This is a genomic window from Streptomyces sp. SID4985 (assembly GCF_009863025.1).
Taxonomy (GTDB): domain Bacteria; phylum Actinomycetota; class Actinomycetes; order Streptomycetales; family Streptomycetaceae; genus Streptomyces.
In genome coordinates, this window is sequence record NZ_WWIR01000695.1 from 1 (window position 1) to 56831 (window position 56831).

The 56831-nt window shown below is 70.3% G+C and carries 49 protein-coding genes, 1 pseudogene and 1 riboswitch (1 of these 51 running past the window's edge); of the genes and pseudogenes, 24 read left to right on the forward strand and 26 right to left on the reverse strand.

The annotated features are described in order from the left end of the window. Together GTW40_RS30485 and GTW40_RS30490 are read right to left on the reverse strand one after the other, a co-directional pair. A pseudogene (locus GTW40_RS30485) lies at positions 1–548 on the reverse strand (murein biosynthesis integral membrane protein MurJ); the annotation flags it as partial. Positions 549–594: 46 nt separating this feature from the next. Continuing rightward, entirely contained in the window at positions 595–2961 is a 2367-nt protein-coding gene (locus GTW40_RS30490; RefSeq protein WP_161183365.1) for a DUF6049 family protein, read from the reverse strand. 262 nt (positions 2962–3223) lie between these two features. On the opposite strand from GTW40_RS30490, the gene GTW40_RS30495 reads away from it, so the two are divergent. Then, positions 3224–4690 (forward strand): CCA tRNA nucleotidyltransferase, encoded by a 1467-nt coding sequence (locus GTW40_RS30495; RefSeq protein ID WP_161183366.1) that lies wholly within the window; start codon positions 3224–3226, stop codon positions 4688–4690. Positions 4691–4734: 44 nt separating this feature from the next. Here GTW40_RS30495 and GTW40_RS30500 read toward each other — a convergent pair whose 3' ends face one another. From GTW40_RS30500 to GTW40_RS30510, 3 genes are all read right to left on the reverse strand, one after another. Then, on the reverse strand, positions 4735–6045 hold the full coding sequence (locus GTW40_RS30500) for an MFS transporter (protein WP_161183367.1): 1311 nt from the start codon (positions 6043–6045) through the stop codon (positions 4735–4737). 95 nt (positions 6046–6140) lie between these two features. Beyond that, positions 6141–7223: an inositol-3-phosphate synthase gene (locus tag GTW40_RS30505; RefSeq protein ID WP_161183368.1), complete on the reverse strand. Its 1083-nt coding sequence runs from the start codon at positions 7221–7223 to the stop codon at positions 6141–6143. 44 nt (positions 7224–7267) lie between these two features. Next, on the reverse strand, positions 7268–7951 hold the full coding sequence (locus GTW40_RS30510) for a PadR family transcriptional regulator (RefSeq protein ID WP_161183369.1): 684 nt from the start codon (positions 7949–7951) through the stop codon (positions 7268–7270). Between the two features lie 364 nt (positions 7952–8315). Here GTW40_RS30510 and GTW40_RS30515 point away from each other — a divergent pair, with 364 nt between their 5' ends. Both GTW40_RS30515 and GTW40_RS30520 read left to right on the forward strand, forming a co-directional pair. Next, on the forward strand, positions 8316–10991 hold the full coding sequence (locus GTW40_RS30515; RefSeq protein WP_161183370.1) for a transglycosylase domain-containing protein: 2676 nt from the start codon (positions 8316–8318) through the stop codon (positions 10989–10991). A 128-nt stretch (positions 10992–11119) separates the two neighbouring features. Further along, on the forward strand, positions 11120–12613 hold the full coding sequence (locus GTW40_RS30520) for a glycosyltransferase 87 family protein (RefSeq protein ID WP_202486630.1): 1494 nt from the start codon (positions 11120–11122) through the stop codon (positions 12611–12613). 105 nt (positions 12614–12718) lie between these two features. On the opposite strand, the gene GTW40_RS30525 is transcribed toward GTW40_RS30520, so the two are convergent. The 3 genes from GTW40_RS30525 to GTW40_RS30535 all read right to left on the reverse strand — a co-directional run bounded on the left by GTW40_RS30525 (position 12719) and on the right by GTW40_RS30535 (position 15483). Then, complete coding sequence (locus tag GTW40_RS30525) at positions 12719–13750, reverse strand: alanine racemase (RefSeq protein WP_161183372.1); 1032 nt, start codon at positions 13748–13750, stop codon at positions 12719–12721. Between the two features lie 100 nt (positions 13751–13850). Beyond that, positions 13851–14972, reverse strand: a complete 1122-nt coding sequence (locus tag GTW40_RS30530; RefSeq protein ID WP_161183373.1) for a peptidoglycan bridge formation glycyltransferase FemA/FemB family protein — start codon at positions 14970–14972, stop codon at positions 13851–13853. Between the two features lie 193 nt (positions 14973–15165). Further along, positions 15166–15483 (reverse strand): hypothetical protein, encoded by a 318-nt coding sequence (locus tag GTW40_RS30535; protein ID WP_161183374.1) that lies wholly within the window; start codon positions 15481–15483, stop codon positions 15166–15168. Positions 15484–15761: 278 nt separating this feature from the next. On the opposite strand from GTW40_RS30535, the gene rpsF reads away from it, so the two are divergent. The 4 genes from rpsF (at position 15762) to rplI (ending at position 17463) form a co-directional block, all read left to right on the forward strand. After that, on the forward strand, positions 15762–16052 hold the full coding sequence (gene rpsF / locus GTW40_RS30540; protein ID WP_003975025.1) for a 30S ribosomal protein S6: 291 nt from the start codon (positions 15762–15764) through the stop codon (positions 16050–16052). A 77-nt stretch (positions 16053–16129) separates the two neighbouring features. Further along, on the forward strand, positions 16130–16720 hold the full coding sequence (locus GTW40_RS30545; RefSeq protein ID WP_161183375.1) for a single-stranded DNA-binding protein: 591 nt from the start codon (positions 16130–16132) through the stop codon (positions 16718–16720). 41 nt (positions 16721–16761) lie between these two features. Beyond that, a complete protein-coding gene (gene rpsR, locus GTW40_RS30550; RefSeq protein ID WP_003949403.1) occupies positions 16762–16998 on the forward strand; it encodes a 30S ribosomal protein S18 in 237 nt (78 codons plus the stop codon). Positions 16999–17016: 18 nt separating this feature from the next. Next, positions 17017–17463 carry a 50S ribosomal protein L9 gene (rplI, locus tag GTW40_RS30555; RefSeq protein WP_161183376.1) on the forward strand — a complete coding sequence of 149 codons (447 nt, stop codon included), beginning with the start codon at positions 17017–17019 and terminating at the stop codon, positions 17461–17463. 148 nt (positions 17464–17611) lie between these two features. On the opposite strand, the gene GTW40_RS30560 is transcribed toward rplI, so the two are convergent. Beyond that, complete coding sequence (locus tag GTW40_RS30560; protein WP_161183377.1) at positions 17612–18949, reverse strand: MATE family efflux transporter; 1338 nt, start codon at positions 18947–18949, stop codon at positions 17612–17614. 458 nt (positions 18950–19407) lie between these two features. Between GTW40_RS30560 and dnaB the strand changes: the two genes are divergently transcribed. After that, positions 19408–20886: a replicative DNA helicase gene (gene dnaB / locus GTW40_RS30565; protein WP_161183378.1), complete on the forward strand. Its 1479-nt coding sequence runs from the start codon at positions 19408–19410 to the stop codon at positions 20884–20886. 42 nt (positions 20887–20928) lie between these two features. Here dnaB and GTW40_RS30570 read toward each other — a convergent pair whose 3' ends face one another. Next, on the reverse strand, positions 20929–22038 hold the full coding sequence (locus GTW40_RS30570; RefSeq protein ID WP_161183379.1) for an FAD-dependent monooxygenase: 1110 nt from the start codon (positions 22036–22038) through the stop codon (positions 20929–20931). Positions 22039–22109: 71 nt separating this feature from the next. Between GTW40_RS30570 and GTW40_RS30575 the strand changes: the two genes are divergently transcribed. Both GTW40_RS30575 and GTW40_RS30580 read left to right on the forward strand, forming a co-directional pair. Beyond that, on the forward strand, positions 22110–22790 hold the full coding sequence (locus tag GTW40_RS30575) for a TetR/AcrR family transcriptional regulator (protein WP_161183380.1): 681 nt from the start codon (positions 22110–22112) through the stop codon (positions 22788–22790). Between the two features lie 64 nt (positions 22791–22854). Next, positions 22855–24243: a serine hydrolase domain-containing protein gene (locus GTW40_RS30580; protein WP_161183381.1), complete on the forward strand. Its 1389-nt coding sequence runs from the start codon at positions 22855–22857 to the stop codon at positions 24241–24243. Between the two features lie 87 nt (positions 24244–24330). Here the strand turns inward: GTW40_RS30580 and GTW40_RS30585 are convergent, their stop codons facing one another. Both GTW40_RS30585 and GTW40_RS30590 read right to left on the reverse strand, forming a co-directional pair. Then, the gene (locus GTW40_RS30585) at positions 24331–24783 is read right to left on the reverse strand and encodes a GNAT family N-acetyltransferase (protein ID WP_161183382.1); all 453 of its coding nucleotides are present in this window, start codon (positions 24781–24783) and stop codon (positions 24331–24333) included. Positions 24784–24794: 11 nt separating this feature from the next. Further along, positions 24795–25253, reverse strand: coding sequence for a MarR family transcriptional regulator (locus tag GTW40_RS30590; protein WP_161183383.1), 459 nt, complete (start codon positions 25251–25253; stop codon positions 24795–24797). A gap of 145 nt (positions 25254–25398) precedes the next feature. Here GTW40_RS30590 and GTW40_RS30595 point away from each other — a divergent pair, with 145 nt between their 5' ends. Next, on the forward strand, positions 25399–26622 hold the full coding sequence (locus tag GTW40_RS30595) for an MFS transporter (protein ID WP_161183384.1): 1224 nt from the start codon (positions 25399–25401) through the stop codon (positions 26620–26622). A gap of 104 nt (positions 26623–26726) precedes the next feature. Then, positions 26727–27149, forward strand: a complete 423-nt coding sequence (locus tag GTW40_RS30600; RefSeq protein WP_161183385.1) for a heme-binding protein — start codon at positions 26727–26729, stop codon at positions 27147–27149. Between the two features lie 69 nt (positions 27150–27218). On the opposite strand, the gene GTW40_RS30605 is transcribed toward GTW40_RS30600, so the two are convergent. Further along, complete coding sequence (locus tag GTW40_RS30605) at positions 27219–28085, reverse strand: GNAT family N-acetyltransferase (protein ID WP_161183386.1); 867 nt, start codon at positions 28083–28085, stop codon at positions 27219–27221. Between the two features lie 348 nt (positions 28086–28433). On the opposite strand from GTW40_RS30605, the gene GTW40_RS30610 reads away from it, so the two are divergent. Beyond that, the gene (locus tag GTW40_RS30610; RefSeq protein WP_161183387.1) at positions 28434–29633 is read left to right on the forward strand and encodes a globin domain-containing protein; all 1200 of its coding nucleotides are present in this window, start codon (positions 28434–28436) and stop codon (positions 29631–29633) included. Between the two features lie 4 nt (positions 29634–29637). On the opposite strand, the gene GTW40_RS30615 is transcribed toward GTW40_RS30610, so the two are convergent. The 5 genes from GTW40_RS30615 to GTW40_RS30635 all read right to left on the reverse strand — a co-directional run bounded on the left by GTW40_RS30615 (position 29638) and on the right by GTW40_RS30635 (position 33324). Beyond that, on the reverse strand, positions 29638–30120 hold the full coding sequence (locus tag GTW40_RS30615) for an NUDIX hydrolase (protein WP_161183388.1): 483 nt from the start codon (positions 30118–30120) through the stop codon (positions 29638–29640). An 88-nt stretch (positions 30121–30208) separates the two neighbouring features. Further along, positions 30209–31108: a LysR family transcriptional regulator gene (locus GTW40_RS30620; protein WP_161183389.1), complete on the reverse strand. Its 900-nt coding sequence runs from the start codon at positions 31106–31108 to the stop codon at positions 30209–30211. Between the two features lie 194 nt (positions 31109–31302). Beyond that, positions 31303–32451: a cystathionine gamma-lyase gene (locus GTW40_RS30625; protein ID WP_161183390.1), complete on the reverse strand. Its 1149-nt coding sequence runs from the start codon at positions 32449–32451 to the stop codon at positions 31303–31305. Beyond that, complete coding sequence (locus tag GTW40_RS30630; RefSeq protein ID WP_161183391.1) at positions 32448–32939, reverse strand: low molecular weight protein-tyrosine-phosphatase; 492 nt, start codon at positions 32937–32939, stop codon at positions 32448–32450. The genes GTW40_RS30625 and GTW40_RS30630 overlap by 4 nt, the downstream gene beginning before the upstream one ends. Before the next feature lie 7 nt (positions 32940–32946). Then, positions 32947–33324: a phage holin family protein gene (locus GTW40_RS30635; RefSeq protein WP_161183392.1), complete on the reverse strand. Its 378-nt coding sequence runs from the start codon at positions 33322–33324 to the stop codon at positions 32947–32949. 56 nt (positions 33325–33380) lie between these two features. On the opposite strand from GTW40_RS30635, the gene GTW40_RS30640 reads away from it, so the two are divergent. From GTW40_RS30640 to GTW40_RS30655, 4 genes are all read left to right on the forward strand, one after another. Beyond that, complete coding sequence (locus GTW40_RS30640; protein WP_161183393.1) at positions 33381–33698, forward strand: cupin domain-containing protein; 318 nt, start codon at positions 33381–33383, stop codon at positions 33696–33698. Between the two features lie 131 nt (positions 33699–33829). Beyond that, the gene (locus GTW40_RS30645) at positions 33830–34042 is read left to right on the forward strand and encodes a DUF5326 family protein (protein WP_161183394.1); all 213 of its coding nucleotides are present in this window, start codon (positions 33830–33832) and stop codon (positions 34040–34042) included. A 273-nt stretch (positions 34043–34315) separates the two neighbouring features. After that, positions 34316–35101 carry an IclR family transcriptional regulator C-terminal domain-containing protein gene (locus tag GTW40_RS30650; protein ID WP_272919053.1) on the forward strand — a complete coding sequence of 262 codons (786 nt, stop codon included), beginning with the start codon at positions 34316–34318 and terminating at the stop codon, positions 35099–35101. Between the two features lie 98 nt (positions 35102–35199). Continuing rightward, on the forward strand, positions 35200–35637 hold the full coding sequence (locus GTW40_RS30655) for an SsgA family sporulation/cell division regulator (protein ID WP_018547576.1): 438 nt from the start codon (positions 35200–35202) through the stop codon (positions 35635–35637). Positions 35638–35777: 140 nt separating this feature from the next. On the opposite strand, the gene GTW40_RS30660 is transcribed toward GTW40_RS30655, so the two are convergent. Continuing rightward, on the reverse strand, positions 35778–37253 hold the full coding sequence (locus GTW40_RS30660) for a YibE/F family protein (RefSeq protein WP_161183395.1): 1476 nt from the start codon (positions 37251–37253) through the stop codon (positions 35778–35780). 71 nt (positions 37254–37324) lie between these two features. Then, positions 37325–37497, forward strand: a riboswitch (TPP riboswitch). Between GTW40_RS30660 and thiC the strand changes: the two genes are divergently transcribed. Continuing rightward, the gene (gene thiC, locus GTW40_RS30665; RefSeq protein WP_161183396.1) at positions 37490–39286 is read left to right on the forward strand and encodes a phosphomethylpyrimidine synthase ThiC; all 1797 of its coding nucleotides are present in this window, start codon (positions 37490–37492) and stop codon (positions 39284–39286) included. It overlaps the preceding riboswitch by 8 nt. 30 nt (positions 39287–39316) lie before the next feature. Here the strand turns inward: thiC and GTW40_RS30670 are convergent, their stop codons facing one another. The 3 genes from GTW40_RS30670 to GTW40_RS30680 all read right to left on the reverse strand — a co-directional run bounded on the left by GTW40_RS30670 (position 39317) and on the right by GTW40_RS30680 (position 42763). Then, entirely contained in the window at positions 39317–40168 is an 852-nt protein-coding gene (locus GTW40_RS30670) for a hypothetical protein (RefSeq protein WP_161183397.1), read from the reverse strand. A gap of 183 nt (positions 40169–40351) precedes the next feature. Then, complete coding sequence (locus tag GTW40_RS30675) at positions 40352–41416, reverse strand: metallophosphoesterase (protein ID WP_161183398.1); 1065 nt, start codon at positions 41414–41416, stop codon at positions 40352–40354. A gap of 234 nt (positions 41417–41650) precedes the next feature. Continuing rightward, the gene (locus GTW40_RS30680; RefSeq protein WP_161183399.1) at positions 41651–42763 is read right to left on the reverse strand and encodes a LacI family DNA-binding transcriptional regulator; all 1113 of its coding nucleotides are present in this window, start codon (positions 42761–42763) and stop codon (positions 41651–41653) included. Positions 42764–43170: 407 nt separating this feature from the next. Between GTW40_RS30680 and hisC the strand changes: the two genes are divergently transcribed. The 4 genes from hisC (at position 43171) to cydD (ending at position 50657) form a co-directional block, all read left to right on the forward strand. Continuing rightward, positions 43171–44250 (forward strand): histidinol-phosphate transaminase, encoded by a 1080-nt coding sequence (hisC, locus tag GTW40_RS30685; RefSeq protein ID WP_161183400.1) that lies wholly within the window; start codon positions 43171–43173, stop codon positions 44248–44250. A 255-nt stretch (positions 44251–44505) separates the two neighbouring features. Next, positions 44506–46014, forward strand: coding sequence for a cytochrome ubiquinol oxidase subunit I (locus GTW40_RS30690; RefSeq protein WP_161183401.1), 1509 nt, complete (start codon positions 44506–44508; stop codon positions 46012–46014). A 15-nt stretch (positions 46015–46029) separates the two neighbouring features. Continuing rightward, a complete protein-coding gene (gene cydB, locus GTW40_RS30695; RefSeq protein ID WP_161183402.1) occupies positions 46030–47034 on the forward strand; it encodes a cytochrome d ubiquinol oxidase subunit II in 1005 nt (334 codons plus the stop codon). Between the two features lie 59 nt (positions 47035–47093). Further along, complete coding sequence (cydD, locus tag GTW40_RS30700) at positions 47094–50657, forward strand: thiol reductant ABC exporter subunit CydD (protein WP_161183403.1); 3564 nt, start codon at positions 47094–47096, stop codon at positions 50655–50657. A 7-nt stretch (positions 50658–50664) separates the two neighbouring features. On the opposite strand, the gene GTW40_RS30705 is transcribed toward cydD, so the two are convergent. From GTW40_RS30705 to GTW40_RS30720, 4 genes are all read right to left on the reverse strand, one after another. After that, positions 50665–51594, reverse strand: a complete 930-nt coding sequence (locus GTW40_RS30705) for an HAD hydrolase family protein (protein ID WP_202486632.1) — start codon at positions 51592–51594, stop codon at positions 50665–50667. Between the two features lie 268 nt (positions 51595–51862). After that, positions 51863–52765, reverse strand: a complete 903-nt coding sequence (locus tag GTW40_RS30710; protein ID WP_161183405.1) for an LLM class flavin-dependent oxidoreductase — start codon at positions 52763–52765, stop codon at positions 51863–51865. Between the two features lie 64 nt (positions 52766–52829). Beyond that, positions 52830–53378, reverse strand: a complete 549-nt coding sequence (locus GTW40_RS30715) for an RNA 2'-phosphotransferase (RefSeq protein WP_161183406.1) — start codon at positions 53376–53378, stop codon at positions 52830–52832. Between the two features lie 123 nt (positions 53379–53501). After that, positions 53502–55067 carry an SDR family oxidoreductase gene (locus tag GTW40_RS30720; RefSeq protein WP_161183407.1) on the reverse strand — a complete coding sequence of 522 codons (1566 nt, stop codon included), beginning with the start codon at positions 55065–55067 and terminating at the stop codon, positions 53502–53504. Between the two features lie 235 nt (positions 55068–55302). On the opposite strand from GTW40_RS30720, the gene GTW40_RS30725 reads away from it, so the two are divergent. Further along, entirely contained in the window at positions 55303–56268 is a 966-nt protein-coding gene (locus tag GTW40_RS30725) for an ABC transporter ATP-binding protein (protein ID WP_161183413.1), read from the forward strand. After that, positions 56258–56831: the 5' portion of an ABC transporter permease subunit gene (locus tag GTW40_RS30730; protein WP_161183408.1), read on the forward strand. Its footprint extends 359 nt past the window's final position; the window shows 574 of its 933 coding nt (coding positions 1–574); it begins with the start codon at positions 56258–56260; its stop codon lies beyond the right edge, outside the window. The genes GTW40_RS30725 and GTW40_RS30730 overlap by 11 nt, the downstream gene beginning before the upstream one ends.

The window sequence follows — 56831 nt, forward strand, 5'->3', positions numbered from 1 at the left end:
GGCGGCTGTGGAGCGCCCGGTCCGGCGGGGCCCGGCGCAGACGGCCCGGAGGCGGTCCGCGCGCCCTTCGCCGCGGAGGCGCCGCCGTGTTGCTGGTCCTTCAGCAGATGCGCGAAGGCGTCGGGCTCGTGGTACTCCTCGCCCGAGTGCGAGACCAGGTCGTCCACGCCCACGAACTGGGTCGTGCGCGGGTTGTCGCCGTACGGAAGATGCTGGGTGGCGTCGCCGTCCGGCTCGGGCGCCGGGGTGTTGGCCCACACACGGGGGTCGGGCGCGTAGGGCGACTGCGAGGGCTGGGCGTACAGCGGCTGCTGTCGGTCGTAGCTGCCCGGTGGGGGCGGGGGGTGCGCGGCACGGTCGTAGAGCGCCTCGGCGACCGGGTCCTGGGCGGACAGCTCGCGCTCCCGGTAGGGGTCCCGGTCGTAGGCGTCCTGGAGGTACATGTCGGTCGCGGGCTGCGGCGGCACCTGGCCCTGGTCGGGCGACGTCTCGGGGTGGCCCGAGCCGGCGGCGCCCTGGCCACGGTCACCGTCGTACGGCGCGTTCATGGTTACCCCACCTCATCGTCCCGGGCCAGACCGGCCACGACATCGCTCAACGGTCCACTCTCTCACCCGTGCCGGACGGGTCGGCGCTTTCCGGTGCGGTGTCCGGTGCAGGGTCACTCGGCTGGTCCGGCGCGTCCGCCCCGGAAGGAGAGGAGGACTCCGTCGTGGGGCCGTCCTCGGGGGTGCCGGACTGCTCCGGCTCCCCTTCCGTGCCGTCCTCGGCCGCGTCCTCCTGCTCGGCCCGGCGGGCCGCCGCGCGCTTGCGCTGGGTGTACATCCGGAACCCGGCGAGCACCAGCAGGAGCACACCGCCGCCGATGACCAGCATCACCGTGGGCGTGACCTCGGTGACCTTCACGTCGAAGCTGACGGGGTCGCCGTATTCCGTGCCGTCCTCGGTGTACAGCTGCGCGATCACTCCGACGCGGCCGTTGGCGTTGGCCGAGGTGGTGAACTTGACGGACTGGCTGTGGCCGCCGGAGACGTCGACGGGCTGCTCGTAGTACGCCTTGCCTCCGATCTTCAGACGGGTCGGCATGGTCGAGGTGAGCCGCAGATACAGGTGGCCGACGGGCTGCACGAGGTTGTTCTGCACGGTGACCGGGATGGTCGCGCTGCGCCCGGAGAGCTTGGTCTCCGACTTGTCGATCAGCTTGACCTGGCCCGCCAGATCGTCGAGCCAGCTCTCCACGCCGCCCCGGAAGGCGTCACCGTCGGCGCGGTGACCCCGCCACGACGTGGACATCCCGCGGTTTATGGCCCGCCCGAACGGCGTGACCACACGGGACTGGTCCGTGAGGACCACCTGGAAGTTGTCCAGCTTGTCCTGCGTGCGCGCGATCTGCTCGAAGGCCGACTTCGGCAGCTCCTGCCTGCGCAGCGAGGCGGGGTAGGCGGACGTGGAGGGAATGCGCGTGGTGGCGTTGGGGTCGGGCTTGGCCTTGGCCGCCGCGCTCAGCCCCTGGGCCTCGGACCAGGTGCCGTTCTGGAGCGCCGTCAGCGCCGTCGCCATGGCCTGGGCCTGGCTCGCGGTCGGCGTCCGCTGAGGAGCGATCACGATGCTGCGCTGCTTGTCCGTCTGCGCGTTCACCTCGAGGCTCTGGGCCAGGAACTCCTGCACGGCGAGCGTGGAGGTGTCGGCCCTGGTCAGATCGCCCTCGAAGGCCGTGGACAGCCGGGCGTCGGCGACCACGGCCGTGGTGCCACCGCCGACCGGGCGGGTGGCGGACGGCGTGTAGGACAGCCCCGAGCTCTCCCGGAGGCTGTCACTGCGGGCGATCACCCGGTCGGCGCCCGCGGAGGTGGCGACCTTCATGATCGACGGGTCCACCGCGCCCTCGACGGGCCAGGCGAAGTCGGTGCTCGGCGTGACATGGAGCACGGTCTTCACGGTCGTGGCGGCGACATCGGTCGCGTCCTTCAGGTGGCTGAGCGAGCCGGTGACGCTGGTGCCGGTGTGGGCGAGCGAGGCCAGGTCCGGGTCGCCGAAGGGCAGCGCGACGACTTCCTTGCCCGTGACGGCCTTCTGGAGGTTGGCCAGCCACTGTCGGGCGATGTCCTGGTGCTCACGGGGGCCGGGCGTGGTGGTGCCGCCGGGCGCGTTGATCCGGTAGCCCTTCGCCATGGCCTCCACAGAGGCCAGCAGGTCGGGGTCGATCACCCATGTGATGTCGAGGCCCTTGCCCAGATCCACCATCTGCGCGAGCCGGCCGCCGGGCGCGATCTCCTTGGCCAGCTCGTCGTCGCGGAAGACCGGGGTCTGCGACTCGCCCGCGCCGGTTCGCGCGGTCATGCGGACGGAGGAGATCAGCGGCCACAGGAACGTGGTCCTGGTCGTGGTGTCGGCGTCCGCGGGCTGCCAGGGCAGGAAGGTCCGCTCGACACCGAGCATCTGGTCCCAGGGCCGTGCGGGAGTCTGGCCGGACACGGCGACCCCGAACGTGTAGACGCCGTCGCCCTTGAGGTCGAGCTTGTCCACCGGGACGGAGATGCTGAAGTGCTCGGCGATACCGGGGATGAGCTTGGGGAACTTCTCCGCGTACTTGCCGTCGACCTCGGTTCCGGTACCGCCCTGGAGGGAGTGCGGATGCCGGGCGATCGCGTCGACCGCCGAGCGCGTGTTCAGCAGCGGGCCCACCCGCAGGCCGACGTGGGCGCCGGTCACGGTCTGCTTGCCGTTGTTGGTGACGGTGCCGGTCACGGTCACCGTGTCGCCGTCCGTCGGCGCGCTGGGGCTGAGCGAGTCCAGCTCGACCGCGACCGAGCCCGATGACGCGGCCTGGGCGGGCGACGCGGCGGAAAGCTGGAGCAACCCGGCCACCAGCGGCGCGCCCGCGAGCAGCGCCCCGGTGCGCCGCAGCCACCGGCGGGCAGGTGAGGCACTGGTCCCCTGGAAGTCTGCCGCCTCGGCCACGCGCTAACCCGTCTCTCGTCGTCAGTGGTCGTCGGAATGTGCGTCCCCGCATGGTAACGATGACGGCTGAGGGGAAGTGCCGCGGACCGCTTCCCAAGATCGGGTACGGCGTCGGCCTGTCCCCTATATCCACTATCAAGCGGAGCAGTGGCGTACGCCGCAAGAACTGCTCCTTGTGCGGGTATGCCGGACGGCGTCGCCGTCGGCTGCCACCGGTTAAGGAGGCGCGGCCGGTCGGCCGGGCCACGTACCCTTTTCTGTTGTGCCGAACCCCAACGAAGACACTCCCGCTGCCCTGAGCCAGGTGCAGCAGCGCGCGGTGAGCGAGCTGCTGCGGGTGGCTCCCGTCGCCGACGACCTGGCCCGCCGTTTCAAGGAGGCCGGGTTCTCGCTCGCCCTGGTGGGCGGCTCGGTCCGTGACGCGCTGCTCGGCCGGCTCGGGAACGACCTGGACTTCACCACCGACGCGCGCCCCGAGGACGTCCTGCGGATCGTCCGGCCCTGGGCGGACGCCGTATGGGAGGTCGGGATCGCGTTCGGCACGGTCGGCGCGCAGAAGGACGCCCGCGTCGGCGACACCGACCGGCGCTTCCAGATCGAGATCACCACCTACCGGTCGGAGGCGTACGACCGCACCTCGCGCAAGCCCGAGGTGTCGTACGGCGACTCCATCGAGGAGGACCTGGTCCGCCGCGACTTCACGGTGAACGCGATGGCCGTCGCGCTGCCGGAGAAGGAGTTCATCGACCCGCACGGCGGCTTGGAGGACCTCGCGGCCCGGGTGCTGCGCACTCCCGGCACGCCCGAGGAGTCGTTCTCGGACGACCCGCTGCGCATGATGCGGGCGGCCAGGTTCGCCGCGCAGCTGGACTTCGAGGTGGACCCCGGTGTGATCGCCGCGATGACGGAGATGGCCGGACGCATCGAGATCGTCTCGGCCGAACGCGTCCGGGACGAGCTGAACAAGCTGATCCTCTCCGCCCACCCCCGCAAGGGGCTGACCCTCCTGGTCGACACCGGCATCGCCGGGCACGTGCTGCCCGAGCTGCCGGCGCTGCGCCTGGAGCGTGACGAGCACCACCGGCACAAGGACGTCTACGACCACACGCTGATCGTGCTGGAGCAGGCGATCGCCCTGGAGGAGAACGGCCCGGACCTCGCGCTGCGGCTGGCCGCCCTGCTGCACGACATCGGCAAGCCGCGCACGCGCCGCTTCGAGAAGGACGGCCGGGTCTCCTTCCACCACCACGAGGTGGTCGGCGCGAAGATGACCAAGAAGCGCATGACGGCTCTGAAGTACTCGAACGAGCTGGTCAGGGACGTCTCGCAGCTCGTCGAGCTGCACCTGCGCTTCCACGGCTACGGCACCGGCGAGTGGACGGACTCGGCCGTGCGCCGTTATGTCCGTGACGCGGGCCCCCTGCTGGAACGCCTGCACAAGCTGACCCGCTCCGACTGCACCACGCGGAACAAGCGCCGGGCCGCCGCGCTGTCCCGGGCCTACGACGGCCTGGAGGAGCGCATCGCCCAGCTCCAGGAGCAGGAGGAGCTGGACGCGATCCGCCCGGACCTCGATGGCAACCAGATCATGGAGATCCTGGGTGTCGGTCCAGGCCCGGTCATCGGCCAGGCGTATAAGTTCCTGCTGGAGTTGCGGCTGGAGAACGGCCCGATGGAGCACGAGGCGGCGGTGGCGTCCCTCAAGGAGTGGTGGGCCGGACAGAACTGAGGTCGGCCGAGGCTCCGTGTTTCACGTGAAACGCGGACCAGGGTTCAGCGGAGGGGCGGTGTTTCACGTGAAACACCGCCCCTCACGCCGTCCAGGCGCCAGGGAACGCGGTACATCGTCACGGCGACCGTGCCGTAGAGGCAGGCGACGATGACCACGACCGCCGGTGAGCGGCCGTCCGCCGGGAGTATCAGGGCCGCGACCGCAGCGGCCCCGACGAAGGCGATGTTGAAGAGAACGTCGTAGACGGAGAAGACCCGGCCCCGGAAGCCGTCCTCGACGGACTTCTGCACGATCGTGTCCGTGGCGATCTTGGCGCCCTGGGTGGTCAGGCCCAGCACGAAGGCCGCGATCATCAGCGGGACCGCGGCGAAAGGGAGACCCAGGGACGGCTCCAGCACCGCAGCACCGCCCGCGCACGCCGCGATCCAGCGTCCCGGGCCGAGCCGCCCCGCCGCCCAGGGAGTGATCACGGCCGCCGCGAAGAACCCCGCTCCCGACAGTGCCAGGGCCAGTCCGAGCAGGCCGAGGCCCTCCCGCGGGGTCGTGGCGAGGCCGTACCGGCACAGCATGAGCAGCAGGACGAGCAGCGCTCCGTAGCAGAAGCGCATCAGGGCCATCGACGTGAGCGCCCAGGCCGCGTCCCGGCCGGCGGGGGCCGCGAGGTACCGGACGGCCGCGAACAGCTCGCGCGCGGTGTCCGCGAGCGCCGCACGCAGGTGTGGGTGGGCGGGCGCCCGGTCGGGGCCGAGCCGGTCGGGCGCCAGGCTCAGGGCGGTGAGTCCGGCGCACAGATACAGGACCGCGCCCGTCAGCACCACCGTGGCATCGGAATCCGGACCCGTCATGCGGATGAGGAAGGCGAGCCCGCCGCCCGCGGTCGCGGCGAGTGTCCCGGCGGTCGGGGAGAGCGAATTGGCCAGCACCAGACGGTCGGCGTCCACCACACGCGGCAGTGCGGCGGACAGACCCGCGAGGACGAAACGGTTGACGGCCGTGACGCACAGCGCGGAAGCGTAGAAGAGCCAGCCGGGCGCCCGCGTGACCATCAGTACGGCGGTGGCCGCTGCCAGCAGGGCGCGCAGCGCGTTGCCGTACACGAACACCTGGCGGCGCCGCCAGCGGTCCAGCAGGACCCCTGCGAAGGGGCCGACCAGAGAGTACGGGAGCAGCAGGACCGCCATCGCCGAGGCGATCGCCGCGGCCGAGGTCTGCCGCTCGGGGGAGAAGACGACGTATGTGGCGAGGGCGACCTGGTAGACGCCGTCGGCGCCCTGGGAGAGCAGGCGGACACCGAGCAGGCGCCGGAAGTCCCGGACCCGCAGCAACCGGCGCAGATCCTGGGCGACGGGCATGGGAGACAGCCTCACACATGCGGAAGGTCCCCGGGAGATGATCCCGGGGACCTTCCGCGCCCTGGCAGGAGCGTTCTCGTGCGAGCGGGACCGCTTTAGCGCTCGACGTCGCCGCGGATGAACTTCTCGACGTTCTCGCGGGCCTCGTCGTCGAAGTACTGGACCGGCGGGGACTTCATGAAGTAGGAGGACGCGGAGAGGATCGGGCCGCCGATGCCGCGGTCCTTGGCGATCTTCGCGGCGCGCAGGGCGTCGATGATGACGCCGGCCGAGTTCGGGGAGTCCCAGACCTCGAGCTTGTACTCCAGGTTCAGCGGGACGTCACCGAAGGCACGGCCCTCGAGGCGGACGTAGGCCCACTTGCGGTCGTCCAGCCAGGCCACGTAGTCGGACGGGCCGATGTGGACGTTCTTCTCGCCGAGGTCCCGGTCGGGGATCTGGGAGGTGACGGCCTGCGTCTTGGAGATCTTCTTGGACTCCAGGCGCTCGCGCTCGAGCATGTTCTTGAAGTCCATGTTGCCGCCGACGTTCAGCTGCATCGTGCGGTCGAGGACCACACCGCGGTCCTCGAACAGCTTCGCCATGACGCGGTGCGTGATGGTGGCGCCGACCTGGGACTTGATGTCGTCACCGACGATCGGGACGCCCGCCTCGGTGAACTTGTCCGCCCACTCCTTGGTGCCCGCGATGAAGACGGGGAGGGCGTTGACGAAGGCGACCTTGGCGTCGATGGCGCACTGGGCGTAGAACTTCGCGGCGGCCTCGGAGCCCACCGGGAGGTAGCAGACCAACACGTCGACCTGCTTGTCCTTCAGGACCTGGACGACGTCGACCGGCTCGGCGTCCGACTCCTCGATGGTCTCGCGGTAGTACTTGCCGAGGCCGTCGAGGGTGTGACCGCGCTGCACGGTGACACCGGTGGTGGGGACGTCGCAGATCTTGATGGTGTTGTTCTCGGAGGCGCCGATGGCGTCCGACAGGTCGAGGCCGACCTTCTTGGCGTCGACGTCGAAGGCGGCCACGAACTCGATGTCCCGCACGTGGTAGTCACCGAACTGCACGTGCATCAGGCCGGGGACCTTGGACGCCGGGTCGGCGTCCTTGTAGTACTCGACGCCCTGCACCAGCGACGCGGCGCAGTTGCCCACGCCGACGACGGCTACGCGAACCGAACCCATTCCGGTTGCTCCCTGTGTGTACGAGTGACGCCCCGAGTGGGTCGTCACGTGGCGGTGTCGCCGGGCGTATCCGTCCCCGGGAGGTCCCTGGGACGGGGCAGGCCGCCCGCCGATCCAGATGTGGTGTCCTGCTGAGCGGACTCCCCGGACTCCGACCCCCTCAGGTCGCGCCCGGCCCGCTCGCTTTCGATGAGCTCGTTCAGCCAGCGCACCTCACGCTCCACGGACTCCATTCCGTGGCGCTGGAGCTCGAGCGTGTAGTCGTCCAGCCGCTCCCGCGTGCGGGACAGGGAGGAGCGCATCTTCTCCAGACGCTCCTCCAGACGGCTGCGCCGGCCCTCCAGCACGCGCATCCGCACATCGCGCGAGGTCTGCCCGAAGAAGGCGAACCGCGCGGCGAAGTGCTCGTCCTCGTACGCGTCCGGGCCGGTCTGCGAGAGCAGCTCCTCGAAGTGCTCCTTACCTTCGGCCGTCAGCCGGTAGACGATCTTCGCGCGGCGTCCGGTGAGGGGAGCCGCCAGAGCGTCTTCGCGGGTGTTGCCGGGTTCCTCGATCAACCAGCCGTTCGCGACCAGCGTCTTGAGGCAGGGGTACAGCGTTCCGTAGCTGAAGGCCCGGAACACACCCAGGGATGTATTGAGTCGTTTGCGCAGTTCGTAGCCGTGCATCGGAGACTCGCGCAACAGCCCGAGTACGGCGAACTCAAGGATGCCGGAACGCCGGCTCATGAGCGCCTCCTCTCGGCACACAGCGTCTTTATCTCGCGCTGATGTATCGACTCGATACATCCCGACGATAGAACGACCTCCGGCATGCGACAAGAGGGCGGATGGTGAACGGGATCACATCACCGATTCGTACGCGGCAAGTTGCCTGATTTGGGGTGAACTTCAAGGATCGCAAGGTTTTGACGGTGCGTAGTCTGTGCGGCATGCACACCACCGGGAACCGAGGGGCGCTTGGGGGGCGTCGTGGTCCCCGGTGCAGTACGGGTGAATGCAGTAACGACCACATCCGTATTTCGGGGGGACCGGAAACCAGCCGCTGTTTCCAGGCGCGCACGGGTGCGCCTGCCCGAGGAGTAATCGTTCGATGAGCGAGCACCGTCGCAAACCGCCGCCGCCGCAGGGAGGCGGACGTGCCGCGGCCCGACGCGGCCAGCCCGGCCCGTCCTCCGGCCGCCGAGCGGCCCCGAGAGGCGCCGCCGAGCCCTCCGCCGACTCCTATGGTGACGAGCCTGCCTACGGCAGTCGCGCCGAAGCGCGCCGCGCGACCCAGAGAGGCGGCGGCCGCCGCCGAGGACCCGACAACACCGGCCCGGGGCGCGGCCGTGCCGCCGCGGCCTCCGCCAGCCCGAGGTTCATCGACTATCCCCGCGCGGGCAAGGACGGCTGGCAGCGCTGGCTGCCGTCATGGAAACTCGTGGCCACGGTCTGCGTCGCCTTCTTCGGAAGCCTGGTGGCCGTAGCGGGCATCGGGTACGCGATGGTCGCGGTGCCGGACGTCGCGAAGACCGCCAACGCGCAGAACAACGTCTATGAGTGGTCCGACGGTTCCGTGATGGTCGCGACCGGTGGCGAGATCAACCGGCAGAACCTCAACTACGCCCAGATCCCTGCGGAGATGCGGTACGCCGTGATCTCCCAGGAGAACAAGACCTTCGAGACGGACAGCGGCGTCGACCCCGTCGGCATCGCGCGCGCCTTCGTCAACATGGCCCGGGGCGGTCAGACGCAGGGTGGCTCCACCATCACCCAGCAGTACGTCAAGAACGCCAGGCTGGACGACCAGTCGCAGACGATCTCCCGCAAGTTCAAGGAGATCTTCATCGCCATCAAGGTAGGTGCCACGGTCCCCAAGGAGGAGGTCATGGCCGGCTACCTGAACTCCGCCTACTACGGCCGCGGCGCCTACGGCATCCAGGCCGCCGCGCGGGCGTACTTCGACAAGGACGCCAAGGATCTGGACGCGGGCGAGTGCGCGTTCCTTGCGGCGATGCTCAAGGGCGCCACGTACTACGACCCCGCGGGAGCGGTGTCGATCGACCCGTCCGCCACGCCCGCTGCCAACACCGCGAGGGCGACGCGGCAGATGCAGGACACGCTCAGCAAGATGGTCGAGTACAACCATCTGAGCGCGGCCGAGCGAAGCAAGTACACGAAGCTCCCCACGGTGCAGAGCCCGCACGCGAACGGTCAGCTGAGCGGGCAGATCGGCTACCTGGTCGACCTGGCCAAGGGCTACCTGATCTCCCACAAGGAGACCGGGGTCACCGCGGACAAGCTCCAGCAGGGCGGCTATACGATCCGGACGACCTTCGACAAGAAGAAGGTCGGTCAGCTCGAGAAGGCTGTCGAGACCGTCCGGAAGGCGAACATCAAGCCCGAGCTGCGTAAGGACACCGACAAGTACGTCCAGTTCGGCGGCGCGTCCGTCGATCCGAAGTCGGGTGCCATCAAGGCCATTTACGGTGGCGAGGACTGGACCAAGCACTTCACGGACAACGCGGACGCCACCGGCGCCCAGGTGGGTTCGACGTTCAAGCCCTTCGTGCTGGCGGCGGCCATGAAGTGGGGCGTGCGGGACCCGGACGGTCCTGAGGAGCAGCCGCAGGACGAGCGCACCAAGGCCTCCTGGAAGAGCCTGTACAGCGGCAAGAACAAGCTCAAGATCCAGGAGTACAACGGCAGGGTCTGGACCGACAAGGAGGGCAAGGAGTGGCTCCAGGCCAACGACGGTGACGAGTCGAAGGGCAACCCTCCCGACTACAAGATCGATCTGCGGTACGCCATGCGGTTCTCGGTCAACTCCGCCTTCGTCCAGCTGGGCATGGACGTGGGACTGGACAAGGTGAAGCAGAGCGCTCTGGACGCGGGTGTCCTGGAGAACAGCCTGGCCAGCTCCAGCTTCCCGTCGTTCTCCATCGGTACCTCGGACCCCAGCGCGATTCGCATGGCCGGCTCGTACGCGACCTTCGCGGCCAGCGGCACGCAGCGGGACCCGTACTCCGTGTCCCAGGTCAGTGGCAAGGACGGGGTCATATACACCCACAAGACCAAGTCCAAGGACGCCTTCACGTCGGATGTGGCCGACAACGTCACCGACGTCCTGAAGACCGTGGTCGACAAGGGCACGGGTACCGCTGCCCGGCTGCCCGGCCGCGACGTGGCCGGCAAGACCGGTACCACCGACGGCAACAAGTCGGCCTGGTTCGTCGGGTACACCCCCCAGCTGTCCACCGCGATCAGCATGTTCCGGATGGACGACCAGGCGAAGCCCAAGGACCGCAAGTTCCTGGAGATGTACGGAACCGGTGGGCAGAAGGAGATCCACGGCGCGTCGTTCCCCGCGCAGATCTGGCACGACTACATGATCGAGGCGCTGCAGAACGAGCCGCCGGCGAAGTTCCCGACCCCGGTTCCGCTCGGCAAGGCGCTCAACGTCGAACCGAGCCCCGCGCCCGTCCCGTCGGCCACGCAGACCCCGACCACGAGCCCGTCGCCGAGCCCGTCGCCGAGCGAGTCCGAGCTGGAGCCGTCGCCGTCGGCCACCATCACCTGTGGCTTCTTCGGCTGCCGTGACGGTGGCAATGGCAACGGCGGCAATGGCAACGGTGGGAACGGCGGGAACGGCGGTAATGACACCGGCGGCTTCAACGGTGGTACCGACACCGGTGGAGCCGGTGACCCCAGCCCGAGTACCTCAGCCACGGAAACCACAGGTACGGGTACCAGCAGGGGGACCTTCTTCGGAGGTCAGGGCGGCTAGCTCGTCCGAATGACCGGTTGTGCCCCTGATAACCGGTACGCCCGTTTCACGTGAAACATGGGCCGCCGCACCTACGAGGTGCGGCGGCCCTCGGCGTTTACGGGGGTGCGTACGGCAGGATGTGCCCCATGCCCAGTGCTGAAACGACGCCCGTGCGCGTGGCCGAGCCGGAGACGGTACGACCGACCCGGGAGGACGAGATCGCCGCGGTCGGCAGTGAGCTGATCGGCGGCCCGGTCGGGCGGCGTGCCCTGCTCGGAACGTCCTGGTGGACACCGGTCAGGGTCATCGCCCTCGTGGCGATCGGCATGTTCGTCCTCGGCCTCGTCCAGAAGGCGCCCTGCTACAACGGTGCCTGGTTCTTCGGGGCCAGTTCGCAGTACACGCACGCCTGCTACTCGGACATCCCGCACCTCTACCAGGGGCGCGGCTTCGCCGACGGGCTCGTGCCGTACTTCGACAAGCTCCCGGGCGACATGGATTACCTCGAATACCCGGTCCTGACCGGCGTGTTCATGGAAGTCGCCGCCTGGCTCACCCCGGGCAGCGGCAGCATCCAGCAGCAGGAGCAGTGGTACTGGTTCGTCAACGCCGCGATGCTGATGATCTGCGCCGCGGTCATCGCCGTCTGCGTGGCCCGTACGCACCGGCGACGCCCCTGGGACGGTCTGCTGGTCGCCCTGGCGCCCGCCTTCGCCCTGACCGCCACCATCAACTGGGACCTGCTGGCGGTGGCCCTGACCGCCGCCGCGATGTTCATGTGGTCGCGAAGCCGTCCGGTCGCCTTCGGCGTGCTGCTCGGGCTCGCCACGGCCGCCAAGCTCTACCCCGTCTTCCTGCTCGGACCGCTGCTCGTGCTGTGCTGGCGGGCCGGTAAATGGCGGGCGTTCTTCCAGGCGGCGGGCGGCGCGGTGGCCGCCTGGCTCGTGGTGAACCTGCCGGTGATGCTGTTCGCCTTCCCCGGCTGGTCGAAGTTCTACACGTTCAGCCACGACCGGTCCGTCGACTTCGGCTCGTTCTGGCTGATCTGGGCGCAGAACTCCAGCAACCCGCCCAGCATCGACTTCGTGAACACGACGGCCAGCGCACTGGTCGTGCTGTCCTTCGTCGGGATCGCGGCGCTGGCGTTCTTCGCCCCGCGCCGCCCGCGTTTCGCGCAGCTGGCCTTCCTGATGGTGGCCGCCTTCATCCTCACCAACAAGGTCTACTCCCCGCAGTACGTTCTGTGGCTGGTGCCGCTGGCCGTGCTGGCCCGGCCCAAGTGGCGGGACTTCCTCGTCTGGCAGGCGGGCGAGGTGGCGTACTTCCTCGGTATCTGGATGTACCTCGCGTACACGACCAGCGGAGACGCCCACAAGGGGCTGCCCACGAACGGCTACCACTGGGCGATCGCCCTGCACCTGCTGGGCACGCTGTACCTGTGCGCCGTGGTCGTCCGGGACATCCTCATGCCGGAGCGGGACGTGGTGCGCAGGGCCGGGGACGACGATCCCTCGGGCGGGGTCCTCGACGGTGCGCCTGACGTGTTCGTCCTGGGCGGCGCCGCGCAGGACCGGCGGGCCGCCGAACCCGCCGAGGCGCTCCGGCTGCGATGGGGAGTGCCGGGCGAGCCCACGCCCTGAGCGGGCTCACCGCGGGCGCGGACCGTCCCGGCCGGGAGGCCGGACCTGAGAAAGGCCGTGTACGAGCACCTCGTACACGGCCTTTCTCCGCTTGCGCGGGGTGCTCTAGCGGTCGACGATCCGGTCGAACTGCGTGGTGGTGTGCCGCAGGTGGGCCACCAGTTCGTCACCGACCTGCGGCTCGGGGGCGTCCGACGGCACGAAGAGGATCGACACCTGCATGTGCGGCGGCTCGGCGAACCACCGCTGCTTGCCGCCCCAGACGAACGGGGCCAGGTTCCGGTTCACCGTGGCGAGGCCGGCCCGTGCGACGCCCTTGGCACGCGGCATGACGCCGTGCAGCGCCTTTGGGGCCTCCAGGCCCACTCCGTGCGACGTACCGCCCGCCACGACCACCAGATAGCCGTCGGAGGCCGCCTTCTGCTGCCGGTAGCCGAAGCGGTCGCCCTTGGCGACGCGCGTGACGTCCAGGACGGCGCCGCGGTACTCGGTGGCGTCGTGGTCCCCCAGCCACAGCCGCGTGCCGATCCGCGCGCGGAACCGGGTCTGCGGGAACTGCTGCTGGAGCCGGGCGAGTTCGTCGGCCTTGAGGTGGCTGACGAACATGGTGTGCAGCGGCAGCCGGGCCGCGCGCAGCCGGTCCAGCCAGCCGATGACCTCGTCGACCGCGTCGGTGCCGTCGGTGCGGTCCAGCGGGAGGTGGATGGCGAAGCCCTCCAGGCGGACGTTCTCGATGGCCTGGTGCAGCTGCGGCAGGTCCTGCTCGCTGATGCCGTGCCGCTTCATCGAGGACATCACCTCGATGACGACACGGGCGCCCACGAGGCCGTACACGCCGTCGACCGACGACACCGACCGCACCACGCGGTCCGGCAGCGGCACCGGCTCCTCGCCGCGCCGGTAGGGCGTCAGGACGAGCAGGTCGCCGCTGAACCAGTCCTTGATGCGCGCGGCCTCGTACGTGGTGCCGACGGCGAGGATGTCGGAGCCCAGTCGGGTGGCCTCCTCCGCCAGCCGGTCGTGCCCGAAGCCGTAGCCGTTGCCCTTGCAGACCGGGACGAGTCCCGGGAACTGCTCCTGCACGTGCTTGTGGTGCGCCCGCCAGCGCGCGGTGTCGACGTAGAGCGTGAGCGCCATGGCCGGACCGGAACCTTTCTCGTGGCTGGGGTGGATCAGGGGGTGGAGCCGTGCGGCCGGTGAGGGCCGCTCGAAGGCTATGGAATCAAAGGTCCGCTGCTCAGCGGCGCGACATGTAGATGTCGAGAGCCTTGTGGAGCAGCTTGTTCAGCGGGAAGTCCCACTCGCCCAGGTACTCGGCCGCCTGACCGCCCGTGCCGACCTTGAACTGGATCAGGCCGAACAGGTGGTCCGTCTCGTCCAGCGAGTCGGAGATGCCGCGCAGGTCGTAGACGGTGCCGCCGAGCGCGTAGGCGTCGCGCAGCATGCGCCACTGCATGGCGTTGGAGGGCCGGACCTCGCGGCCGATGTTGTCGGAGGCGCCGTAGGAGTACCAGACGTGGCCGCCGACGATCAGCATGGTCGCCGCCGACAGGTTCACGCCGTTGTGGCGGGCGAAGTACAGCCGCATCCGGTTGGGGTCCTCGGTGTTGAGGGCCGTCCACATGCGCTGGAAATACGACAGCGGGCGCGGCCGGAAGTGGTCGCGCACCGCGGTGATCTCGTACAGCCGCTGCCACTCAGCCAGGTCCTGGTAGCCGCCCTGGACGACCTCGACGCCGGCCTTCTCGGCCTTCTTGATGTTGCGGCGCCACAGCTGGTTGAAGTTCTTGTGGACCTCTTCCAGGGAGCGGTTGGCGAGCGGCACCTGGAAGACGTAGCGAGGCTGCACGTCGCCGAAGCCGGCGCCGCCGTCCTCGCCCTGCTGCCAGCCCATGCGGCGAAGCTTGTCGGACACCTCGAAGGCGCGCGGCTCGATGAAGTCGGCCTCCATGTCGCGCAGGCGCTTCACGTCCGGGCTCTGGATGCCCTTCTTGATGGTCTCCGAGTTCCAGCGGCGGATGATCACCGGCGGGCCCATCTTCACGGAGAACGCGCCCTGGTGCTTGAGGTGGGCCAGCATCGGCTGGAGCCACTCCTCCAGGTTCGGCGCGAACCAGTTGATGACCGGTCCCTCGGGGAGGTAGGCGAGGTAGCGCTTGATCTTGGGCAGCTGGCGGTAGAGGACCAGCCCGGCGCCGACCATCTCGCCGGTGCGCTCGTCGAACCAGCCGAGGCTCTCCGAGCGCCACTCGGCCTTCACATCTGCCCATGCCGGGACCTGCATGTGGCTAGCCGCCGGCAGGCTCTGGATATAGGCCAGATGCTGCTCGCGGCTGATGGTCCTCAGGGTCAGGCTCATGTCGGGGCGCTCCTCGGGCTGGTGTGTCCCCATGGGTACAGGGGCTCCGGCTCTCGCGCCGAAGCCTACTGCCCGGTGCGAGCGCCCCGACTGGGGCGTACGGCACCTACTTCCCGGCCGGTGGCCGGGAAGTAGCCCCCGGGCGTCTTCGTGGATGTGGTGCGGGGGTGCTGTGCGCGGGGTGTCGGGTGGGTCAGCTGCCGATCAGACCGCCGAACAGGCCGCCGTTCGACATGCCGATCAGGAAGCCGATGCCGGAGAGGCCGAGCCCCACGACCAGGCCGAAGCGCTCGCGCGTGGTCACCGAGATCCACTGTCCGTACGCGCCGCCGACGATCCCCACCAGGCCGGCCCATGAGGCGAGCAGGTGGAGGCCGGTGAAGAAGGACGTGATGAAGGAGAGCAGTCCGAGGACCAGCGTCGCCACCGTCAGGGTGTCCTGAAGCGGATGGGGCTTTCCGTCGGTGGCGAAGAGGGAGCCGGCGATGTTCGGGAACGATGCCTGTGCCATGTGGGCACCTCCTGCGGATAGCGGCGGCGCACTGTAGCGCCTTACACACCCGATGTGTACAGATTGGCTGCCCCCACGGCCTGATTTCAACCGGAAGCCGGTGTGCGGGTACTCTGTAACGTCTGCACCGGTGTCTGCCCGCACCTTTCCAGGTCACTGCGCGGAACTTCCTTGGAAGCCTCCGACTGTCAGTGGCGGCCGATACCGTTGCGCACGCATCACGACCCTCCTGCCACGGAACGACCGTGGCCGCTGAGTCCAAAGGAGGTGGGTTCCACATGCGTCACTACGAGGTGATGGTCATCCTCGACCCCGATCTCGAGGAGCGTTCGGTCTCCCCGCTGATCGAGAACTTCCTCTCTGTCGTCCGCGATGGCGGCGGCAAGGTGGAGAAGGTCGACACCTGGGGCCGTCGTCGTCTGTCGTACGAGATCAAGAAGAAGCCCGAGGGCATCTACTCGGTCATCGACCTGCAGGCCGAGCCTGCGGTCGTCAAGGAGCTCGACCGCCAGATGAACCTGAACGAGTCGGTCCTCCGGACCAAGGTCCTCCGCCCCGAGATGCACTGAGCCCTCGGCTCAGCTGATCTCGGGATTCGAGTAGCAACCAAGCAGCCAGAGCAGCAATCCCGCCGAGAGGTTCCCCCATGGCAGGCGAGACCGTCATCACGGTCGTCGGCAATCTTGTCGACGACCCCGAGCTGCGCTTCACCCAGTCCGGTGCGGCGGTCGCGAAGTTCCGCGTCGCGTCCACTCCCCGCACCTTCGACCGGCAGACCAACGAGTGGAAGGACGGCGAGAGCCTGTTCCTGACCTGCTCGGTCTGGCGTCAGGCGGCGGAGAACGTCGCGGAGTCCCTCCAGCGCGGTATGCGCGTCATCGTGCAGGGCCGGCTGAAGCAGCGGTCCTACGACGACCGTGAGGGCGTCAAGCGCACGGTCTTCGAGCTGGACGTCGAGGAGGTCGGCCCCAGCCTGCGCAGTGCGACGGCCAAGGTCACCAAGACCTCCGGCGGCGGTGGCGGCGGCGCACGCGGCGGCCAGGGCGGATACGGCGGCGGTGGCGGCGGCTGGGGCGGTGGCTCCGGCGGCAACCAGGGCGGCGCTCCTGCCGACGACCCGTGGGCTTCCGGCGCTCCTGCCGGTGGCAACCAGGGTGGCGGCGGCTGGGGCGGTGGCTCCGGCGGCTCCGGTGGCTCTGGCGGCGGCGGTGGCTACTCGGACGAGCCCCCCTTCTAGGGGCTCGCATTCCCACTTCTTGATCACACAGGAGAAACACCATGGCGAAGCCGCCTGTGCGCAAGCCTAAGAAGAAGGTCTGCGCTTTCTGCAAGGACAAGGTCACGTACGTGGACTACAAGGACACGAACATGCTGCGGAAGTTCATTTCCGACCGCGGCAAGATCCGTGCCCGCCGCGTGACCGGCAACTGCACGCAGCACCAGCGTGACGTCGCCACGGCCGTGAAGAACAGCCGTGAGATGGCGCTGCTGCCCTACACGTCCACCGCGCGATAAGGGAAGGGTGACCGACAAATGAAGATCATCCTCACCCACGAGGTCTCTGGCCTCGGTGCCGCCGGCGATGTCGTCGACGTCAAGGACGGTTACGCCCGCAACTACCTGATCCCGCGGAAGTTCGCTATCCGCTGGACCAAGGGTGGCGAGCAGGACGTGGCGCAGATCCGCCGCGCCCGCAAGATCCACGAGATCCAGACCATCGAGCAGGCCAACCAGATCAAGGCCCAGCTCGAGGGTGTGAAGGTCCGTCTGGCCGTTCGCTCCGGCGACGCCGGTCGTCTCTTCGGTTCCGTCACCCCGGCCGACGTCGCTTCCGCGATCAAGGCTTCCGGTGGCCCCGAGGTCGACAAGCGCCGCGTCGAGCTGTCCGCCCCGATCAAGACCCTGGGCTCCCACGAGACCTCGGTGCGTCTGCACCCCGAGGTTTCCGCCAAGGTCAGCGTCGAGGTTGTCGCGGCCTGACGCCGTGCACAGCTGAACAGCTGAGAGAGGGGCCGTCCCACTGGGGCGGCCCCTCTTCGCGTTCGTACCGGGAGCGGGGGAGCGTCGACAGTCGACTGCCGACGCGGCATGTTTCACGTGAAACCGGGACAACGGCGGCTTGCCCGCGTCAGCGGCTCGCGCCCGTCACGATCCACTTGCCCGAGCGCGCTCGCAGCCACAGGGTGAGCAGGCGGACCGTCATCATCAGGGTCATGGCCGCCCACAAGGCGGTGAGCCCGCCGCCCAGCACGGGGACGAGCAGTGCCACCGGCGTGAACACGGCCAGCGTGATCACCATCGCCCAGGCCAGATAGGGTCCGTCCCCCGCGCCCATCAGGACGCCGTCCAGGACGAAGACGATCCCGCAGACCGGCTCGGAGAGCGCCACCATCAGCAGGGCGGGCAGCGCCACGTCCCGTACGACGGGGTCGCCGGTGAACAGCGGCAGGAAGAGCGGCCGGGCGGCCACGACGAGCACACCGAGGACGAGACCGGCCGCGATGCCCCACTGGACCATGCGGCGACAGGCTTCACGCGCGCCCCGAGCGTCGGAGGCACCGAGATACCGGCCGATGATCGCCTGCCCGGCGATCGCGATCGCGTCCAGCGCGAAGGCCAGCAGGCTCCACAGGGACAGGACGATCTGGTGGGCGGCGATGTCGGCGTCACCGAGGCGGGCCGCCATCGCTGTGACGATCATGAGGATCGCCCGCAGGGACAGCGTGCGGACCAGGAGCGGAACGCCCGCCTGGGCCGATGCCCTGATACCAGCGAGGTCCGGCCGCAGCGACGCCTTGTGCCGCCGCGCTCCGCGCACGACCACGAGGAGATAGACGGCCGCCATGCCCCACTGGGCGATGACCGTGCCCCAGGCCGAGCCCGCGATCCCGAGCCCGGCCGGGTAGACGAGCAGCGTGTTGAGGACGGCGTTGGCTACGAAGCCCCCGACGGCGACGTACAGCGGGGTCCTGGTGTTCTGCAGACCGCGTAGTACGCCGGTGGCGGCCAGGACCGTGAGCATGGCCGGGATGCCCAGCGTCGAGATGCGCAGATACGTGGTGGCGTAGGGCGCCGCCGTGGCGGAGGCGCCGAAGAGGTGCACGATGCCGGGCGCCAGCGGCAGGACCACGGCGATGACCGCCACGCCGATGAGCAGGGCCAGCCAGATCCCGTCCATGCCCTGGCGCAGGGCCGCCGGGAGATCGCCGGCGCCGACGCGCCGGGACACCGCTGCCGTGGTGGCGTAGGCGAGGAAGACGAACACGCTCACGGCGGTCGTGAGGAGCGCGGTCGCGACGCCTAGACCGGCGAGCTGAGCCGTGCCCAGGTGGCCGACGATCGCGCTGTCGGCCATGACGAACAGCGGCTCGGCGACGAGCGCGCCGAAGGCCGGAACCGCCAGGGCGACGATCTCTCGGTCGTGCCGCCGACGGGTGGCCCGGGGGATCGCTGGAGCCTGTGTCATGGGCGCCAATGTATCCGTCCACAGGTAAGTGATGCAATTACCATGTGACCCTTACGTTCGGTCGTGGATCGCGTACGTTCGCGCGTTGTTCGAGGTGATCTTGGTCCGGCTGGGGAGTTTTTTGTTCTGCACAGCCAGTGGGCAACAAAGACGCAGGTCAAGGTCGTCCTGCTGGAGGAATCGAGGTCTTGTTCACAGGACTGTCCACCGGGTCGTGCACAGGTTTCGGGGAGTTCTCCACAGCATCTGGGCCGTCGTCCACATGGCCTGTGGATAACCAGATTGGCTGAAGGTGCCGGGGGGCCTACCGTGGTCCGGCGCCCGCTCCCTGTCCCGGCCCTGGAAAACGTCGTACACCGACGCGCCGGACCCGGTGCCGGGCCTCTCATTTTGTCAGTGCCGTGCCGTACAAAGAGGCGTGGCGAGGTCCGCTGTGCGGACGGGAGGAGGTGGCTCGATTGAGCATTTCCGAGCCCTTGGACGATCCGTGGGCCGACAGCGGACCCAGCGATCGTCTGCCCGCCTCCCGCCGTCGTGGCGAGGCCGTCCGCAGCCGCGGTGAGCAGCACGACCGCGGACGCGACAACGACGACTGGGACGGCGGCGGCTCCTCCTTCGAGCGGGTGCCGCCCCAGGACCTGGACGCCGAGCAGTCCGTCCTCGGCGGCATGCTGCTGTCCAAGGAAGCCATCGCCGACGTGGTCGAGATCCTCAAGGGTCACGACTTCTACAAGCCCGCGCACGAGACGATCTACCAGGCGATCCTCGACATCTACGCGAAGGGCGAGCCGGCCGACCCGATCACGATCGCGGCCGAACTCACCAAGCGCGGCGAGATCAACAAGGTCGGCGGCGCGGCGTATCTGCACACCCTCGTCCAGACGGTGCCGACGGCGGCGAACGCCGAGTACTACGCCGAGATCGTCCACGAGCGCGCGGTACTGCGCCGCCTGGTGGAGGCGGGCACGCGCATCACGCAGATGGGATACGCGGCCGACGGCGACGTCGACGAGATCGTCAACAGCGCCCAGGCCGAGATCTACGCGGTCACCGAGCAGCGCACCAGCGAGGACTATCTGCCGCTCGGCGACATCATGGAGGGCGCCCTCGACGAGATCGAGGCGATCGGCTCGCGCAGCGGCGAGATGACCGGCGTGCCCACCGGGTTCACGGACTTCGACTCGCTGACCAACGGCCTGCACCCGGGCCAGATGATCGTCATCGCCGCGCGTCCCGCCATGGGTAAGTCCACTCTTGCGCTGGACTTCGCGCGGGCCGCCTCGATCAAGCACAACCTGCCGAGCGTGGTCTTCTCGCTCGAGATGGGCCGCAACGAGATCGCGATGCGTCTGCTGTCCGCCGAGGCACGGGTCGCCCTGCACCACATGCGCTCCGGCACGATGACCGACGAGGACTGGACCCGGCTCGCCCGCCGGATGCCGGACGTCTCGGCCGCCCCCCTCTACATCGACGACTCCCCGAACCTGTCGATGATGGAGATCCGCGCCAAGTGCCGCCGCCTGAAGCAGCGCAACGACCTGAAGCTGGTCGTCATCGACTACCTCCAGCTGATGCAGTCCGGCGGCTCCAAGCGCGCCGAGAGCCGTCAGCAGGAGGTCTCGGACATGTCCCGTAACCTCAAGCTCCTCGCGAAGGAGCTGGAGCTCCCGGTGATCGCGCTGTCCCAGCTGAACCGTGGTCCCGAGCAGCGCACCGACAAGAAGCCGGCGGTCTCCGACCTGCGTGAGTCGGGCTCCATCGAGCAGGACGCGGACATGGTCATCCTGCTGCACCGCGAGGACGCCTACGACAAGGAGTCCCCGCGCGCGGGCGAGGCCGACCTGATCGTCGCCAAGCACCGTAACGGCCCCACGGCCACGATCACGGTCGCCTTCCAGGGCCACTACTCCCGCTTCGTGGACATGGCCCAGACCTGACCGGCCGGTCGGCTCCCTGCGCCGGGTGCGGCGGTGGGTTTGTCAGCCCGGCTGGAAGAACGCGAGCATCCGCTGAGCCGCGTCGGGCGCCATCAGCATGTCGTGGATGCGCGCGCACTGCCGGCCGATGGCGTCGGTGCGTTCGAACATCTCGCGTTCGTACTCCTTCACGGCGGCGGGGAAGTCGTCCGGGTGCGCGGCGAGCGCGAGACCGAGCAGGGCGCCGTCGAGCAGCGCCATGTTGGCGCCCTCTCCCGTCGGCGGCATCAGATGCGCGGCATCGCCGACCAGCGTGACGTCCGGCGCGGACGGCCAGGTCAGGCCCACCGGAAGCATGGTGATCGACCGCGGCACGACCGTGTCGTCGCAGGCCGCGATCAGCGCGGTGAACCGTGCGTCCCAGCCGGGAAGCAGCTCGATCAGCCGCGCCCGGGCGGCGGCCGGGTCGTCGAACGGGATCCCGCTGGTGGCGAACCAGTCCTCGCCGGTGTTGTAGAAGCTGACGCCGATACGGACGCGGCCGTCGCCGTTGCGCTGCGCCGCCAGGGATATTCCGTTGCCGAGCACCCAGTAGTTGCCGCGTCCGACCATCGCCGCGAGGTCGGGGTGCGTGCGGTCGATGTCGGGGATGCCGACCTCGACGACGTTCTGGCCGATGTGCGCCGGGCGGGCGTCGGTGAGCAGCGGGCGGACCCGGGACCGTGCGCCGTCCGCGCCGACCAGCAGGTCGTACGGGGCGCTGCCGCCGTCGGCGAAGCGCAGCAGGCCGTTGTCGGCGGACGTGAACGCGTGTCCCCAGCGCACCGTGCCCTCGGGGAGGGAGTCCAGCAGCAGGTCGCGCAGATCGGCGCGGTCGACCTCGGGCCGGGCGAGCGGGGCGTCGTCGGGTGTGTCCTCCTGGAGCAACAGGGTGCCGTCCGGCTGGAGAAGGCGCATGTCCTGGCCCTCGCCACGGGCGATCGCGTGGAACCCGTCGATCAGACCGGCCTCGCGCAGCGCCCGCTGGCCGGAGTGGATGTCGAGCATCCCGCCCTGACCGCGCGCGGCGCGTGACGGCTCACGCTCGTACACGACGGAATCCATGCCGTTCACATGCAGCACACGGGCGAGAGCCAGGCCGCCGAGGCCGGCTCCGACGATGGCAATGGTCATGGTTGCCTCCCCTTCGATACACCGTATTGATCGATACACTGTATCGCTCGTTGCCTTGTACTGTTGGCGGCATGTTGGTGTGGGAGAGGCCGGAGCCGCCGAATCGACCCGTTCCGACCCCGCTGAGCCGGGAGCGGATCGTGGGAACGGCGATCCGGCTGGCCGACGCGGACGGCCTGGAAGCGGTGTCGCTGCGCAAGGTCGCCGCCGCGCTGGGTGTCGGCCCGATGCGGCTGTACGGCTACATCGACAGCAAGGAAGAGCTGCTCGACCTGATGGTCGACGCGCTGTACGCCGAGATCCGGCCGGCCGGAGACGGCTGGCGGGACATGCTGCGGTCCCTCGCCGAAACCACCAGGCAGGCTGCTCACGAGCACGAATGGCTCGCCGATCTGCTCGGCGGGCGGCCGCAGCTCGGGCCGCACGCGCTGGCCAACGGGGAGACCGTGGTGGCCGCGCTGGGCGACCTCGATATGGACGCCGTCATGCCGGTGGTCGCCGCGGTCAACGCGTACGTCATCGGTGCCGTGCGCCGTGAGATCGCCGAGCGGCGGGCCGAGCGGGCCACCGGCATGGACGAGAAGCACTGGCAGGCCGCGCTCGGGCCCTATCTGATGCGGACCTTCGCCACCGGCCGGTTCCCCGCCCTGTCAACGGTCGTGCGCGACGCCGCCCACCTGGACGCCGACCACACCTTCCGGCTCGGCCTCGACTGCCTGCTCGACGGCATCGAGGCCCGCACCGCCGGGTGACGCGCGGTCCTCGGGGCCGATCAAAGAACTCGACGTCTCGCCCTTCAGCGGATGGACTGGGCGCATGACGACATCTCATGAAGAGCTGCTGCCGGGGACGCGGCGCGCGCTGTCGCACCGGGTCGCCGTCGCGCAGGCCGAGGGGCGGGCGCCGTCGTTGGTGGCCGCGGTGGTACGGGGCGGGCGGGTCGTGTGGCAGGGGGCGCGGTCCTCGGTGGAGGGGCACGAACCGGACGGGGACGTGCAGTACCGGATCGGCTCCCTCACCAAGACGTTCACCGCCGTCCTGGTGCTGCGGCTGCGGGACGAGGGGGTGCTGGACCTCGGTGATCCGCTGGAGAAGCATCTGCCGGGCACCGGTGCCGGTGAGGCGACCGTCGCCGAACTGCTCGCCCACACCGCGGGGTTGGCGGCCGAGTCGCCCGCGCCCTGGTGGGAGCGGACCCCGGGCTCGCTGCGCCCCGAACTGAGCGACGTGCTCGGTGAGCACCCCCTGCCGCACCCGGTCGGGCGGCGCTTCCACTACTCCAACCCCGGCTACACCCTGCTCGGCGCGCTGGTGGAGGAGCTGCGCGGCGCCCCCTGGGAGCAGGTGCTGCGCGAGGAGATCCTCGAACCGCTCGGCCTCCACCGCACGAGCACCCGCCCCCGGGCACCGCACGCGGGCGGCTGGGCGGTGCATCCCTGGGCGGACGCGCTGCTTCCCGAGCCGGTGGAGGACCTCGGCCGCATGGCGCCGGCCGGACAGCTCTGGTCGACCACCGGGGACCTCGCCCGGTTCGCCGTCTTCCTGGCCGAGGGGGACGACCGGGTGCTGAGCGCGGAGTCGGTCCGGGAGATGCGGACGCCCGCCGCTCCCGCCGAGGCCACGGACGTGGCGGACGGGGTCGCCTATGGCCTCGGGATGCAGATCCAGCACCGCGGCGGCAGGCTCCTCGTCGGCCACTCCGGCTCTCTCCCGGGTTTCCTGGCGAACCTCACCATCAGCGTGGCCGACGACGTCGCGGCGGTCGTGCTGGCCAACTGCACGAGCGGCCCGCTGCTCGGGGCGGTGGGCGCCGATCTCGTCCGTATCGTCGCGGAGGCGGAACCGCGCATCCCGGAGCCGTGGCGGCCGATGCCCGAAGTGGATTCGGAAGTCCTTGAGTTGGCGGGGCAGTGGTACTGGGGGACGCACGCCTTCGGGCTGCGGGTGTCCGCGGACGGGCTCGCGCTGGGCCCGCTCTCGGGGACCGGCCGTCGTGCGCGGTTCCGCCCGAACGGTGACGGCACCTGGAGCGGCCTGGAGGGTTACTACGCCGGTGAGTTGCTGCGTCCCGTACGGCGCGAGGACGGGACGCTGAGCCATCTCGACCTCGGCTCGTTCGTGTTCACCCGGCAGCCGTACGACCCGGAGGCGTCGGTGCCGGGCGGTGTGGACGCGGAGGGCTGGCGGGGGAGCGAGCGGGCTTAAGCACGGCGGCAGTTGAGAGGATTCGGCCTTGTTTCACGTGAAACAGGGCCGAATCGTCGTATGCGGGACCTGACTGCGTGTGGGTGCTCAGAGGTTCAGCTTGAAGCCCTCGTGCGAGGCGGTGAACCCGAGGCGCTCGTAGAAGCGGTGCGCGTCGGTGCGGGCTTTGTCCGAGGTCAGCTGTACCAGGGTGCAGCCGAGGCCCCGTGCCTGATCGACGGCCCAGTTGATGAGTTCGCTGCCCAGTCCGCTGCCGCGCTGGTCCGCGTGGACGCGGACGGCTTCGATGAGCGCCCGTGTCGCACCCTTGCGGGAGAGCCCGGGGATCACCGTGAGGTGCAGGGTGCCGATCACGCGCCCCTCCAGGACGGCGACCATCAGGTGCTGGTTGGGGTCGGCGTCCAGGCGCTCGAACGCGGCGAAGTAGGGCGCCAGGTCGTCGGGGGATTCGCGCTGGGCGCCGAGGGGGTCGTCGGCCAGCATGGCGACGATCGCCGGGATGTCGTCCGCTCCGGCCCGCCGTATGTCCGTCTGTTCCATGATCCCTGACCCTAGGCGGGCGCGTGCAGGGACTCCACTGTCTTTACCAGGGGCGCCAGTTCGGGCTTCAGGGAGGCTGCGTCCAGTGCCTCGCGCAGGGCGGCGTCATTGGTGGGGCGCGCCTGTTCCAGCAGCGTCAGTCCCGCTTCGGTGACGTTCGTGTAGATGCCCCGGCGGTCGGTCGGGCACAGATAGCGCTCCAGCAGGCCCCGGTCCTCCAGGCGGGTCACCAGGCGCGTGGTGGCGCTCTGGCTGAGCACGACCGCGTCGGCCACCTGCTTCATCTGGAGATGGCCGCCCTCGCCGTCGTGCTGGCGGCTGAGCACGTCGAGCAGGGAGTACTCGCGCACGCTCAGCTCGTGCCGTGCCTGGAGCGCGCGCTCGATGTGCGCCTCGATCCTGCCGTGCAGCAGCGACAGCGCGCACCAGCTCTGCGCGAGGGCGGTGAGCGCGGGGTCCGTCGCGGTCATGGGCGTTCTCCTCCGTCCCGAGCGGCCGGGTTCCAGGGTAGAGCATCACTCGCAATATCCAGCGATTGCATTTAACCCGCGTCTGCAACTATTGTCGAAGCCTGCAAAGCGCTCCTGCAATCGTCTGGGAAGGTGTACCCCCCTCATGCCTCTCGCGCTTCTGGCCCTCGCGATCGGGGCCTTCGGAATCGGAACGACCGAGTTCGTGATCATGGGCTTGCTGCCCGAGGTCGCGGGTGACTTCGGGGTTTCCATCCCCATGGCGGGCCTGCTCGTGACCGGCTACGCCCTCGGCGTGGTGATCGGCGCCCCGCTGATGACCGTCCTCGGCACCAAGGTCTCGCGCAAGCGGATGCTGATGATCCTGATGGGGCTGTTCATCGCCGGGAACCTGCTCTCCGCCGTGGCCCCGGTGTTCGGGCTCATGCTCGCCGGGCGCGTGGTCGCGTCCCTCGCCCACGGCGCCTTCTTCGGCATCGGCTCGGTCGTCGCCGCCGACCTGGTGGCCCCGGACAAGAAGGCCGGCGCCATCTCGATGATGTTCACCGGCCTCACCGTCGCGAACGTGGTCGGGGTGCCGCTGGGCACGCTCGTCGGCCAGCAGATCGGCTGGCGGGTGACCTTCGCCATCGTGGCCGCGCTGGGCGTGGTCGGGCTCGCCGGTGTCGCCAGGCTGGTGCCGGACATGCCGCGCCCCGAGGGCGTACGGCTGCGCCACGAGCTGGCCGCCTTCAAGAACGCCCAGGTCCTGCTCGCCATGGCGATGACCGTCCTCGGCTTCGGCGGAGTCTTCGCGGCCGTCACCTACATCGCCCCGATGATGACCCACGTCGCCGGTTTCGCCGACGGCTCGGTGACCTGGCTGCTGGTCCTGTTCGGTCTCGGCATGGTCGGCGGCAACCTGGTCGGAGGCAAGTTCGCCGACCGCGCCCTGATGCCGATGCTGTACGTCTCCCTGGGTGCCCTGGCCGTCGTCCTCGCGCTGTTCACGCTGACCGCGCACAACAAGATCGCGGCCGCCGTGACCATCGCCCTGATCGGCGCCCTGGGCTTCGCGACCGTTCCGCCTCTGCAGAAGCGCGTGCTCGACCAGGCGCATGGCGCCCCGACCCTGGCCTCGGCCGTGAACATCGGCGCCTTCAACCTGGGCAACGCCCTCTCCGCCTGGCTCGGCGGCGTCGTCATCGCGGCGGGCTTCGGCTACACCGCCCCGAACTGGGTGGGCGCCGCCCTCGCGGCCGCCGCGCTGGTCCTCGCCTTCCTGTCGGCCGCCCTGGAGCGCCGCGACGGTACGGCCGGCACCACGGGCGCCCCCGAAGCGGCCACCTCCGACGCGGCCGTCACGCGGCGGGCGGCCGTCCACCACTGAGCCCGCCCCTCCCCGACCACCCGACGGCCGTCGGCACCGCAGGCAGCACACCTGCCTCGGTCCGCACGACAGCACCTCAGAAAGATCCAAGGAGAACCCCCACCATGAGCACCACCACCGTCACCCCGCTCACCACCGACGACGCCGAACTGCTCATCGCGACGGCGCGGCGCGCCGCCGAGGACGCCGGAGTCACGGTCAGCGTCACCGTGCTGGACGCGGGCGGCCACCTGCTCGCCTTCCGCCGGGACGACCGGGCGGTGCTGATCTCCGGCGAGACCAGCACCCGCAAGGCCTACACGGCGCTCCAGCTGAACGCGCCCACCGCCGACCTGGTCGACGCCGTGCAGCCCGGCGGTCTCTTCCACACGCTGCCCACCGCGCTCGACCGGCCGCTGCTGTTCATCGCCGGTGGCATCCCGGTCCACCGTGACGGCCGGCTCATCGGCGCCATCGGCGTCGGCGGCGGCGCGCCCGACCAGGACCACGGCTTCGCGACCGAGGCCCTGCGCGCTCTCGGCGCCTGACGGAGCCGCCACGACGTGACGCGTGCGGGCCCCGGCTGGAGACAGCCGGGGCCCGCACGCGTCGTGTGATCAGCCTGCCGCCACCGTCAGCGGCGCGAACCGCCGCGTCCAGTCCCCCGGCAGATCGGCGATCCCATGCGTCATGACGGCGTTGACGGCCACGGGCTCCAGCCCCCGCTCCCTGAGCCAGGAGCGCAGTTCCTCGTGGCGCATGTCGATGTCGGTGCGCAACGGGCGATCGGTGCGGGCCGCGAGCGAGGTGACGAGTGCCTTCGCCGTCTCCGTGTCGCGGGCGATCAGCGGCCCCACCACGTGCGTGTCCATGTTGGGCCAGGCGGCGGCGTAGCCCGTGATCCGTCCCGCCTCCTCCGCCACGCGCAACTGGTCGGCGAACGCGGGCAGGCGGGCGATGAGCGGGGTGCGGTCGGTGCCGAACACCTCCGCGTCGAGCCGGAGGATCGCGGGAAGGTCCTCGGCGGTCGCGGCGCGGGTCGGGGTCGGCTCCGGGGCCCCGGACGGGACGAAGTCGCCCATCAGCATGTCGGCGTGGCCGACGATCTTGAAGCCCAACTCCTCGTAGAGCGGTCGGCCCATGGGCGTGGCGTGCAACGTCAGCGGTGTGGTGCCCGCGGCTGCCATGACGTGCCGCAGCAGGCGCCGCCCCACGCCTCGGCGGGCATGGCGCTCGGCGACCAGGACCATCCCTATGGCACCGAGGTCCGGATTCTCTTCCGGGCCGTACTCGGTGATGACACAGGCGGCCACGAGGCCGCCCTCGGGGTCGTCGATGCCGTATCCCTGTCCGGCGGTGAGGAGCAGGCCCCACTTGTGTTCCTCGCGCTGCCACTGCCGGTTCTCGGAGAGGTCGGCGCAGGCGGTCACGTCACGCGGACCCAGACGGCGGACGGGAAGGGCGGTGGGAGAAGGCGTCGGCACGCGGGTCAGGGTGTCGGATCGGGGGCGTGGCGTCCACCGGTTTAGGGAAAGCCCGGCCCGGTTCTCATGCGTCCGAGCGACCGGGGCGTATGGCTGTTTCACGTGAAACACGACCCCTTGAGCGGTAGCGGCTCAAATCCTCCGCTCTGTCCGTCACTTGAGGAACGAACAGCGTAACCGGGCGAAGGTCCCGAAGAACCGCTTTTTCGGGTACATCGTCGTGGCACCCGAGCGCGGTGGAAGGCTGCGGAGCGAGTGCTGTGGGTCGGTCCGCCCCGCCGGGGACACGCGCGTTTCCCCGCTGGGAGAGCGTCCGCCGACCGTGGATGTTCGAGGCGAGGGCACACCATGGACGCTCCGGCCGTCATGTCGGGGGAGAACGGGACACCGGGCGACGAGCAGGGGCGCCGACCGGCGGAATCCGTCGAGGCGGCATCCCCGGACGCGCTCCTCGTCCGCCGCACGCTGGCCGAGATCGCGCCCGTCGCCGACAAGGTCACCTCGTACTTCTACGCGCTCCTCTTCGTCCGCCATCCCGAGCTGCGCTCGATGTTCCCGCCCGCGATGGACACCCAGCGGGACCGCCTGCTGCGGGCGCTCCTCACCGCCGCCGAACACATCGACAACACACCCGTCCTCGTCGACTACTTGAGGAATCTGGGCCGCGGGCACCGCAAGTACGGGGCGCTGGAGGCCCATTACCCCGCCGTGGGCGCATGTCTGATCGGCGCCCTGAGCGTGCATGCCGTCCGGACCTGGACCCCGCAGGCCGAGGCTGCCTGGTCCCGCGTCTACGCCGTGCTCGCCCAGGTGATGATCTCCGCCGCCGCGGAGGACGCGGTCGATGCCCCGCCCTGGTGGGGAGCCGAGATCGTCGCGCACGACCTGAGGACCCCGGACGTCGCGGTCCTCACCCTGCGCCCGGACCAGCCCTACCCCTTCCGCGCGGGGCAGTACACGAGCGTGGAGACGCCCTGGTGGCCTCGCGTCTGGCGGCACTTCTCCTTCGCCTCCGCGCCGCGTGCCGACGGACTGCTGACCTTCCATGTGCGGGCCGTTCCGGCGGGCTGGGTGTCCAGCGCGCTGGTGCATCGGGCCCGCCCCGGAGACGCCGTACGCCTCGGACCACCGGTCGGCTCGATGACCGTCGACCACACCGGCGACGGCGGCCTTCTCTGCCTGGGCGGCGGTACCGGCATCGCGCCCATCAAGGCCCTGGTCGAGGAGATCGCCGGACACGGCGCGCGCCGCCCGGTCGAGGTTTTCTACGGCGCCCGCGCCAAGCACGACCTGTACGACATCGACACGCTGCTGGGGCTTCGGGCGCGCCACCCATGGATCTCGGTGCGGCCCGTCATCGACTGGCAGGACCGCCGCCGACTGCCCGACGTCCTCCGGGCGGGCGGCCCCTGGCACGGGTACGACGCCTACCTCGCGGGGCCGCCCGGCATGATCCGCAGCGGAGTCGCCACCCTGCGCGCCCTCGGCGTCCCGGACGCCCGCATACGGCACGACCCGGTGGAGGACATGATCGGCGTCGGCTCCTGACCGGCTATCCGAGGTCGGGTGCGTGCATGGCGCGTACGCCCTCGATGTTGCCGTCCAGGTAGTGGCGCAGGGACAACGGGACCAGGTGCACGGAGGCGATGCCGACCCGGGTGAACGGGATGCGGACGATCTCGTACTCACCGGCCGGTGCCTCGACTTCGGGGCCGTGGCGCAGCGAGGTGTCCATGGACTCCAGGCGGCAGACGAAGAAGTGCTGTACCTTCACCCCGGTCGCGCCGCCGTCCTCACCGATGTGTTCCACGGTGTCCACGAAGCAGGGGACCACGTCGATGATCTTGGCGCCGAGTTCCTCGTACACCTCGCGGTGCAGGGCGTCCACGACGGTCGGGTCGGCGGGCTCGACCCCGCCGCCGGGAGTGACCCAGTACGGATCGACGCCTGGCTTGGTGCGCTTGATCAGGATCAGGTCGTCACCGTCCAGGAGAACGGCTCGAGCGGTGCGCTTGACCACGGGTCGGACGGTCATGGGAGAAATGTGGCCCGGCTTGTTCCACGTGAAACATCGCGAGGAGCCACTACCGAGGCACATGGTGTGACCTGTGTCGCACAGGGGCTCAACACCACCGCGCGGCCGCTCGCTGAAGCCACTCGTGCGCCCGCGCCACATGCGGCAGGGCGAGCGAGCCGGTGCGCACCACCAGGAAGTAGGTGCGCAGGGGCGGGACCAGCGGATCGTGCAGCAGGACGATCTCCTCGCGCTCCAGCGCCGGTCCGCACAGATAGCGGGGCAGTACGGCCAACCCGGCCCCGGCGCTCGCGCAGGCCAGCACCGCCCGCAGGTCGGGGACGATCACCGTGCCCGCGGCGGCCGGACACGAATCGAAGACGGAGGCCCAGTAGCGCGAGACGAAGGGCAGCGACTCGTGCACCTCCACGACGGGCAGGTTCTCCAGGGCGGGCGCCCCGTCGAGCGGCAGCGCTCCGATCCGCTCCGCCCAGTGCGGTGAGGCGACCAGCACATGCTCCTCGTCGCACAACGGACTCGCGGTCAGCAGGGCGCCGCGCGGCCGGGCCGTGCTGATGGCCAGGTCGTGATGGCCCGCGGCCAGGCCCTCCAGGGTGTCCTCCGCCGTGCCGAAGGAGGCGCGGAGCGCGAAGCCCTGGCCGTCACGGGCCGCGAGCTCGGTGAGGGCGGGCAGCGCGCGCTCGGCGGTGAACTCCGGAGGCCCGGCCAGGTGCAGGGTCCGCAGCGCCGACTCCTCGTCGAGGCCGCTCTCGGCTATCTCCACCAGGGCGTCGAGATGCGGTGCCGCCTTGTGCGCGAGTTCGTCGCCGATGGTCGTGGGCGTCACCCCGCGCGCCTGCCGCAGGAAGAGCGGGCGGCCCAGCTGGCGCTCCAGGGTGCGGATCTGGGAGGTCACGGCCGGCTGGGACAGGCCGAGCAGCGCGGCGGCACGGGTGAAGGAACCGGCCCGGTGCACGGTGACGAAGGTACGCAGCAAGGCCAGATCCATGGCGGGTCCTTCCCTTCCCTGCCGTCTCCGGCCCCCGGGCAGGACCCAACTATAAATAAGTCGATAGGTCTCTGTCGTTACCGTGATTGGACACTGACGCAGAGTCAACTAGCCTTGTCCGCACGGTTCTTCGCGCGCGGAACCGACGCGGTCCGAGCCACGAGGGGGGAGGCTCGGACCGCGACCATTTCGTCTCAGTCCGCGGACTCGTCCAGCGCTCGCAGCACGTCGGCCACCAGGTCCTCGGGGTCCTCGGCGCCGACGGACATCCGGACGAAGCCCTCCGGTACCGCGTCCCCGCCCCAGCGCCCGCGCCGCTCGGCGGTGGAGCGCACCCCGCCGAAGCTCGTCGCGTCCTCGACCAGACGGAGCGCCGCGAGGAAACGCTCGGCACGCGCGCGCGTCGGCAGCGTGAAGGAGACCACGCAGCCGTAACGGCGCATCTGCCGGGCGGCGATCGGGTGCGCCGGGTCGTCCGGCAGGCCCGGATAGCGCAGGCCGGAGACGTCCGGATGCTTCCGCAGCGCCTCGGCCACCAGGAGCGCGGTGGCGTTCTGGCGGTCGGCGCGCAGCGCCAGCGTGGCGATCGAGCGGTGCGCGAGCCACGCCTCCATGGGCCCCGCGATCGCCCCGACGATCTTGCGCCAGCGGCGCACGGCGGCCATGGCCTCGCCGTCCCGCCCGGCCACATAACCCAGCAGGACGTCCCCGTGGCCGGTCAGCTGCTTGGTGCCGCTGGCCACCGAGAAGTCGGCCCCCAGCTCCAGCGGACGCTGCCCGACGGGCGTGGCGAGGGTGTTGTCGACGGCCACCAGGGCGCCGCGCGCGTGGGCCGCTTCCACGAGCCGCCGGATGTCGCAGACGTCGAGGCCCGGGTTGGACGGCGACTCGATCCACAGCAGCCGCGCGCCGTCCAGGACCTCCAGCTGGGCGTCCCCGCCGGTGGGCGCGGTGCGTACCTCGATGCCGTACGCCTCCAGCTGCTCGCGGACCAGGGGGAACACCTGGTAGCCGTCGGAGGGCAGCACGACCGCGTCGCCGGAGCGCAGCTGGGAGAAGAGCACCGCGGAGATCGCGGCCATGCCGGAGGCGAAGACCAGCGTCTCCACGTCGTCTTGGCCCGGTGCCTCCAGCTCGCCGATGGCGCGCTCAAGGAGCGTCCAGGTCGGATTGTCGTCGCGGCCGTACGCGTACGGTCCCGTGACCTCGCCCGGCAGATGGAAGTGCGCGGCGAACACCGGTCCGGGCAGGGTGGGTTCGTGCTTGACCGGGTCGGGCAGTCCGGCCCGTACCGCGCGCGTGCCGTCGCCGGTGCGGTCCGGGTGTGCGGTGGCGTCGCTCATACGGGGCGTTCCTCCAGGTGTGCGCGTACGGCGGCGAGCAGTCCGTCGCTCGCCCGTTCCACCATCTCAAGGCACTCCTCGAAGCCGTCCCGGCCCCCGTAGTACGGGTCGGGCACGTCGAGGTCGTCGCCCGCCGCGGGGTCGTAGGAGCGCAGCAGGCGGACCTTGCGCGCGTCCTCCGCGGTCGGCGCGAGACGGCGCAGGGCCTTGAGGTGGCCGGTGTCGAGGGCGATCACGAGGTCGAGCGGGGCGAACCACGACGGCTGGAACTGCCGGGCGGTGTGCACGGTGCCGTAGCCGTGCTCGTCGAGGACCGACACGGCGCGCGGGTCGGCGTCGTCGCCCTCGTGCCACCCGCCGGTGCCTGCGCTGTCCACCTCGATCAGGTCCTGGAGCCCGGCCTCCGCGACGCGTGCGCGGAGGACGGAGGCGGCCATCGGGGAGCGGCAGATGTTGCCGGTGCAGACGAAACAGACGCGGTAGGTCATGGCGTGCTCAGTCCTCGTCGGGCAGGACGAGGTTCAGCGCCCAGGAGACGACGGAGATGATCAGGCCGCCGAACACCGCGGTCCAGAAGCCGTCCACGTGGAAGCTCAGGTCGAGCTGACCGCACACCCAGGAGGTGAGCAGCAGCATCAACGCGTTGACGATCAGGGTGATCAGGCCGAGCGTCAGGACGAACAGCGGGAAGGTGAGGACCTTCACGATCGGCTTCACCAGGAAGTTGACCAGGCCGAAGATCAGCGCGACCACGATCAGGGTGCCGATCTTCTTGCCCGTGTTGTCACCGGTGAGGGTGATCTTGTCGAGCAGCCACACGGCGACCGCGAGGGCGGCCGCGTTGGCGAGCGTCTTGACTACGAAATTCTTCATGTGTCTGATCGTGGCAGACGGGGTCGACGGTGAGCAGTGGGGCGAGGACGGCGGAGATGAAGGCATTCCGGCTGGACGAACTGGAGGCGGAGCGCGCCGCGAACGACGGCGCCTACCTCCAGTTCCTGCGGGAGCGGAACATGTCGGTGGGGCTGTACGCCCTCGACGCGGGCTCCCACGACCCTCAGCGACCGCACGGCCAGGACGAGGTGTACTTCGTCGTCAGCGGGCGGGCGTCGATCACGGTGGGCCTGGAGACCACCGAGGTCGCGCGGGGCAGCGTGGTCTACGTACCCGCCGGGGTGGCCCACAAGTTCCACCACATCAGCGAGGATCTGAGGGTCCTGGTGGTGTTTTCTCCGCCTGAGGCGTGAGGGTCGGTCTCAGGGTTCCCTAGGGGGCGGTTCAGGGGAGGACAAGGGGTGCGCGGCCCCCGCCGGAGCCTCTCGCGGCCCTAGCATCGAGGGCGGGACATCGATTACTGCGAACGCAAAGGACGAGGGCAATGCGAGAGATCTTCGCGGGGCTGCCGTGGTGGGTGAAGTGGGTCGCGGTGCCGGTCATCGCGCTGGTCGTCTTCGGCGGCCTGATAGCGACCGTGATCGGCTTCCTGATCGGTCTGCTGTTCAAGGTCCTGCTCTTCGTCGCCCTGGTCGGCGGACTGATCTACATCGTGCGGAAGTTCATGTCCAGCTCATCGTCGCGCAGCGACTGGTGACGGACGCGGGAGCCGGTGGGCAGTAACACGGATCACCGGTTCCCTCGGGGGAGGGAAGTTTCCCGGCGTACCATCCGCGCGCGGTGGCGGACGGTTAAAGTCCGGAACTCTCGTGGGGTCCGGCCCCACGGGTGGCACGCCTCCTCGCCCGTGCCCACCGAGCACGGGCCGCCCCCATCCTCGCGCTTCGGGAGTCACCCCTTGGCCACGGTCGACACCGCCCCGGCAGGACCCCACGCACCGCCCGCATCGCGCCGGTCCTGCGCTCCCCCGATGCAGCGGCCGAACGGCCCGGCCGCCCGGGACAAGCACTCCGCGACCCTCATCGGGTCCGTCCAGCGCGCGATGCGGCTGCTGGAGACCGTCGCGGCCCACGAGTACGGCGCCCCGGCCAAGCAACTCGCCCGCGAGACCGGCATCGCCCTGCCCACGGCGTACCACCTGCTGCGAACCCTGGTCCACGAGGGCTATCTGCGCCGGGAGAAGGGCCTGTTCTTCCTCGGGGAGGCCGCCGACAGGCTGAGCGCCGCTGCCGCAGAGCAGAAACGTCGCAGCACTGTGGCGGGCACCCTTGAGCAATGGCGCGATTCCATCGGTGTGCCGGTGTACTACGCGATGTACCGGGACGGCGAGATCGAGGTGCAGTGCGTCGCCGAGTCGCGGGAGGCCCCGGCGGTCGAGGAGTGGGCCGACTTCCGCGAGACGGCGCACGCGCACGCGATCGGACAGTGCCTGCTCTCGCAGCTGGACGAGGAGGCCCGCCGCGACCATCTGGCCCGCTACCCGGTGCGGTCGATCACGCCCTACACCGTGCGGGACAACGGCGCCCTGCTGCGGCGGCTGGCCCGGGTCGAGCGCATGGAACCGGTGGTGGAGCGTCAGGAATACGCCCTGGGGGCGGTTTGCGCGGCGATTCCCCTCACGATGGGTACCACGGCGGCTACGATCGCGATCTCACTGCCCGCCCACCAGGCCGACCGGCTGATGCCCGCGACGCAGCGGCTGCAGGCCGAGATCGGACGTCATCTCGGGGCGTTCGCGCTTTCTATCAGCATCTGAAAACTCACTCCTTGTGATCTGTTGTGTACTTTCAGCTAGATTTGGGCATGGTCCGGGGATTAATCCCAGCCAGTCGATGTCATACGACGGGGTAGGCGATGCGCGAGTCCGTACAGGCAGAGGTCATGATGAGCTTTCTCGTCTCGGAGGAGCTCTCCTTCCGCATTCCGGTGGAGTTGCGCTACGAGACGAGCGATCCCTACGCGGTGCGGCTCACCTTCCATCTGCCCGGCGATGCCCCGGTGACCTGGGCCTTCGGGCGCGAGCTGATGATCGACGGGGTCGGCCGGCCGTGCGGTGAGGGAGACGTGCACATCGCGCCCGTCGACTCCGAAGTGCTGGGCGAGGTGCTGATCCGGCTTCAGGTCGGTAGTGACCAGGCGCTGTTCCGCTCTTCCGCGCCGCCGCTCGTGGCCTTCCTGGACCGCACGGACAAGCTGGTCCCGCTCGGTCAGGAGGGAGCGCTGGCCGATTTCGACGCCCACCTCGACGAGGCACTGGACCGCATCCTGGCCGAGGAGCAGAGCGCCGGCTGAAACGACGGGGACGGTGGGCCGTTCGCACGGCCGGGCCGCACGAACCTTGCAGAAACGCTTCTGCGTGGCTCGTGCGGCCCTTTGCCGGTTCCCTGGCGTCCATGCCCCGACGACCGTCCCCCCGTGCGTGACCCGCCCGCTCACCGCCTCCGGCGTCGCCCCCGCCCGCCGTGTGCCGCCGCCGACACGGCAGCCGGGGCCGGGTTGCCCGGTTCGGGCCGGTCGGCCGAGACCACCAGGGCGGCGAGGGCCGTGGTGACCGGCACCGAGGCGACCAGGCCGATGGAGCCGACCAGCGTGCGCACGATCTCCTCCGCCACCAGTTCGCTGGTGGCCACGGTGCTCACGCTGCTCTGCGCGATCGAGAACAGCAGCAGCAGGGGGAGCGCGGCGCCCGCGTAGGCGAGGACGAGGGTGTTGACCACGGAGGCGATGTGGTCGCGGCCGATGCGGATGCCCGCCCGGTACAGCCCCCGCCAGCCCATCGAGGGGTTGGCCTCGTGCAGTTCCCAGACGGCCGAGGTCTGGGTCACCGTCACGTCGTCCAGCACACCGAGCGAACCGATGATGACACCGGCCAGCAGAAGGCCGCTCATGTCGATCGAGGGGTAGAGCCCGTGGATCAGTCCCGTGCTGTCGTCCGTGTTGCCGGTGAGCGCGGCCCAGCCGATGAACTGCGAGCCGAGGAAGCCGATCAGCATCAGCGAGACGAGCGTGCCGAGCACCGCGACCGAGGTCCGGGCGGACAGCCCATGGCACATGTAGAGCGCGATCAGCATGATCGCGCTCGATCCGACCACGGCCACCAGCAGGGGATTCGACCCCTGGAGTATCGCGGGGAGGATGAACATGGTCAGCACCAGGAAGCTGACGGCCAGCGCGACCAGCGCCATGACGCCGCGCAGTCGGCCCACCACCACGACGGCGACCGCGAAGATCCCGGCGAGCAACGCCATGGGGAACTGCCGGTTCACGTCGGTGACCGCGTACTGCAGGTCCTTGGGCGCCGAGGGCTCGTAGGCGACCACGACCTGCTCGCCCTGGTGCAACTGCCGTGTCTGGTCCGGCTGGACGATCTCGGTGAAGGTGCGGCCCCGGTCCTTGCCGGTGTCGACCCGGACCGTCGCCTTCTTGCAGTCCGCCTTCCCCTCCTGGGCCGCCGCGCCCGCTCCGGAGGAGGCGTTGTCGCCGAGGGACGAACCGCCCGAGGCGTTCACGGACTTACAGCTCACGGACAGGACCTGGGTGACCGTGGCCTGCTGGGTCTGGCGGTCGAAGCCGACCCCGGAGCGTGCGTGCGGCGGGGCACCGCCGGGCCAGAGCACCACGAGCCCGACCACGACCGCGGCCGTGAAAGGGATGAGGATCGCCGCGATGACCTTGCGCAGATGCCGGGACACCGGGGCCGCGGGGCCATGGCTGTGCGAGTGGCCGTGACCGTGATGGCCGTGGTCCGGGTCCTGGTCGCCGCCGGAGCCGGAGTGGTGCCCGTGCGCGTCGCCGGGGCCACCGCCGGAGCCCTGTCCGCTCCCTCGGCCGGGGCCGTCGCCCGGTCCGGGGCCGTGCCGATGGGGCGGCCCGGGCGGTGGGTAGGGAGGCTGATGTGTCGTGGTCACCGTCCGATCATTGCAAGAACGACCGAGGCCCACTGTCCTTCACGTCACAAGGGGCGCTAGCGTGGAGGCACCTTTGCACACGCGGGAGCTCGGAGCACCGGGCTGAGAGGGCGCTGACCTCCGTCTTCGCGATGTTTCACGTGGAACGTGATTCCACCGGACCATCTGCGGACGGAAATCGCTGCGTCGACCGCCGAACCTGTTACCGGGTAATGCCGGCGTAGGGAGTAGGTCTCATGACCAACAAGGACGCACGCACGCCTGCCTCCACGCAGAACGCGACGAACGGGTCGCCGGACGCGGAGGCCGGGAAGTCCAACGGCTGGCACAAGGCGTACCTCGCGGGCTCGCGCCCCGATGTGCATGTGCCGGTCCGTCAGGTGCACCTGACCAACGGGCGGTCGGTCACGCTCTACGACACATCGGGTCCGTACACCGACCCCGCCGTCCCCACCGATGTCCGACGGGGCCTGACCCCGCTGCGGGAGAACTGGATCGTCGCCCGGGGCGACACCGAGGAGTACGCCGGGCGTCCCGTCCGGCCCGAGGACGACGGCATCAAGCACACCTCGCCGCGCGGCGGGCTGCGGAACCTGGACGCGGTCTTCCCTGGGCGCCCGCGCCTGCCGCGCCGGAGCCGTGACGGTGGCGCGGTCACCCAGCTCGCGTACGCGGTGCGGGGCGAGATCACGCCCGAGATGGAGTTCGTGGCCCTCCGCGAGAACGTTTCTCCGGAGGTGGTCCGCGAGGAGATCGCCGCCGGTCGCGCGGTGCTGCCGGCCAACGTCAACCACCCCGAGATCGAGCCGATGATCATCGGCAAGCGGTTCCTGGTGAAGGTCAATGCCAACATCGGCAACTCCGCCGTCACGTCCTCCATCGAGGAGGAGGTGGAGAAGATGACTTGGGCCACCCGCTGGGGCGCCGACACGGTCATGGACCTCTCCACCGGCCGCAACATCCACACCACGCGCGAGTGGGTGCTGCGCAACTCCCCCGTGCCGATCGGCACCGTGCCGCTCTACCAGGCCCTGGAGAAGGTGGACGGCAGGGCCGAGGAACTGACCTGGGAGATCTACAAGGACACCGTGATCGAGCAGGCCGAGCAGGGTGTGGACTACATGACGGTCCACGCGGGCGTGCGGCTGCCGTACGTCCCGCTGACGGCGAACCGCAAGACCGGCATTGTCTCGCGCGGCGGCTCGATCATGGCGGCCTGGTGCCTGGCGCACCACAAGGAGTCGTTCCTGTACGAGAACTTCGAGGAACTCTGCGAGATCCTCGCCGCCTACGACGTCACCTACTCGCTGGGCGACGGTCTGCGGCCCGGTTCCATCGCGGACGCCAACGACGAGGCGCAGTTCGCGGAGTTGCGCACGCTCGGGGAACTCAACCGCATCGCCAGGCGTTTCCACGTACAGACGATGATCGAGGGCCCCGGTCACGTCCCGATGCACAAGATCAAAGAGAACATCGACCTTCAGCAGGAGATCTGCGATGAAGCCCCGTTCTATACGCTCGGCCCGCTGACCACGGACATCGCCCCGGCGTACGACCACATCACCTCCGGCATCGGCGCGGCGATGATCGCCTGGTGGGGGACGGCGATGCTCTGCTACGTCACGCCCAAGGAGCACCTGGGCCTGCCCAACCGGGACGACGTGAAGACCGGCGTCATCACCTACAAGATCGCCGCCCACGCGGCTGACCTCGCCAAGGGGCATCCCGGCGCGCAGGAGTGGGACGACGCGCTGTCCGACGCCCGCTTCGAGTTCCGGTGGGAGGACCAGTTCAACCTCGCCCTGGACCCGGACACGGCACGGGAGTTCCACGACGAGACGCTGCCCGCCGAGCCCGCCAAGACGGCTCACTTCTGCTCCATGTGCGGGCCGAAGTTCTGCAGCATGAAGATCTCGCAGGACATCCGGCGCGAACACGGCGGCAGCAAGGCCGAGATCGAGGAGGGCATGGCGCGCAAGGCCGAGGAGTTCGCGGCCACGGGCAACCGGGTCTATCTGCCCATCGCCGAGTGACAGCCGGCTGACGCCGTAGACGGTCGGCGTCTACTCCGGCTGATGCTCCGGACCGCCGAAGTCGGGGCTCGAGTAGTCCGGGCTGGAGAAGCGCGGCCGGTCGGAGACCGGGCCGTCGTGCGGGCTGCTGAAGCCGGGGCGGTCGTAGCCCAGGCGCGGCATCCTTCCGGTCGGGGCGGCGGGCTGGGCCGGGTACGGGGTCACCGCGCCCGGCCGGTCCAGGGCCTCCCTGAGGAAGGGCAGGATGCCGCGCTCCAGCAGGGCGTCCCGCCAGGCGGCTCTGGCCTCGCCCACCGCCTGGTCGGCCTCGTCGTAGGCGGTCGCCTTGTTGCGCAGGGCGGTGAGCAGCAGCCCCACGGCGGCGACCAGGATCGCGGCGGCGGTCACGGCGCCGAAGACCCAGCCCGCCGCGATCAGGGTCCGGGCGAAGGCCTGACCGGGGACCAGCACCTTCAGGAGGTAACCGACGAGCAGGAATATGGCAGCCGCGGTCCCGGCGAGGACGGGTGCGAGCACGGCTATCACCGCGATCGCGCCCGCGCCTGCGGTCTCGGCGGCCTCCCCGAGCGTCGTCGCGGCGAGGCCCAGCGTGCCCGGGCCCGGGTCGGCGGAACCGGCCTCGGCCTGGGATTCGGGGGACGGCGCCGGGTGGCGCAGTTCCTCGCGGACCTTCACGTAGTGCTGGTACTCGGTGGCCGCGGCGGCGGTGATGAGCACGATGGCGCCCAACGCCATGGTGCGCAGTTGTTCGGGGTTGAGCCGCTGACCCATGGCGGACAGTTCCGGGCGTTGTGGCGCGGAGCGCAGCGCCTCATCGAGGAGCCGCTCGAATTCCTGGCGGTCCTCGTTCAGCAGGTGCTGCGGAACGCTGTTCATGTGCATCCCCCGATGCTCCGTAGGGCTGGGGGCTCGCATGGCGGCGAGCCGTCGGGCAGAAACGGAGGGGAGCCTGCTACGGATAAACCGATGGTAGAGCCGTCAAGGCTCAAGGTGACAGGGGGTTGTCGGAAATTGAGGCCCGGTCCGGTGTCCGGCCGACCCGGACCGGTTTAGTCGGCCCAACCCTCAGGCGTCCAGGGGGAGTTGCCGGACCAGCAGCTTTCCGGCCATGGTCACGCCGCCGTCCATGGCGATGGCGAGTCCCTCGGCGTAGACGTGCGGTCCCTCGACGTGCGGGCGGCTGTCCTCCTCGTCCTCCTCGGAGCCGACATGGCCGAGCAGATAAGGAATGGGGCTGTGGCCGTGAACGACCCGGGTGCCGCCGTACGTATCGAGAAGGGAGCGCACGGCGTCCGCGCCGCCCTCGTCGCGGAACGAGAAGCGCTTGGTGAGCTTGCGGAACAGGTCCCAGACCTCGTCCACGCTGTTGCGCGTCAGGGTCTCGCGGACCGTGTCGTTGACGGCCTCGATCGAGTCGCCGTAGTCGAGATAGGCGGTGGTGTCCGAGTGGAGCAGCAGATAGCCGTCGGCCGACTCGACGGCGTCGAGGCGCGCCATCCACTGGAGATGGTGGTCCTGGAGGCGGTCCATGTCGGTCTTCTGGCCGCCGTTGAGCAGCCAGGCGGCCTGGAAGGTGGCCGTGCCCGCGCTGGAGTGGACCGGGGTGTCGCCGAACCGCTTGGCGCCCAGGAGCAGCAGTTCGTGGTTGCCCATGAGGGCCTTGCAGTAGCCGCCGGCGGCGGCCGCCTCGGCGGACAGCCGCATCACCAGGTCGATCACGCCGATGCCGTCCGGACCCCGGTCGGTGAAGTCGCCGAGGAACCAGAGCCGGGCGGTGCCCGCGCACCACTGGCCCGCGTCGTCGATCAGTCCCTGCTCGCGCAGGGCGGCGAGCAGCTCGTCCAGATAGCCGTGGACGTCGCCGACGACGTACAGCGGGCCGGGGCCCGCGTTCTCCCGGGGCGCGTGCGCGGCGTCCGGGTCGACCGGGAGCTGGATGGTGTCGCCGCGCTGGATGACGGGCAGGTCGCGCTGGGTGGGCGTGTAGCCGTCGGGGAAGTCCTCGTCGGCCGGGACCACGTTGCCGGGATGCGGATACGGACCGGTCTCATGGACGTACGCGGGCACCCGGAAGTCGCGCACGGTCTCCGTGCGCTCCACCTCGGTCCCCTGACCGGCCCCCTGAGTCATCAGACCCCTCCACCATCGCGCCGCAGCTGCACCGCTTCGGACTGCCTGGTCGCAGCGGCCCGCGGTGTCGTGGGCCCATCATAGGAATGAGCGTCGCGCCATGTGACGACCCAGGGGTGGTGAATCCGAACAAGACGCCAGTTCATCGTGGCTTTCACACCGATTGGGCATGAGTTCGACCGGTAGTCGGCGTGGACCCGCCGGGCGGGTCGGCCGGGCCACGCCGAGGACCCGCTACCCCTTCTCCGGCGTTCGGGGCGGGCTCACCGTCGTCCGCGGCGGGCGCCGCTGCGACGAGGTACGCACGATCAGTTCCGTCGGTATGACCTGTTCGACCGGGTGGTCGGAGTCGACTCCCTCGATGGCGTCGATGAGGAGCTGGACCACGGCCGTGCCGATGCGGCGGGGCTTGAGGGAGAGGGTGGTGATGGGCGGCTCGGTGGTCGCGTACACCGTGGACTCGCTGCAGCACACCAGCAGCAGGTCGTCGGGGACGCGCAGGCCGTAGCGGCGGGCGGCGGCCAGGAGGTCGGTGCCGTTGGGGTCGAAGAGGCCGTAGACCGCGTCCGGCCGGTCGGGGCGGGCGAGGAGCCGGTCGGCGGCGATGGCGCCCGCGCACGGGTCGTGGGCCGGGTACGCCTCGTACACCGGGTCCTGGCCGACGCGCTCGCACCAGCGCAGATAGGCGGTGGTCGACAGATGGGTGTACGTGTCCGTCGTGGTGCCGGTGAGCAGGCCGATCCGGCGGGCGCCCGCGGCGGCGAGATGGTCGAGGATGCCGAGGACGGCGGCCTCGTGGTCGTTGTCGACCCAGGCGGTGACGGGGAGCGAGCCCGCCGGGCGGCCGTCGGAGACGACCGGTAAGCCCTGCCGGACCAGTTCGCTGACGACCGGGTCCTGGTCGGAGGGGTCGATGACGACCGTGCCGTCCAGGGCCACGTTGGACCACACGTCGTGGCGCGAGGTGGCCGGGAGGATGACGAGCGCGTAGCCGCGGGCGAGAGCGGCGGAGGTGGCCGCCCGGGCCATCTCGGCGAAGTACGCGAACTCGGTGAAGGTGAAAGGTTCATCCCCGTACGTGGTCACGGTCAGGCCGATGAGGCCGGACTTGCCCGTACGGAGGGTGCGGGCGGCTGCCGACGGGCGATAGCCCAGCCGGTCGGCCACCTCGCGGACATGGCGCCGGGTGGCATCCGGGAGCCGCCCCTTGCCGTTGAGGGCGTCGGAGACGGTCGTGATGGAGACCCCGGCGGCGGCGGCCACGTCTCTGATGCCCGCCCGGCCCGGCCGGCTGCCTCGTCGTGAGGTTTCCGCGCGGCTCACCTGGTGCTTCCCTGCTGCTGTCATGGCGTGCCGATAGTAGGGCTCAGGCGGTGGGGTAGTGCGGACGCATATGCACGCGTTGACAGGCACGTTTCTGCATGGTCGTCAATACATAACTGCCTGGGAAAGCAAGGCAGTTGATCGATTCGATGGCGAGACGTGACGTATCCACGCGTGTGGACCTGCCAACTGCCCGATGTTTCGAAGAGGTCTCAACTCACCTGCACGAGGGATGCGCGCCACGGCGCGAGCCACCGGCGCACGGACAGACGTACGGTGCGCCCCCCAGGGAGAGTGCCGGTACGGACGCCCCGCGCGGCCGACGGAGCCCCCGTCGCGAAGGTACGCAACCGCGCCGAATCCTCTTAAGGTGAGGAGTATTGGAAGCCGGCGGCGTCGACGGTCCGCCGGTGGTCGCGAGGAGGACTGCGGTGAGCGAGACGAGCCCCAAGCTGCGCGCCGAGCTGGAGGGTATCCCCACCTACAAGCCGGGCAAGCCCGCCGCGGCCGGCGGCCAGGCCGCCTACAAGCTGTCCTCCAACGAGAACCCCTATCCCCCGCTGCCCGGCGTCATGGAGCGGGTCACCGCCGCGGTCGCCGAGTTCAACCGCTACCCGGACATGGCCTGCACCGCGCTCATGAGCGAGCTGGCCGAGCGCTTCGGTGTCCCGGTGTCCCACATCGCCACGGGCACCGGCTCGGTGGGCGTGGCCCAGCAGCTGGTCCAGGCGACCAGCGGTCCGGGCGACGAGGTGATCTACGCCTGGCGCTCCTTCGAGGCGTACCCGATCATCACGCAGATCAGCGGTGCCCGGTCGGTCCGGGTGCCGCTGACGGACGGCGATGTGCACGACCTGGACGCGATGGCCGACGCGATCACCGACCGGACCCGGCTGATCTTCGTGTGCAACCCCAACAACCCGACCGGCACGGTGGTCCGGCGCGCCGAGCTGGAACGGTTCCTCGACCGGGTGCCGAGCGATGTGCTGGTGGTGCTGGACGAGGCGTACCGGGAGTTCATCCGCGACCCGGAGGTGCCCGACGGGGTCGAGCTGTACCGGGAGCGGCCGAACGTCTGCGTCCTGCGCACCTTCTCCAAGGCGTACGGCCTCGCCGGGCTGCGGGTCGGCTTCGCGATCGCCCACGAGCCGGTGGCGGCGGCGCTGCGCAAGACGGCGGTGCCGTTCGGCGTCAGCCACATCGCGCAGGAGGCGGCGATCGCCTCGCTGCAGGCGGAGGACGAACTGCTGGGCCGGGTGGGCTCGCTGGTGTGCGAGCGCCAGCGCGTGTCGGAGGCGCTGCGCGCCCAGGGCTGGACCGTGCCGGAGAGCCAGGCGAACTTCGTGTGGCTGCGGCTGGGGGAGCGCACCGCGGAGTTCGCCGAGGCATGCGAGCGGCACGGCGTGGTGGTCCGGCCGTTCGCGGGCGAGGGCGTCCGGGTGACGATCGGGGAGACCGAGGCGAACGACATCTTCCTGAAGGTGGCGGAGGCGTTCCGCGAGACGAGCTGAGCGGACGGCCGTAAGGAGTACCGGAGCGTTCCTGTGGGGCCCCGCCGTGTGCGGGGCCCCAGCCGTAGGCGCGTCCGGTGTCAGGAGGGGCTGCCGTATTGGTGGCTGACCCCCTATCGGATATCGAAGACGCGTACGTCATAATGGCTTGTGAATGTGAACGCTTTCACAAGCTCGGCCCCAATAGCCCCATATGTACTAGACAAAAGGGGTAAACCCCACCGTGTGTCGCGGTGGAGTTAGGAGAGTGACGACGTGGAACTGGCTCTGGCGCCGGAGACCCTGGCGCGCTGGCAGTTCGGCATCACCACCGTCTACCACTTCCTCTTCGTTCCGCTCACGATCTCCCTGGCCGCCCTCACCGCGGGGCTCCAGACGGCATGGGTGCGCACGGGCAAGGAGGTGTACCTCAGGGCGACGAAGTTCTGGGGCAAGCTCTTCCTGATCAACATAGCCATGGGCGTCGTCACCGGCATCGTGCAGGAGTTCCAGTTCGGCATGAACTGGTCGGCCTACTCGCGCTTCGTCGGTGACATCTTCGGCGCCCCGCTCGCCTTCGAGGCCCTGATCGCCTTCTTCTTCGAGTCCACCTTCATCGGACTGTGGATCTTCGGCTGGGACAAGCTTCCCAAGAAGATCCACCTGGCCTGCATATGGATGGTCTCGCTCGGCACCGTGCTGTCGGCGTACTTCATCCTCGCGGCCAACTCCTGGATGCAGCACCCCGTCGGCTACCGGATCGACAAGGTCAAGGGCCGTGCGGAGCTGACCGACTTCGGGGCCGTGCTCTTCCAGAACACCGCGCTCAGCCAGGCGTTCCACACCCTGGCCGCGGCCTTCCTGACCGGCGGCGCCTTCATGGTGGGCATCGCCGCCTACCATCTGGCCCGCCGCAGGCACATCCGCGTGATGAAGACCTCGCTGCGCCTCGGTCTGGTCACCGTGGTCGTCGCCGGACTGCTCACCGCGGTCAGCGGAGACGTGCTCGGCAAGGTCATGTTCAAGCAGCAGCCGATGAAGATGGCCGCCGCCGAGGCCCTGTGGGACGGTCAGAAGCCCGCCCCCTTCTCGATCTTCGCCTACGGCGACGTGCAGAAGGGCCACAACACCGTCGCCATCGAGATCCCCGGTCTGCTGTCCTTCCTCGCCAACGACGACTTCTCGTCCTACGTGCCCGGCATCAACGACGTGAACAAGGCCGAGCAGCAGCGGTTCGGGCCCGGCGACTACCGGCCCAACATCCCGGTCGCCTTCTGGGGCTTCCGCTGGATGATCGGCTTCGGCATGTTCTCCTTCACCCTCGGGATCGCCGGACTCTGGCTGACCCGCAAGAAGTTCCTGCTCCCCCAGCACCTCCGGGTCGGCGAGGACGAGGTGCCGCACCTGGTCCTCCTCCCCCACAAGGCGCTCGGCCCGAAGCTCGGCACCTGGTTCTGGCGCATCGCCGTCTGGACGCTGGCCTTCCCGCTGATCGCCAACTCCTGGGGCTGGATCTTCACCGAGACCGGCCGCCAGCCCTGGGCCGTCTACGGCGTCCTGCAGACCCGCCACTCGGTCTCCCCCGGCGTCTCCCAGGCCGAGGTCGTCATCTCGATGGCCGTCTTCACCGCGCTCTACGCGATCCTCGCCGTCATCGAGGTCCGGCTGCTCGCCAAGTACGCCAAGGCCGGTCCGCCCGAGCTGACCGAGGCCGACCTCAACCCGCCCACCAGGATCGGCGGCGATCTCCGTGACGCCGACAAGCCGATGGCCTTCTCGTACTAGGCCGGGGGAACAGTCATGCATCTTCACGACATCTGGTTCGTCCTGATCGCCGTCCTGTGGACCGGCTACTTCTTCCTGGAGGGATTCGACTTCGGGATCGGCATCCTGACCCGGCTCCTCGCCCGCGACCGGGCCGAGCGCCGGGTGCTGATCAACACCATCGGCCCTGTCTGGGACGGTAACGAGGTGTGGCTGCTCACGGCGGGCGGCGCGACCTTCGCCGCCTTCCCGGAGTGGTACGCCACCCTCTTCTCCGGCTTCTATCTGCCCCTGCTGGTGATCCTGGTCTGTCTGATCGTCCGGGGCGTCGCCTTCGAGTACCGGGCCAAGCGGCCCGAGGAGAACTGGCAGCGCAACTGGGAGTGGGCGATCTTCTGGACCTCGCTGCTCCCGGCCTTCCTCTGGGGCGTGACCTTCGGCAACATCGCGTACGGCGTGAAGATCGACCGGCACTTCGAGTACGTCGGCGGCCTCGCGGACCTCTTCCACCCCTACGCGCTGCTCGGCGGTGTGGTGACGCTCACGCTGTTCACCTTCCACGGCGCGGTCTTCGCGGCGCTCAAGACGGTCGGGGACATCCGGGTACGGGCGCGTCGGCTGGCCCTGCGGGCCGGTCTCGTCACCGCCGTGCCGGCGCTCGGCTTCCTGCTGTGGACGCAGGCCCACAGCGGTGACGTCTCCAGCCTCGCGGCGCTGATCGTCACGGTCGCCGCGCTGACGGCAGCCCTCGTGGCCACCGGTGCGGGACGGGAGGGATGGGCGTTCGCGCTGTCCGGAGTGACCATCGTGGCGGTCGTCGCGATGCTCTTCCTGTCGCTCTTCCCGAACGTCATGCCGTCCACGCTCGACGGAGACTGGAGCCTGACCGTCACCAACGCCTCTTCGAGTCCGTACACCCTGCGGATCATGACTTGGTGCGCCGCGATCGCCACGCCGCTCGTGCTGCTCTACCAGGGCTGGACCTACTGGGTGTTCCGTCAGCGCATCGGTACGCAACACATCGCCGACACCGCACACTGAGCGTCCCAAGGGTATGTTTCACGTGAAACACACTCTCGGGACTGAAGGACACGTTTCACGTGAAACCGATCGATCCCCGCCTCCTGCGCTATGCGGGCGCCACGCGTCTCTTCCTGGTGGCGGTCGTCGTCCTGGGCGCACTCGGCGCCGGGCTGGTCATCGCCCAGGCGATGCTCATCGCCGAAGTCGTGGTGGGCGCCTTCCAGCAGGGCAAGACCGCTTCCGAGCTGGTCACACCCCTCGGGATGCTGGTCGCCGTCGCCTGCGGGCGGGCGCTCGTCTCCTGGCTCACCGAGCTGGCGGCCCACCGGGCCAGTGCGGCGGTGAAGTCGGAGCTGCGGGAGCGGCTGGTCGAGCGGGCCGCCACGCTCGGCCCCGGGTGGCTGAGCGGTCAGCGCACCGGTTCGCTGGTCACGCTGGCCACGCGCGGGGTCGACGCCCTCGACGACTACTTCTCGCGCTACCTCCCGCAGCTGGGGCTCGCGGTGGTCGTGCCCGTGGCCGTCCTGGCGCGGATCGTCACCGAGGACTGGGTGTCGGCGGCGATCATCGTCATCACCCTTCCGCTCATCCCGATCTTCATGATGCTGATCGGCTGGGCCACCCAGTCCCGGATGGACCGGCAGTGGGGGCTGCTGTCCCGGCTCTCCGGTCACTTCCTGGACGTGGTGGCGGGGCTGCCCACGCTGAAGGTCTTCAACCGGGCCAAGGCGCAGGCCGAGTCCATCCGCCGGATCACCGGCGAATACCGCCAGGCCACCATGCGGACCCTGCGGATCGCCTTCATCTCGTCCTTCGCGCTGGAACTGCTGGCCACGCTCTCGGTCGCCCTGGTCGCCGTGACCATCGGCATGCGCCTGGTGCACGGCAGCATGGACCTGTACATCGGCCTGGTCATTCTGGTGCTGGCGCCCGAGGCGTACCTCCCGCTGCGCCAGGTCGGAGCCCAGTACCACGCGGCGGCCGAGGGCCTGGCGGCGGCGGAGGAGATCTTCGCCGTGCTGGAGACCCCCGTCCCGGCGTCCGGCACCGGCCGGGTGCCCGAGGGCGCGCTCTCCTTCGACTCCGTGACCGTCCGCTACCCGGGCCGCTCGACGGACGCCGTGGCCGACGTGTCCTTCGCCGTCGAACCCGGGGAGACCGTCGCGCTGGTCGGCCCCAGCGGGGCGGGCAAGACCACCCTGCTCAATGTCCTGCTCGGCTTCGTGCGTCCCACCGCGGGGCAGGTCCGGATCGGCGGCGCGGATCTCGCGGACCTCGACCTCGAGCAGTGGCGCTCGCGGATCGCCTGGGTGCCGCAGCGGCCGCACGTCTACGCGGGCACCATCACCGAGAACGTCCGGCTGGCCCGCCCCGACGCCGACGACGCGGCCGTACGCCAGGCCCTCGCGGACGCGGGTGCCCTGGACTTCGTCGACGCGCTGCCCGCGGGCGCCGAGACGGTGCTGGGCGAGGACGGGGCGGGGCTTTCCGCCGGTCAGCGCCAGCGGCTCGCGCTCGCCCGCGCCTTCCTCGCGGACCGGCCCGTACTGCTCCTCGACGAGCCCACGGCTGCCCTGGACGGCGCCACGGAGGCGGACGTCGTGGCGGCGGTCCGGCGGCTCGCCGTGGGCCGCACGGTCCTGCTGGTCGTGCACCGGCCCGCGCTGCTCGAAGCGGCCGACCGGGTGGTCCGGCTGGCGGCCCCGGTCGCCACCGAGGCCGCTCCCGCCATGGCCGAGGTGATCCCTCCGGAGCTGGCCGCCACCGCGCTCGACGCCCATGTGCCCGAGCCCGCCGCGGCCGCCACCACTCTCGCGGACCTGCCGGACAGCGGTCCGCTCGACGCGGACGGCGTGCCGGTCCCGCCCGCGACGGCGAACGGCAGCCGCCCACGGCACGTCCTGGCCCGGGTCCGGGCGCTGGCCGCGCCCCGCTACGGCCGCCTCGTTTTCGCCCTGGTCCTCGGCAGCCTGGCGCTCGGCTGCGCGGTCGGTCTGATGGCGACCTCCGGCTGGCTGATCTCGCGGGCCTCGCAGGAACCGCCGGTGCTCTATCTGCTGGTGGCCGTGACCGCGACCCGGTTCTTCGGCATCGGGCGGGCTGTCTTCCGGTACACCGAGCGGCTGGTCTCGCACGACGCGGTGCTGCGGATGCTCGCCGACACCCGGGTCGCCGTCTACCGGCGCCTGGAGCGGCTGGCGCCCGCCGGGCTGCGGACCACCCGGCGGGGTGACCTGCTCAGCCGGCTGGTCAGCGACGTGGACGCCTTCCAGGACTACTGGCTGCGCTGGCTGATGCCCACCGGCGTCGCGGTCGTCGTCTCCGCCGCCTCGGTCGGCTTCACGGCGTGGCTGCTGCCCGAGGCCGGGGCCGTCCTGGCGGCGGGCCTGCTCCTCGCGGGCGTCGGTGTGCCCCTGCTCACCGCGTCGGTCGCCCGGCGCACCGAGCGCCGCCTCGCCCCGGCGCGGGGCGAGCTGTCGACCCGTGTGACCGACGTGCTCACCGGCACGGCCGAGCTGACCGTGGCCGGTGCGCTGCCCGCCCGTACGGACGCGGCCCGGCGCGCGGACGGCACGCTCACGAAGATCGCTTCGCGCGCGGCCGGGATCACCGCCCTCGGCGACGGACTGACCGCGCTGATCTGCGGACTCACGGTCGCCGCCGCCGCGCTGGTCGGCGCCACCGGGGTCGCCTCGGGACGCCTGCACGGCGTCGCGATGGCCGTCGTCGTCCTCACCCCCCTGGCCGCCTTCGAGGCCGTCCTGGGGCTGCCGCTCGCCGCGCGCTACCGGCAGCGGGTGCGGCGCAGCGCGGAGCGCGTGTACGAGGTCCTGGACGCCCCGGTGCCCGTGCGCGAGCCGGAGGAGCCCCGGAGGGCCCCCGCCTCGCCGTTCCCGGTCGTGGTGCGCGACCTCAGCGCCCGGTACGAGGGACAGCACGGCGACGCGCTCGCCGGACTCGACCTCACGCTGGAGCAGGGCCGCCGGATCGCCGTGGTCGGACCGTCGGGCTCGGGCAAGACCACCCTCGCCCAGGTGCTGTTGCGCTTCCTCGATCCGCGCGCGGGCAGCTACACGCTGGCCGGTGTCGCGGCGGACGAGCTGGACGGCGACGACGTGCGCAGGCTGGTCGGGCTGTGCGCCCAGGACGCCCACCTCTTCGACAGCACCGTGCGGGAGAACCTGCTGCTGGCGCGGAAGGACGCGACCGAGGCCGAACTGCGCGACGTCCTGCTGCGGGCCCGCCTCCTCGACTGGGTGGACGAGCTGCCCGAGGGCCTGGACACGCTGGTCGGAGAGCACGGCGCCCGCCTCTCCGGGGGCCAGCGGCAGCGGCTCGCGCTGGCGCGGGCCCTGCTCGCGGACTTCCCGGTGCTGGTCCTTGACGAGCCCGCCGAGCACCTGGACCTGCCGACCGCCGACGCGCTCACGGCGGACCTGCTGGCCGCCACCGAGGGCCGGACCACGCTGCTGATCACGCACCGGCTCGCCGGTCTCGACGCGGTGGACGAGGTCCTCGTGCTGGACGCGGGCCGGGTCGTGCAGCGCGGCCCGTACGCGGAGCTGGTCTCCGCCGACGGCCCGCTGCGCGCGATGGCGCGGCGCGAGGCCGAGGCGGAGACGCTGGTGGTGGCCGGCTAGGGGATGGTCAGAGGCGGTCGGCGAGCAGCCGCTCGATCACGACCGCCACCCCGTCCTCGGTGTTGGCGACCGTGCGGCCGGTGGCCGCGGCGAGGACGTCGGGGTGGGCGTTGCCCATCGCGTAGGAGCGCCCGGCCCAGGTCAGCATCTCCAGGTCGTTGGGCATGTCGCCGAAGGCGACGACCTCCTCGGGCGAGATGCCCCGCTCGGCGCAGCACAGCGCCAGGGTGCTGGCCTTGGAGACCCCGGCGCCGCTCAGTTCGAGGAGCGCGCTGGGGCTGGAGCGGGTGACGTTGGCGTGGCCGCCGATCGCGACGCGGGCCGTGGTGAGGAACGCGTCCGGGTCCAGCTCAGGGTGGTAGGCGAGGATCTTGAGGACGGGCTGGTCGGCGTCCGGGCCGCCCGGCGCGAGCAGCTTCTCGGCGGGCAGCAGGTTGTCCGGGATCTCCATGTGCAGCTTGGGATACGCGGGCTCCTGGTGGAAGCCGTAGGTCTGCTCGACGGCGAACACCGTGCCCGGTGCCGCCTCGCGCAGCAGCCCCACCGCGTCGAGCGCGCTCTGCCGGGTCAGCTCGCGCACCGAGACGAACCGGTGGGCGCCGGGGCCGCCGTGCAGGTCGACCACGGCGGCGCCGTTGCCGCAGATCGCGAGGCCGTGGCCGTGGACGTGATCGGCGACCACGTCCATCCAGCGGGCCGGGCGGCCGGTGACGAAGAAGACCTCCACCCCCGCCTCCTCGGCTGCGGCGAGCGCGGCGACGGTCCGCGCGGAGACCGTCTTGTCGTCGCGCAGAAGGGTGCCGTCGAGGTCGGTGGCGATCAGCCGGGGCGGCGGGCCTACGGTGCCTCCTTGTCCGAGCGGGGCCGGGAACGCGGGTGATACCGGGGGCGTCCCCGGCTGTCTGGTCGCTGAGGTCACCCGGCCATTCTCGCGCATATGCGCGCACGGTCGTGCGGGACTCCGCACATATGAGGCGCGGTTGGGGTCAGAACGGGTCACATCCGGCCACGGCTGATGCCTGTCGGGCCAGCTGCCCCGCCCGCCTCGTCGGCCAGGCCTCGCCGGACCAGTCCCGCTGCCCCGCCCGCCACTCCGGCTCGGCCTCGCCGGACGAGCCCGGCCACTCCAGCCCGGCCCCGCCGGACCAGCCCGGCCCGCCGGACCATCCCAGCCCCGCCGACCCGGCCCCGCCCGACCACCCCCGTCAGCCCAGCTGCGCGACCGCCTCCATCGCGATCCGCTCGAAGACCTTCTGGTCGGCGGCGAAGTCGGAGTCCGGGACGGGCCAGTGGACGACGATCTCGGAGAAGCCCAGCTCCCGGTGGCGGCCCGCGAAGTCCACGAACGCGTCCAGCGACTGGAGCGGCCCGCTGCGGTCGGGGGTGAAGCCGGTGAGCAGGATCTTGTCCAGCTCGGACACGTCCCGGCCGGCCTCCGCGCACGCCTCGCCCAGCTTGGCCAGCTGGCCGCGCAGCGCCTCGACCGACTGCTCGGGGGTGCCGTTCTCGTACAGCTTCGGGTCGCCCGTGGTCACCCATGCCTGCCCGTACCGGGCCGCCAGGCGCAGGCCGCGCGGGCCGGTGGCCGCCACCGCGAAGGGCAGCCGGGGCCGCTGCACACAGCCGGGGATGTTGCGGGCCTCGACGGCCGAGTAGAACCGGCCCTCCTCGGTGACCGCGCCCTCGCTGAGCAGCCGGTCGAGCAGGGCCACGAACTCCGCGAACCGGTCGGCGCGCTCACGCGGCGTCCACGGCTCCTGTCCGAGCGCGGTCGCGTCGAACCCGACGCCGCCCGCGCCGATGCCGAGGGTGATCCGGCCGTCGGAGACGTCGTCCAGGGAGATCAGATCCTTGGCGAGCGTCACCGGGTGCCGGAAGTTGGGGGAGGTGACGAGCGTGCCCAGACGCAGCCGCGAGGTCGTGGCCGCCGCGGCCGTCAGAGTGGGCACCGCGCCGAACCAGGGGCCGTCGCGGAAGGTGCGCCACGACAGGTGGTCGTAGGTGTACGCGGCGTGGAAGCCCAAGTCCTCCGCGCGCTGCCACTTGGCTCGGCCGCCCTCGTTCCAGCGGTCGACGGGAAGGATCACGGTGCTCAGACGCAGACTCATGGCGTCGAGCCTACGTGGCCCGTGAAGAGGGCCCGGACGCCCGCGAAAGGCGCCCCGGGCCCGGTCAGCGCGCCTCGGTGAACCGCAGATACCGCACCGGCACCGCCTCCGTCAGCCAGACCCCGTTCGCGCTGACGCGGAAGACATGGCCGTCGCGGTGCATGGCGGCGGCGTCCACCGGGAGGACGACCGGGCGGCCGCGTCGGGAGCCGACCCGGGTGGCCGTCTCGCGGTCGGCCGAGAGATGGACGTCGTGGCGGTTCATGGGCCGCAGCCCCTCCGCGCGGATCGCGTCCAGGGCGCGGGCGACGGTGCCGTGGTAGAGGTACGGCGGCGGGGTGGCCGGGGGCAGCCCCAGGTCGACGGCCACGGTGTGGCCCTGGCTGGCGCGGATGCGGGTGCCGTCGACCGCGTAGCGCTTCTTGTCGTTGACGGCCACGACATGGTCGAGGTCCTCGCGCGTGAACCGGAAGCCGTGTGCGGCGGCCGCCGTCATGAGGGCGTCGATCTCGACCCAGCCGCCCGCGTCCAGCGTGAGTCCGATGCGCTCGGGCTGATGGCGCAGATGCTTCGCGAGGTACTTCGACAGCTTTACAGTGCGTATGTCATCCATATTTCCTTACATTCCCTCTTTTCTGTTTAGTCTGGTTACCTACTTTCTTGATTCCCTGATGTACATGAAGAGACGTAGGTCACGCACTCGATTTTCATTCTGAGGTTTGATCCACAGCTAAGTTCACTTATCCACAAGGAAGTTGGCGATCCTGTGGACAACTGACGCCCGTTTCACGACAGTTGGCTTGTTCTGTGCCACGGCGTCGAGGATTGCTCTCGCGGCCTTCTCCGGCGGCCAGTTGACGCCGGGGGCTGTGGAGACGGCCGTAACTCCAATGTCGTGCACGGACAGTTCGGCGCGCAGGCGATCCGACAGATCCGTCACAGCGGAACCGACGTTGACGACGTGGCCACCCTGCCCGCGCTCCACCATGCGTGCTCCGAAGAGACGGCAACTGTGCAGCGTTCCGAACAAGTTGGCCTCCAGTGCTGTCCGCCAGGCGTCGGTGGAGGCGGTGAGAAGGGAGTCCGGAAGGCCGATGCCCGCGCTGTTCACCAGCACATCCACCACACCGTGCTCGCCGTGCACTCTCCCGGCCAGCTTCTCCAGGGCCTGTTCGTCGGAGACGTCCACCGACTCCGCCCATGCCCCCGACGTCCCCAGCGACAGGGCGAGTTCGGCCGTTCGGGCGGCCGCCTCCGGGTCGCGGTCCACGGCGACCACGCGCGCGCCGGCCTCCGCGAAGGCGCACGCCACGGCCCGGCCGATGCCGTCGCCCGCACCCGTGACCAGCGCCAACTGCCCGGCGAAACGGTCGCCATGACGGCCGTCGGGCACGGAAGCCGGGCCGCCCTCCTCGACCGACTCCACGAATTCGGTGATCCACAGGGAGAGTTGATCGGGGCGGGTGCGCGGAATCCAGTGCTTGGCCGGGAGCACGCGCCGGACCAGTCGCGGCACCCACCGCTCCAGGTCGTCGTAGAGCTGCGGGGAGAGGAACGCGTCGCTCTCGGGCGTGATCAGCTGCACCGGCACATGCGCGTGGGCGTCCGGGCGCGGTCTGCGCAGCCGGGCACGGACGTTGTCCCGGTACAGCCAGGCGCCGTTGGACGCGTCCGAGGGCAGGGAGCCGGTCGGGTAGCCGTCGGCCGGGACCTTCTCCGCCCGCTGGAGGATCCCCGGCCAGCGTTTGCCGAGCGGGCCGCGCCAGGCTAGTTCGGGCAGCACGGGGGTGTGCAGCAGGTACACGTACCAGGACTTGGCGCCCTGGCCGAGGAGTTGGCCGATCCTGCGGGGCGTCGGGCGCTTCACGCGGGCGTTGATCCAGTGCCCGAAGTGGTCGAGGGACGGCCCCGACATGGAGGTGAAGGAGGCGATGCGGCCATGGGTGCGGGCGACCGTCACGAACTCCCAGGACTGCACCGATCCCCAGTCGTGGCCCACGAGATGGACCGGCCGGTCCGGGCTCACCGCGTCCGCGACGGCCAGGAAGTCGTCGGTCAGCTTGGCCAGCGTGAAGCCGCCGCGCAGCGGCTTCGGCGCGGTCGAGCGGCCGTGGCCCCGGACGTCGTACAGCACCACGTGGAAACCGCGGGCGAGCCGGGCGGCGACCTCCGACCAGACCTCCTTGCTGTCCGGGTAGCCGTGCACCAGCACCACCGTCGGCCGTGCGGGATCGCCGAGTTCGGCCACACACAGCTCGATCCCGCCGGTCCTGATCCGGCGCTCGCGCGCACCTTCCAGCATCACGTCTCCTCCGCCCGGCGCCGCACTCCCGACCCTGCTGAATCTCGCAGTTGTTAGAGGCAGCGTCAATAGGGGAGATCGCCGGGGTAACCCCTAGGGATCCCGGCCCACCGTCCCCCAGAACCCGTCTCCCGCACGGTCCCCTAGGGCCCCGTACTACCGGAGACTGACTCCAAGACGGCTCTGAGGTCTGACGACCGGCGTGGCCCGCGTCACTACCGTCGGGGACGTGACTGTGATCGCGACCGAGAGCCTGAGCAAGCGGTACCCACGGGTGACCGCTCTCGACCGGCTGTCCGTGGACATCGGACCCGGTGTGACCGGACTCGTCGGTGCCAACGGCGCCGGCAAGTCCACCCTGATCAAGATCCTGCTGGGTCTGTCCCCCGCCTCGGAGGGCCGTGCCAGCGTGCTCGGCCTCGACGTGGCGACCGAGGGCGCCGCCATCCGGGAGCGGGTCGGGTACATGCCGGAGCACGACTGCCTGCCGCCCGACGTCTCGGCCACCGAGTTCGTCGTGCACATGGCCCGCATGTCCGGACTGCCGGCCGCCGCCGCGCGCGAGCGCACCGCGGACACCCTGCGCCATGTCGGCCTCTACGAGGAGCGGTACCGCCCCATCGGCGGCTACTCGACCGGCATGAAGCAGCGGGTCAAGCTCGCCCAGGCGCTGGTGCACGACCCGCGCCTCGTCTTCCTGGACGAGCCGACCAACGGCCTCGACCCGGTCGGCCGCGACGAGATGCTCGGCCTGATCCGCCGCGTCCACACCGACTTCGGCATCTCCGTCCTGGTCACCTCGCACCTGCTCGGCGAGCTGGAGCGCACCTGCGACCACGTGGTCGTCGTCGACGGCGGCAAGCTGCTGCGGTCCAGCTCCACCACCGACTTCACCCAGACCACGACGACCCTCGCGATCGAGGTCACCGACAGCGACACCCACCCCGACGGCACCCGCGCCCTGCGCGAGGCCCTCGGCGAGCGCGGCCTCGACACCGAGGACGAGGGCGGCGGCCTGCCCGGCGCCGGACACATCGTCCTGGTGACCGCGAGCGGCGACGAGACGTACGACCTGGTGCGCGACGTCGTCGCGGACCTCGGACTCGGCCTGGTGCGCATGGAACAGCGCAGGCACCGCATCTCCGAGGTGTTCACCACCGCCGACGAGCAGCGGAAGGAGGCCGCCGGCCATGGCGGTTGAGCACCCCACCCAGCACCCCATCACCGAGTCGGCGGGTTCGCCCTCCGGCGACCAGTCTCGCATCCACGACATCGGCTACCGCGGCTACGACGGCCCCCGCCTCGGCCGCTCCTACGCCCGCCTCTCGCTCTACTCGCAGTCCCTGCGCGGCGCCTACGGCCTCGGCCGCTCGGCCAAGTCCAAGGTGCTGCCCATGCTGCTGTTCGCGGTGATGTGTGTGCCCGCGGCCATCATGGTCGCCGTCGCGGTGACCACCAAGGCGCACGAACTGCCGGTCCCCTACAGCCGGTACGCGATCATCATGCAGGCCGTCATCAGCCTGTACGTGGCTTCGCAGGCACCCCAGTCGGTCTCGCGCGACCTGCGCTTCAAGACCGTGCCGCTGTACTTCTCGCGGCCGATCGAGACCGCCGACTACGTGCTCGCGAAGTTCGCGGCGCTCGCCTCGGCCCTGTTCATCCTCACCGGCGGCCCGCTGCTCGTGCTCTACGTGGGCGCGCTGCTCGCCAAGATGGGGGTGGCCCACCAGAGCGAGAAGTTCGGCCAAGGAGTGGTCGCGGTGG

Bases quoted from the DNA above. Each gene is read 5' to 3' on its own strand.
- GTW40_RS30525 (WP_161183372.1), bottom strand. From the start codon at position 13,750: ATGGCGCTCACGCTCTACGTCGACACCGCGCGCTGGCGGGCGCACCAC.
- rpsR (WP_003949403.1), top strand. From the start codon at position 16,762: ATGGCGAAGCCGCCTGTGCGCAAGCCTAAGAAGAAGGTCTGCGCTTTC.
- rplI (WP_161183376.1), top strand. From the start codon at position 17,017: ATGAAGATCATCCTCACCCACGAGGTCTCTGGCCTCGGTGCCGCCGGC.
- GTW40_RS30590 (WP_161183383.1), bottom strand. From the start codon at position 25,253: ATGACCGCGACGGACCCCGCGCTCACCGCCCTCGCGCAGAGCTGGTGC.
- thiC (WP_161183396.1), top strand. From the start codon at position 37,490: ATGACCAACAAGGACGCACGCACGCCTGCCTCCACGCAGAACGCGACG.
- GTW40_RS30530 (WP_161183373.1), bottom strand. From the start codon at position 14,972: ATGAGCCTGACCCTGAGGACCATCAGCCGCGAGCAGCATCTGGCCTAT.
- rpsF (WP_003975025.1), top strand. From the start codon at position 15,762: ATGCGTCACTACGAGGTGATGGTCATCCTCGACCCCGATCTCGAGGAG.
- GTW40_RS30595 (WP_161183384.1), top strand. From the start codon at position 25,399: ATGCCTCTCGCGCTTCTGGCCCTCGCGATCGGGGCCTTCGGAATCGGA.
- GTW40_RS30630 (WP_161183391.1), bottom strand. From the start codon at position 32,939: ATGACCTACCGCGTCTGTTTCGTCTGCACCGGCAACATCTGCCGCTCC.
- GTW40_RS30720 (WP_161183407.1), bottom strand. From the start codon at position 55,067: ATGCTGGAAGGTGCGCGCGAGCGCCGGATCAGGACCGGCGGGATCGAG.
- GTW40_RS30645 (WP_161183394.1), top strand. From the start codon at position 33,830: ATGCGAGAGATCTTCGCGGGGCTGCCGTGGTGGGTGAAGTGGGTCGCG.
- GTW40_RS30545 (WP_161183375.1), top strand. From the start codon at position 16,130: ATGGCAGGCGAGACCGTCATCACGGTCGTCGGCAATCTTGTCGACGAC.
- GTW40_RS30500 (WP_161183367.1), bottom strand. From the start codon at position 6,045: ATGCCCGTCGCCCAGGATCTGCGCCGGTTGCTGCGGGTCCGGGACTTC.
- GTW40_RS30710 (WP_161183405.1), bottom strand. From the start codon at position 52,765: ATGAGTCTGCGTCTGAGCACCGTGATCCTTCCCGTCGACCGCTGGAAC.
- GTW40_RS30575 (WP_161183380.1), top strand. From the start codon at position 22,110: ATGTTGGTGTGGGAGAGGCCGGAGCCGCCGAATCGACCCGTTCCGACC.
- GTW40_RS30675 (WP_161183398.1), bottom strand. From the start codon at position 41,416: ATGACTCAGGGGGCCGGTCAGGGGACCGAGGTGGAGCGCACGGAGACC.
- GTW40_RS30610 (WP_161183387.1), top strand. From the start codon at position 28,434: ATGGACGCTCCGGCCGTCATGTCGGGGGAGAACGGGACACCGGGCGAC.
- GTW40_RS30705 (WP_202486632.1), bottom strand. From the start codon at position 51,594: ATGCGCGAGAATGGCCGGGTGACCTCAGCGACCAGACAGCCGGGGACG.
- GTW40_RS30600 (WP_161183385.1), top strand. From the start codon at position 26,727: ATGAGCACCACCACCGTCACCCCGCTCACCACCGACGACGCCGAACTG.
- GTW40_RS30505 (WP_161183368.1), bottom strand. From the start codon at position 7,223: ATGGGTTCGGTTCGCGTAGCCGTCGTCGGCGTGGGCAACTGCGCCGCG.
- cydB (WP_161183402.1), top strand. From the start codon at position 46,030: ATGCATCTTCACGACATCTGGTTCGTCCTGATCGCCGTCCTGTGGACC.
- GTW40_RS30640 (WP_161183393.1), top strand. From the start codon at position 33,381: ATGAAGGCATTCCGGCTGGACGAACTGGAGGCGGAGCGCGCCGCGAAC.
- GTW40_RS30520 (WP_202486630.1), top strand. From the start codon at position 11,120: ATGCCCAGTGCTGAAACGACGCCCGTGCGCGTGGCCGAGCCGGAGACG.
- GTW40_RS30655 (WP_018547576.1), top strand. From the start codon at position 35,200: ATGCGCGAGTCCGTACAGGCAGAGGTCATGATGAGCTTTCTCGTCTCG.
- GTW40_RS30625 (WP_161183390.1), bottom strand. From the start codon at position 32,451: ATGAGCGACGCCACCGCACACCCGGACCGCACCGGCGACGGCACGCGC.
- GTW40_RS30615 (WP_161183388.1), bottom strand. From the start codon at position 30,120: ATGACCGTCCGACCCGTGGTCAAGCGCACCGCTCGAGCCGTTCTCCTG.
- GTW40_RS30570 (WP_161183379.1), bottom strand. From the start codon at position 22,038: ATGACCATTGCCATCGTCGGAGCCGGCCTCGGCGGCCTGGCTCTCGCC.
- GTW40_RS30535 (WP_161183374.1), bottom strand. From the start codon at position 15,483: ATGGCACAGGCATCGTTCCCGAACATCGCCGGCTCCCTCTTCGCCACC.
- GTW40_RS30510 (WP_161183369.1), bottom strand. From the start codon at position 7,951: ATGAGCCGGCGTTCCGGCATCCTTGAGTTCGCCGTACTCGGGCTGTTG.
- GTW40_RS30715 (WP_161183406.1), bottom strand. From the start codon at position 53,378: ATGGATGACATACGCACTGTAAAGCTGTCGAAGTACCTCGCGAAGCAT.
- GTW40_RS30585 (WP_161183382.1), bottom strand. From the start codon at position 24,783: ATGGAACAGACGGACATACGGCGGGCCGGAGCGGACGACATCCCGGCG.
- GTW40_RS30670 (WP_161183397.1), bottom strand. From the start codon at position 40,168: ATGCACATGAACAGCGTTCCGCAGCACCTGCTGAACGAGGACCGCCAG.
- GTW40_RS30635 (WP_161183392.1), bottom strand. From the start codon at position 33,324: ATGAAGAATTTCGTAGTCAAGACGCTCGCCAACGCGGCCGCCCTCGCG.
- GTW40_RS30580 (WP_161183381.1), top strand. From the start codon at position 22,855: ATGACGACATCTCATGAAGAGCTGCTGCCGGGGACGCGGCGCGCGCTG.
- GTW40_RS30515 (WP_161183370.1), top strand. From the start codon at position 8,316: ATGAGCGAGCACCGTCGCAAACCGCCGCCGCCGCAGGGAGGCGGACGT.
- GTW40_RS30620 (WP_161183389.1), bottom strand. From the start codon at position 31,108: ATGGATCTGGCCTTGCTGCGTACCTTCGTCACCGTGCACCGGGCCGGT.
- GTW40_RS30650 (WP_272919053.1), top strand. From the start codon at position 34,316: ATGCAGCGGCCGAACGGCCCGGCCGCCCGGGACAAGCACTCCGCGACC.
- GTW40_RS30560 (WP_161183377.1), bottom strand. From the start codon at position 18,949: ATGACACAGGCTCCAGCGATCCCCCGGGCCACCCGTCGGCGGCACGAC.
- GTW40_RS30680 (WP_161183399.1), bottom strand. From the start codon at position 42,763: ATGACAGCAGCAGGGAAGCACCAGGTGAGCCGCGCGGAAACCTCACGA.